The sequence below is a fragment of the Paracoccus alkanivorans genome, assembly GCF_003697785.1.
Classification (GTDB): Bacteria; Pseudomonadota; Alphaproteobacteria; order Rhodobacterales; family Rhodobacteraceae; genus Paracoccus; species Paracoccus alkanivorans.
On record NZ_QOKZ01000006.1, the window covers coordinates 56,833 to 111,937 of the forward strand.

General features: G+C 62.6%; 58 protein-coding genes and 1 tRNA gene (2 of these 59 running past the window's edge). 29 read left to right on the forward strand and 30 right to left on the reverse strand.

The genetic code is table 11. From position 1 onward, the window contains the following. The 5 genes in view from lptG to rsmA are tightly spaced (at most 40 nt apart) and all read left to right on the forward strand, a layout consistent with a single transcriptional unit that may run on beyond the window. Positions 1–171 carry the 3' portion of an LPS export ABC transporter permease LptG gene (gene lptG, locus C9E81_RS15250; RefSeq protein WP_122113225.1) on the forward strand. Its footprint begins 939 nt before the window's first position, so 171 of the gene's 1,110 nt are visible here — the last part of the coding sequence; its start codon lies off the left edge, out of view; the stop codon is at positions 169–171. Further along, positions 168–2,567, forward strand: a complete 2,400-nt coding sequence (locus C9E81_RS15255) for an LPS-assembly protein LptD (RefSeq protein WP_243698682.1) — start codon at positions 168–170, stop codon at positions 2,565–2,567. Before lptG ends, C9E81_RS15255 begins: the two co-directional genes overlap by 4 nt. A 32-nt stretch (positions 2,568–2,599) precedes the next feature. Then, positions 2,600–3,871, forward strand: coding sequence for a peptidylprolyl isomerase (locus C9E81_RS15260; protein WP_122113226.1), 1,272 nt, complete (start codon positions 2,600–2,602; stop codon positions 3,869–3,871). A 6-nt stretch (positions 3,872–3,877) separates the two neighbouring features. Then, positions 3,878–4,843, forward strand: coding sequence for a 4-hydroxythreonine-4-phosphate dehydrogenase PdxA (gene pdxA / locus C9E81_RS15265; protein ID WP_122113227.1), 966 nt, complete (start codon positions 3,878–3,880; stop codon positions 4,841–4,843). 40 nt (positions 4,844–4,883) lie between these two features. Beyond that, positions 4,884–5,741 carry a 16S rRNA (adenine(1518)-N(6)/adenine(1519)-N(6))-dimethyltransferase RsmA gene (gene rsmA, locus C9E81_RS15270; protein WP_122113228.1) on the forward strand — a complete coding sequence of 286 codons (858 nt, stop codon included), beginning with the start codon at positions 4,884–4,886 and terminating at the stop codon, positions 5,739–5,741. Positions 5,742–5,804: 63 nt separating this feature from the next. Here rsmA and C9E81_RS15275 read toward each other — a convergent pair whose 3' ends face one another. From C9E81_RS15275 to prfA, 3 genes are all read right to left on the reverse strand, one after another. Continuing rightward, a complete protein-coding gene (locus C9E81_RS15275) occupies positions 5,805–6,647 on the reverse strand; it encodes a DUF4167 domain-containing protein (protein WP_122113229.1) in 843 nt (280 codons plus the stop codon). A gap of 254 nt (positions 6,648–6,901) precedes the next feature. Next, complete coding sequence (gene prmC / locus C9E81_RS15280) at positions 6,902–7,753, reverse strand: peptide chain release factor N(5)-glutamine methyltransferase (RefSeq protein WP_122113230.1); 852 nt, start codon at positions 7,751–7,753, stop codon at positions 6,902–6,904. Then, positions 7,750–8,802, reverse strand: coding sequence for a peptide chain release factor 1 (gene prfA / locus C9E81_RS15285; protein ID WP_122113231.1), 1,053 nt, complete (start codon positions 8,800–8,802; stop codon positions 7,750–7,752). Before prfA ends, prmC begins: the two co-directional genes overlap by 4 nt. Before the next feature lie 210 nt (positions 8,803–9,012). Here prfA and rpsF point away from each other — a divergent pair, with 210 nt between their 5' ends. The 7 genes from rpsF to C9E81_RS15320 all read left to right on the forward strand — a co-directional run bounded on the left by rpsF (position 9,013) and on the right by C9E81_RS15320 (position 14,565). Further along, positions 9,013–9,375, forward strand: a complete 363-nt coding sequence (gene rpsF / locus C9E81_RS15290; protein ID WP_122113232.1) for a 30S ribosomal protein S6 — start codon at positions 9,013–9,015, stop codon at positions 9,373–9,375. 13 nt (positions 9,376–9,388) lie between these two features. Further along, positions 9,389–9,616: a 30S ribosomal protein S18 gene (gene rpsR / locus C9E81_RS15295; protein ID WP_119748823.1), complete on the forward strand. Its 228-nt coding sequence runs from the start codon at positions 9,389–9,391 to the stop codon at positions 9,614–9,616. A 10-nt stretch (positions 9,617–9,626) separates the two neighbouring features. Beyond that, positions 9,627–10,223, forward strand: coding sequence for a 50S ribosomal protein L9 (gene rplI, locus C9E81_RS15300; protein ID WP_122113233.1), 597 nt, complete (start codon positions 9,627–9,629; stop codon positions 10,221–10,223). A 112-nt stretch (positions 10,224–10,335) separates the two neighbouring features. Further along, positions 10,336–11,415 (forward strand): PA0069 family radical SAM protein, encoded by a 1,080-nt coding sequence (locus tag C9E81_RS15305; protein ID WP_122113475.1) that lies wholly within the window; start codon positions 10,336–10,338, stop codon positions 11,413–11,415. Between the two features lie 75 nt (positions 11,416–11,490). Continuing rightward, entirely contained in the window at positions 11,491–12,408 is a 918-nt protein-coding gene (locus C9E81_RS15310) for a DUF6454 family protein (protein ID WP_122113234.1), read from the forward strand. A 150-nt stretch (positions 12,409–12,558) separates the two neighbouring features. Next, on the forward strand, positions 12,559–13,770 hold the full coding sequence (locus C9E81_RS15315; protein ID WP_122113235.1) for an NADP-dependent isocitrate dehydrogenase: 1,212 nt from the start codon (positions 12,559–12,561) through the stop codon (positions 13,768–13,770). A 108-nt stretch (positions 13,771–13,878) separates the two neighbouring features. After that, positions 13,879–14,565, forward strand: coding sequence for a nitroreductase (locus tag C9E81_RS15320; protein ID WP_122113236.1), 687 nt, complete (start codon positions 13,879–13,881; stop codon positions 14,563–14,565). Here the strand turns inward: C9E81_RS15320 and C9E81_RS15325 are convergent. Genes C9E81_RS15325 through C9E81_RS15345 form a run of 5 tightly spaced genes read right to left on the reverse strand, consistent with a single transcriptional unit; the run spans position 14,555 to position 18,770 of the window. Beyond that, entirely contained in the window at positions 14,555–15,661 is a 1,107-nt protein-coding gene (locus tag C9E81_RS15325; RefSeq protein ID WP_122113237.1) for a thiolase family protein, read from the reverse strand. The genes C9E81_RS15320 and C9E81_RS15325 overlap by 11 nt on opposite strands. Next, positions 15,661–16,857, reverse strand: coding sequence for an AMP-binding protein (locus C9E81_RS15330; protein WP_243698683.1), 1,197 nt, complete (start codon positions 16,855–16,857; stop codon positions 15,661–15,663). Before C9E81_RS15330 ends, C9E81_RS15325 begins: the two co-directional genes overlap by 1 nt. A gap of 18 nt (positions 16,858–16,875) precedes the next feature. Beyond that, complete coding sequence (locus tag C9E81_RS15335) at positions 16,876–17,439, reverse strand: biotin transporter BioY (RefSeq protein ID WP_122113238.1); 564 nt, start codon at positions 17,437–17,439, stop codon at positions 16,876–16,878. Position 17,440: 1 nt separating this feature from the next. Then, positions 17,441–18,055: an energy-coupling factor transporter transmembrane component T family protein gene (locus C9E81_RS15340; RefSeq protein ID WP_122113239.1), complete on the reverse strand. Its 615-nt coding sequence runs from the start codon at positions 18,053–18,055 to the stop codon at positions 17,441–17,443. Continuing rightward, complete coding sequence (locus C9E81_RS15345; RefSeq protein ID WP_122113240.1) at positions 18,030–18,770, reverse strand: energy-coupling factor ABC transporter ATP-binding protein; 741 nt, start codon at positions 18,768–18,770, stop codon at positions 18,030–18,032. Before C9E81_RS15345 ends, C9E81_RS15340 begins: the two co-directional genes overlap by 26 nt. A gap of 134 nt (positions 18,771–18,904) precedes the next feature. On the opposite strand from C9E81_RS15345, the gene trpC reads away from it, so the two are divergent. From trpC to lexA, 4 genes are all read left to right on the forward strand, one after another. After that, on the forward strand, positions 18,905–19,696 hold the full coding sequence (gene trpC, locus C9E81_RS15350) for an indole-3-glycerol phosphate synthase TrpC (RefSeq protein WP_122113241.1): 792 nt from the start codon (positions 18,905–18,907) through the stop codon (positions 19,694–19,696). Then, positions 19,693–20,166, forward strand: a complete 474-nt coding sequence (gene moaC, locus C9E81_RS15355; protein WP_122113242.1) for a cyclic pyranopterin monophosphate synthase MoaC — start codon at positions 19,693–19,695, stop codon at positions 20,164–20,166. The genes trpC and moaC overlap by 4 nt, the downstream gene beginning before the upstream one ends. Next, the gene (locus C9E81_RS15360; RefSeq protein WP_122113243.1) at positions 20,163–21,341 is read left to right on the forward strand and encodes a molybdopterin molybdotransferase MoeA; all 1,179 of its coding nucleotides are present in this window, start codon (positions 20,163–20,165) and stop codon (positions 21,339–21,341) included. Before moaC ends, C9E81_RS15360 begins: the two co-directional genes overlap by 4 nt. Positions 21,342–21,441: 100 nt before the next feature. Continuing rightward, positions 21,442–22,155 (forward strand): transcriptional repressor LexA, encoded by a 714-nt coding sequence (lexA, locus tag C9E81_RS15365; RefSeq protein ID WP_122113244.1) that lies wholly within the window; start codon positions 21,442–21,444, stop codon positions 22,153–22,155. 71 nt (positions 22,156–22,226) lie between these two features. Here lexA and C9E81_RS15370 read toward each other — a convergent pair whose 3' ends face one another. The 6 genes from C9E81_RS15370 to C9E81_RS15395 all read right to left on the reverse strand — a co-directional run bounded on the left by C9E81_RS15370 (position 22,227) and on the right by C9E81_RS15395 (position 30,792). After that, positions 22,227–23,894, reverse strand: a complete 1,668-nt coding sequence (locus C9E81_RS15370) for a formate--tetrahydrofolate ligase (RefSeq protein WP_122113245.1) — start codon at positions 23,892–23,894, stop codon at positions 22,227–22,229. A gap of 41 nt (positions 23,895–23,935) precedes the next feature. Beyond that, positions 23,936–24,913: a threonine dehydratase gene (locus C9E81_RS15375; protein WP_122113246.1), complete on the reverse strand. Its 978-nt coding sequence runs from the start codon at positions 24,911–24,913 to the stop codon at positions 23,936–23,938. 46 nt (positions 24,914–24,959) lie between these two features. After that, positions 24,960–25,385 (reverse strand): universal stress protein, encoded by a 426-nt coding sequence (locus C9E81_RS15380; protein WP_122113247.1) that lies wholly within the window; start codon positions 25,383–25,385, stop codon positions 24,960–24,962. Then, positions 25,378–28,206 (reverse strand): TRAP transporter permease, encoded by a 2,829-nt coding sequence (locus tag C9E81_RS15385; RefSeq protein ID WP_122113248.1) that lies wholly within the window; start codon positions 28,204–28,206, stop codon positions 25,378–25,380. The genes C9E81_RS15380 and C9E81_RS15385 overlap by 8 nt, the downstream gene beginning before the upstream one ends. A gap of 86 nt (positions 28,207–28,292) precedes the next feature. After that, positions 28,293–29,264, reverse strand: a complete 972-nt coding sequence (locus tag C9E81_RS15390; RefSeq protein ID WP_122113249.1) for a TAXI family TRAP transporter solute-binding subunit — start codon at positions 29,262–29,264, stop codon at positions 28,293–28,295. Between the two features lie 196 nt (positions 29,265–29,460). After that, positions 29,461–30,792: an aspartate aminotransferase family protein gene (locus C9E81_RS15395; RefSeq protein WP_122113250.1), complete on the reverse strand. Its 1,332-nt coding sequence runs from the start codon at positions 30,790–30,792 to the stop codon at positions 29,461–29,463. 42 nt (positions 30,793–30,834) lie between these two features. On the opposite strand from C9E81_RS15395, the gene C9E81_RS15400 reads away from it, so the two are divergent. After that, the gene (locus C9E81_RS15400) at positions 30,835–31,380 is read left to right on the forward strand and encodes a carboxymuconolactone decarboxylase family protein (RefSeq protein ID WP_122113251.1); all 546 of its coding nucleotides are present in this window, start codon (positions 30,835–30,837) and stop codon (positions 31,378–31,380) included. Between the two features lie 106 nt (positions 31,381–31,486). Here C9E81_RS15400 and C9E81_RS15405 read toward each other — a convergent pair whose 3' ends face one another. The 5 genes from C9E81_RS15405 to C9E81_RS15425 all read right to left on the reverse strand — a co-directional run bounded on the left by C9E81_RS15405 (position 31,487) and on the right by C9E81_RS15425 (position 34,103). Then, positions 31,487–32,047, reverse strand: coding sequence for a F0F1 ATP synthase subunit B (locus C9E81_RS15405; RefSeq protein ID WP_122113252.1), 561 nt, complete (start codon positions 32,045–32,047; stop codon positions 31,487–31,489). Next, positions 32,044–32,631, reverse strand: coding sequence for a F0F1 ATP synthase subunit B' (locus C9E81_RS15410; RefSeq protein ID WP_122113253.1), 588 nt, complete (start codon positions 32,629–32,631; stop codon positions 32,044–32,046). The genes C9E81_RS15405 and C9E81_RS15410 overlap by 4 nt, the downstream gene beginning before the upstream one ends. 74 nt (positions 32,632–32,705) lie before the next feature. Further along, the gene (locus C9E81_RS15415; RefSeq protein ID WP_076523274.1) at positions 32,706–32,942 is read right to left on the reverse strand and encodes a F0F1 ATP synthase subunit C; all 237 of its coding nucleotides are present in this window, start codon (positions 32,940–32,942) and stop codon (positions 32,706–32,708) included. A gap of 52 nt (positions 32,943–32,994) precedes the next feature. Continuing rightward, entirely contained in the window at positions 32,995–33,750 is a 756-nt protein-coding gene (locus tag C9E81_RS15420; RefSeq protein ID WP_279432720.1) for a F0F1 ATP synthase subunit A, read from the reverse strand. Between the two features lie 2 nt (positions 33,751–33,752). After that, positions 33,753–34,103 (reverse strand): AtpZ/AtpI family protein, encoded by a 351-nt coding sequence (locus C9E81_RS15425; protein WP_122113254.1) that lies wholly within the window; start codon positions 34,101–34,103, stop codon positions 33,753–33,755. Between the two features lie 220 nt (positions 34,104–34,323). On the opposite strand from C9E81_RS15425, the gene C9E81_RS15430 reads away from it, so the two are divergent. From C9E81_RS15430 to C9E81_RS15440, 3 genes are all read left to right on the forward strand, one after another. Further along, on the forward strand, positions 34,324–34,677 hold the full coding sequence (locus C9E81_RS15430) for an ArsR/SmtB family transcription factor (protein WP_122113255.1): 354 nt from the start codon (positions 34,324–34,326) through the stop codon (positions 34,675–34,677). 100 nt (positions 34,678–34,777) lie between these two features. Beyond that, positions 34,778–35,659 (forward strand): PfkB family carbohydrate kinase, encoded by an 882-nt coding sequence (locus tag C9E81_RS15435; RefSeq protein ID WP_122113256.1) that lies wholly within the window; start codon positions 34,778–34,780, stop codon positions 35,657–35,659. Continuing rightward, the gene (locus C9E81_RS15440) at positions 35,656–36,579 is read left to right on the forward strand and encodes a pseudouridine-5'-phosphate glycosidase (protein WP_122113257.1); all 924 of its coding nucleotides are present in this window, start codon (positions 35,656–35,658) and stop codon (positions 36,577–36,579) included. Before C9E81_RS15435 ends, C9E81_RS15440 begins: the two co-directional genes overlap by 4 nt. Here C9E81_RS15440 and C9E81_RS23550 read toward each other — a convergent pair. After that, complete coding sequence (locus C9E81_RS23550) at positions 36,556–38,442, reverse strand: Hint domain-containing protein (RefSeq protein WP_122113258.1); 1,887 nt, start codon at positions 38,440–38,442, stop codon at positions 36,556–36,558. The genes C9E81_RS15440 and C9E81_RS23550 overlap by 24 nt on opposite strands. 255 nt (positions 38,443–38,697) lie before the next feature. Between C9E81_RS23550 and C9E81_RS15450 the strand changes: the two genes are divergently transcribed. After that, positions 38,698–39,396 carry a DUF502 domain-containing protein gene (locus C9E81_RS15450; protein WP_122113259.1) on the forward strand — a complete coding sequence of 233 codons (699 nt, stop codon included), beginning with the start codon at positions 38,698–38,700 and terminating at the stop codon, positions 39,394–39,396. A gap of 118 nt (positions 39,397–39,514) precedes the next feature. On the opposite strand, the gene C9E81_RS15455 is transcribed toward C9E81_RS15450, so the two are convergent. Continuing rightward, entirely contained in the window at positions 39,515–40,264 is a 750-nt protein-coding gene (locus C9E81_RS15455) for a DsbA family protein (RefSeq protein WP_122113260.1), read from the reverse strand. Between the two features lie 153 nt (positions 40,265–40,417). Here C9E81_RS15455 and C9E81_RS15460 point away from each other — a divergent pair, with 153 nt between their 5' ends. From C9E81_RS15460 to C9E81_RS15485, 5 genes are all read left to right on the forward strand, one after another. Next, entirely contained in the window at positions 40,418–41,551 is a 1,134-nt protein-coding gene (locus tag C9E81_RS15460; RefSeq protein WP_122113261.1) for a pyridoxal phosphate-dependent aminotransferase, read from the forward strand. Then, positions 41,548–42,765, forward strand: coding sequence for an N-acetylmuramoyl-L-alanine amidase (locus C9E81_RS15465; RefSeq protein WP_122113262.1), 1,218 nt, complete (start codon positions 41,548–41,550; stop codon positions 42,763–42,765). The genes C9E81_RS15460 and C9E81_RS15465 overlap by 4 nt, the downstream gene beginning before the upstream one ends. Before the next feature lie 72 nt (positions 42,766–42,837). Further along, entirely contained in the window at positions 42,838–45,384 is a 2,547-nt protein-coding gene (locus tag C9E81_RS15470; protein WP_122113263.1) for a penicillin-binding protein 1A, read from the forward strand. A gap of 576 nt (positions 45,385–45,960) precedes the next feature. After that, positions 45,961–46,050: transfer RNA gene (locus C9E81_RS15480), tRNA-Ser, on the forward strand. Positions 46,051–46,169: 119 nt separating this feature from the next. Next, positions 46,170–47,447, forward strand: coding sequence for a tyrosine-type recombinase/integrase (locus C9E81_RS15485; protein WP_243698684.1), 1,278 nt, complete (start codon positions 46,170–46,172; stop codon positions 47,445–47,447). On the opposite strand, the gene C9E81_RS15490 is transcribed toward C9E81_RS15485, so the two are convergent. Further along, entirely contained in the window at positions 47,429–47,632 is a 204-nt protein-coding gene (locus tag C9E81_RS15490) for a hypothetical protein (protein WP_122113266.1), read from the reverse strand. The genes C9E81_RS15485 and C9E81_RS15490 overlap by 19 nt on opposite strands. Here C9E81_RS15490 and C9E81_RS15495 point away from each other — a divergent pair. After that, positions 47,624–47,938, forward strand: a complete 315-nt coding sequence (locus tag C9E81_RS15495) for a hypothetical protein (RefSeq protein WP_122113267.1) — start codon at positions 47,624–47,626, stop codon at positions 47,936–47,938. The two genes, C9E81_RS15490 and C9E81_RS15495, sit on opposite strands and share 9 nt — an antisense overlap. A 168-nt stretch (positions 47,939–48,106) precedes the next feature. Here C9E81_RS15495 and C9E81_RS22940 read toward each other — a convergent pair whose 3' ends face one another. The 6 genes from C9E81_RS22940 to C9E81_RS15520 form a co-directional block, all read right to left on the reverse strand. Beyond that, positions 48,107–48,277, reverse strand: coding sequence for a hypothetical protein (locus C9E81_RS22940; RefSeq protein ID WP_208021209.1), 171 nt, complete (start codon positions 48,275–48,277; stop codon positions 48,107–48,109). Beyond that, the gene (locus tag C9E81_RS15500) at positions 48,274–48,672 is read right to left on the reverse strand and encodes an XRE family transcriptional regulator (protein ID WP_122113268.1); all 399 of its coding nucleotides are present in this window, start codon (positions 48,670–48,672) and stop codon (positions 48,274–48,276) included. The genes C9E81_RS22940 and C9E81_RS15500 overlap by 4 nt, the downstream gene beginning before the upstream one ends. A 442-nt stretch (positions 48,673–49,114) precedes the next feature. After that, positions 49,115–49,582 carry a DUF2269 family protein gene (locus C9E81_RS15505; protein WP_122113269.1) on the reverse strand — a complete coding sequence of 156 codons (468 nt, stop codon included), beginning with the start codon at positions 49,580–49,582 and terminating at the stop codon, positions 49,115–49,117. Beyond that, a complete protein-coding gene (locus C9E81_RS15510; protein WP_122113270.1) occupies positions 49,579–50,880 on the reverse strand; it encodes an SDR family oxidoreductase in 1,302 nt (433 codons plus the stop codon). Before C9E81_RS15510 ends, C9E81_RS15505 begins: the two co-directional genes overlap by 4 nt. A 280-nt stretch (positions 50,881–51,160) precedes the next feature. Next, entirely contained in the window at positions 51,161–51,559 is a 399-nt protein-coding gene (locus C9E81_RS15515) for a hypothetical protein (protein WP_147457606.1), read from the reverse strand. Positions 51,560–51,757: 198 nt separating this feature from the next. Beyond that, complete coding sequence (locus tag C9E81_RS15520) at positions 51,758–52,258, reverse strand: GFA family protein (protein ID WP_122113272.1); 501 nt, start codon at positions 52,256–52,258, stop codon at positions 51,758–51,760. A gap of 146 nt (positions 52,259–52,404) precedes the next feature. Between C9E81_RS15520 and C9E81_RS15525 the strand changes: the two genes are divergently transcribed. Then, positions 52,405–53,184 carry an ATP-grasp domain-containing protein gene (locus C9E81_RS15525; protein ID WP_122113273.1) on the forward strand — a complete coding sequence of 260 codons (780 nt, stop codon included), beginning with the start codon at positions 52,405–52,407 and terminating at the stop codon, positions 53,182–53,184. Between the two features lie 325 nt (positions 53,185–53,509). Here the strand turns inward: C9E81_RS15525 and C9E81_RS22705 are convergent, their stop codons facing one another. Further along, the gene (locus C9E81_RS22705) at positions 53,510–53,725 is read right to left on the reverse strand and encodes a hypothetical protein (protein WP_147457607.1); all 216 of its coding nucleotides are present in this window, start codon (positions 53,723–53,725) and stop codon (positions 53,510–53,512) included. 36 nt (positions 53,726–53,761) lie between these two features. Here C9E81_RS22705 and C9E81_RS15535 point away from each other — a divergent pair, with 36 nt between their 5' ends. After that, positions 53,762–54,919 carry a serine hydrolase domain-containing protein gene (locus C9E81_RS15535; RefSeq protein ID WP_122113275.1) on the forward strand — a complete coding sequence of 386 codons (1,158 nt, stop codon included), beginning with the start codon at positions 53,762–53,764 and terminating at the stop codon, positions 54,917–54,919. A gap of 182 nt (positions 54,920–55,101) precedes the next feature. On the opposite strand, the gene C9E81_RS15540 is transcribed toward C9E81_RS15535, so the two are convergent. Beyond that, positions 55,102–55,105: the final stretch of a HipA domain-containing protein gene (locus C9E81_RS15540; protein ID WP_166461939.1), read on the reverse strand. It continues 1,301 nt past the right edge of the window; the window shows 4 of its 1,305 coding nt (coding positions 1,302–1,305); the start codon falls outside the window, past its right edge — the gene reads right to left on this strand; its stop codon occupies positions 55,102–55,104.

A 55,105-nucleotide genomic window follows, 5' to 3' on the forward strand; every position in this document is an offset into this window, starting at 1 on the left:
GTTGCGGTTCTTTTGGCCTTCGCGGCGGGGATCGGGCTGTTTTTCCTGCGCAACATGGCGCAGATACTTGGCGATAACGGGCAGATCCCCGCCGCCATGGCGGCATGGGCGCCGCCACTGGTCGGCATCCTGCTGGCTTTGGGGCTGATCCTGCAACGGGAGGACGGATGAGGGCGGCAACGCGCATAGGGCTGAGACATGCGGCAGGGCTTGCCGGGATCGCCGGGCTGACGGCACTGCTGCCGGGGCAGGTCGCGGCGCAGACCATCCGCGGCGAAGGCACCGCTATCCCTGGCGGAATGGTGGCACCGGCGCCGCTCGACAACGACGGTTGGGCCGGGGGTGCCGCCCTCGCTCCGCAGGCCACTCCACTCGCCAACCGCCCGGTCGCCGACCGGACGCCGATAAGCCCGCTGCCCGAAACGGCCGAGCCGGATGCCGACATCACCCTGCCCGGCTCGGATATTCCCGAGGGCAGCCCCGAGGACGCGGCCACGGTGCTGGCCGACAGCCTTGTCCTGCAAGGCGACAGCACGCTGATCGCGGCAGGAGGCGTGGTGGTCTGGTATCAGGGGGCGCGGCTTGTGGCCTCACGCCTGATCGTGGACGGCGAGAGCGGCGACCTGACGATCGAAGGGCCGATCCACCTGTCTCGCCCCGGCGCGGCAGACCCGGAGGCCGAGGCGATCCTGATCGCCGATTCCGCGCAGCTTGACCGCAAGCTTCAGGACGGCATCATCCGGGGCGCAAGGCTGGTCATCGCGCGCGAGTTGCAACTGGCCTCCAGCCAGGCTGTCCGTAGCGAGGATGGCCGTTTCACCCGGCTCGACAATGTCGCGGCCTCCGCCTGCCAGGTCTGCGCCGACAATCCGGTCCCCCTGTGGGAGATCCGCGCCCGCAGGATCACCCATGACGCGCAAACCCGGCTGATCCATTTCGACCATCCGCAATTCCGTGCCTTCGGCCTGCCTATCGCCGCGGTCCCCTTCGAGGTGACCGCCCCCGATCCTACCGTCGAGCGGCAATCAGGCTTCCTGCGGCCGGGGTTTCGTACCACCTCGCGCCTCGGCTTCGGCATCAAGACCCCGTATTTCCTGACCCTCGGCGATCATGCCGACCTGACCATCACCCCCTATTTCTCGGCCAGCCGCACCCGCACGCTGGAACTGCGCTATCGGCAGGTATTCCGGACCGGTGCGATGGAGTGGAGCGGCGCGATCACCCGCGACGACATCATGCCGGGGGAAACCCGCGGCTACCTGTTCGGCGCCGCCCGGTTCGACCTGCCCCGCGGCTATAATCTCGGGGTGCAGTTGCAGGTCGCATCGGATCGCGGCTACCTGCTGGACTACGACGTAACCGATGCCGACCGGCTGTGGAGCGGGGTGACGCTGGACCGTATCAAGCGCGACAAGCTGGTGGTGGCGCGGGTCGGCAATTACCACTCGCTGCGCGACGACGAGGACAACGGCACGTCTCCCGCCCAGGTTGCCGACGTGATCTGGCAGCGCCGCTTTACTCCCGGGATGATCGGCGGCGAAGCGATGATGGAATGGTCGCTTCATGCCCATCGCCGTCCTTCGGACGAGGATATCGAGGGCCGTGACGTGGCAAGGGCCTCTTTCGGACTGGACTGGCGCCGCAACCAGATCCTGCCCGGCGGGTTTGTTGGCGCGGCCATCATGGGGCTGGACGCGGATCTGTATCGCATCGCCCAGGACAGCCGCTATGACGACGTCGTGGCCCGCGCCGTTCCGACTGCCGGGGTCGAGTTGCGCTGGCCGCTGATCGGTCACTCTGCCGGAGCCACGCATCTGGTCGAACCCGTCGTCCAGCTTCTCTGGTCCCCTCGCGGTGACGACGATGACATTCCCAACGAGGACAGCCGCCTTATCGAATTCGACGAAGGTAACCTGTTTTCCACCAATCGATTTCCGGGCTGGGACGCGCGGGAAACCGGGCTGCGTGCCAATATCGGCGTCAGCTGGACACGCATCGACCCGGCCGGCTGGTCTATCGGCCTGACCGGGGGGCGGGTCTTCCGCGCCCATGACGACAACCAGTTCGTTTCCGGCTCGCCACTCGGCGGCCGCCGTTCGGACTGGCTGCTGGCGGCGCATTACGATAGCGGCACGGGGCTGGCCATCTCGAACCGCGCGCTGTTCGACGATTCCTTCGACTTCTCGCGCAACGAGCTGCGCCTTGGCTGGTTGCGCCCGGATCTGCAGATCTCGGCCGGGCATCTGTGGATCGACAGCGAGCGCGACGAGGGCCGGACCAGCGATACCAACGAATTTACCGCCAATATCGGCTGGCAGATCGCGCCGGGATGGTGGGGCAATGCCGAAACGCGTTACAATTTCACCGCCGATCAGGCACAGATGGCATCGCTGGACCTTATCTATCGGAACGAATGCGTGAGCGTCGAAATGGGCCTGTCGCGCCGCTTCACGGATTCGGATAGTGTGCGTCCGGAAACCAGTCTCGACCTGTCGGTCCGCCTTGGCGGATTCGGTCGGCAAAAAGACGAACAGGGCACGGTGGCGCGGCGCAGCTGCATGCGCTAGTCTTGCGGCAAAGAATGATTTGGGGGCAGCATATGCGGCAACTACTTTCCGGCATCGCCATTTCGGCAAGCCTGCTTTTGGGGCAACTCGCCCCCGCCTCGGCGCAGAACCTGTTCGAGCCGGTGCTGTATATCAATGACAAGGCCATCACCCGCTACGAGGTCGATCAGCGGCAGCGGTTCATGCGGCTTCTGGGCGCTCCGGATATCGACCAGCAGGGTGCCGAGGATGCCTTGGTGCAGGATCGCCTGCGGATGTTCGCCGCCGAGCAGATGGGGATCGAAACCACCGAGGAGGCCTTGCAGGCGGGGCTGGAGGAATTCGCCGGCCGCGCCGGCATGAGCTCTGCCGAGTTCACCGCCGCGCTGGAGCGTGCCGGTGTCGAATACCAGGTCTTCCGCGATTTCGTCGAGGCCGGGGTTGCGTGGCGCGGCGTCATCCGCCAGCGCCTGCTGCCGCAGATCAATGTCAGCGACGCCGAGGTCGATCAGGCCATGAAGCGCGCGATCGAGACCCCGATCGTCACCCGGGTCCTGCTGTCGGAACTGGTCATCCCCGCCCCGGAGGGCCGCGAGGATTCCGCCATGCAACTCGCCAATTCCATCGTTGCCAGCAATCCGAGCGACGATCAGTTCGCCGAGGCCGCACGCGAATATTCCGCTGCGGATTCCGCCCGGGCGGGCGGGCGGCTGAACTGGCTGAACATCGACAACCTGCCACCCTCGCTGCGTCCCGTCATCCTGAACCTGCAGCCGGGGCAGACCACGCAGCCGCTCAACGTTCCCGGCGCGGTGGTCCTGTTCCGGCTGCGCGACAGCCAGGGCACGCTACGTCCCGGCGCCCGCGAGCAGGTGCTGGATTACATGACGCTGCGGCTGGCCTCGGCCAGCGATGCCGCCCAGCTTGCTGCCCGGGTCCGTAGCTGCGCGGATCTCTACGTGCAGGCAGGTTCCGGGATCTCTCCGCAGATCAACCGCCAGACCGTATCGCAAGGCCAGATCCCGACGCTGATCGCCACGCAGCTTGCCTCGCTGGACCCGGACGAGGCAACGGTGGTGAATTATGGCAACAGCGCCGATGTCGTCATGCTATGCTCGCGTCAGCCTGCCCTGCTGGCGGATGACGGGGCGGATGTCCCAACCAGCGCCGAAGAGCCGGACGGGGTCGAGGCCGCCGTTCCGAACCCTGCGGGCATCCCCGACCGGCAGGCGGTTCGCGAGGAGATCTTCAACCGCAAGGCCAACGAGATGGCGAATGCCTATCTTGAAGAGCTCCGCGCCGATGCAGTCATCCGGCGGCCATAGACGGCGATGACCGGGCGTATCCTGCTGACATGCGGAGAGCCGGCCGGGATCGGTCCCGAGCTTGCGGTTCTCGCCCTGGGCTGCGGGGTCGATTACGCCTGGATCGGTGATCCGCGCCATCTGCCCGCAGGCACGCCCCGGACCGAGATCACCGCCCCGAATGATCCGGTCCCCCACGGCCATCTGCCGGTGCTGCGCCATGATTTCGCGGCATCTTCGACAGCCGGGCATCCCGACCCGGCCAATGCGCAGGGCGTGATCGATGTCATCGCCCACGCGGTCGATCTGGTGATGCGGGGCGAAGCAGCAGCCATCACCACATTGCCGATCAACAAGCAGGCGCTCAAGGAAGGTGCGTCCTTCCGCTTTCCCGGTCATACTGAATATCTTGCCCATCTGGCCGGAGATGTGCCGGTGGTGATGATGTTGGCTTCGACCTCGGTTTCGCCGCCCTGCCGGGTGGTGCCCGCGACCATCCATATCCCGCTGGCCGATGTCCCCGCCGCCCTGACATCCGATCTGCTGGAACAGGCGATTCGCATCACCCATGCCGCGATGATCCGGGATTTCGGCATCAATGCGCCACGCCTTGCAGTCGCCGGCCTCAACCCGCACGCCGGCGAGGGTGGAACCATGGGGCGCGAGGAGGCCGAGCGCATCATCCCCCTGCTTGAGCGCCTCCGCAGTGAGGGCATCGATCTTGCCGGCCCGCTTCCCGCGGACACGATGTTTCACGCCCCTGCCCGCGCGCGTTACGACGCTGCGATCTGCGCCTATCACGATCAGGCCCTGATCCCGATCAAGACGCTTGATTTCGCCGGGGGCGTGAATGTCACGCTCGGCCTGCCCTTCATCCGCACCTCGCCAGATCACGGCACCGCCTTCGACATCGCGGGAACGGGCCGCGCGGACCCGGACTCGACCATCGCCGCGTTGCGGATGGCGCGCGAGATGGCGGACAAGACCGCATGACCCTTCTTCTTCATGAAAATATCCATCCGGCGGCGCGGATATGAGCAGCATCGACGGCCTGCCGCCCCTGCGCGAAGTCATCGCCCGCCATGATCTGCGCGCAAAAAAGCAACTTGGCCAGAATTTCCTGCTGGACCTGAACCTGACGGCCAAGATCGCGCGGCAGGCAGGTGACCTGACACAATGCGACGTGCTGGAGATCGGTCCGGGTCCTGGCGGGCTGACCCGCGGGTTGCTGGCCGAAGGCGCCCGTCACGTCCTGGCCATCGAAAAGGATGCCCGCGCCCTGCCTGCCCTTGCCGAGATCGCGGCGGCCTATCCCGGCAGGCTGACGGTCATCAATGACGATGCGCTGAAAATCGACCCGCTGGCGCATCTGACCCCGCCGATCCGCATCGCCGCCAACCTGCCCTATAATATCGGCACCGAATTGCTTATCCGCTGGCTGACTCCGCCGGACTGGCCGCCCTTCTGGGAATCGCTGACCCTGATGTTCCAGAAGGAGGTCGCAGAGCGTATCACGGCACGTCCCGGCAGCAAGGCTTACGGCCGCCTCGCTTTGCTGGCGCAATGGCGGGCCGAGGCGCGAATCGTGATGACTCTGCCACCCGAAGCCTTCGTCCCGGCGCCCAAGGTGCACTCCGCCGTGGTGCAGATGACCGCTCTGCCCGAGCCGCGTTTCCCGGCCAATCCGGCAATCCTGTCGCAGGTAACCGCCGCCGCCTTCAACCAGCGCCGCAAGATGCTGCGGGCAGCGCTGCGCGGATTGCATCCGCGAATCGAGGATTTGCTGGAACTGGCCGGCATCGCCCCGACGTCGCGGGCCGAGGAAATCGACCTGGAACGTTTCTGCGCCCTCGCCCGCATCCTCGAACACATGGCTCGGGCCGGCAAATAGGAAACGGGCCGCAATCGGCGGCCCGTTTCCTGTCATGATCGACTTGTCGCGTTGATCCGCCGATCAGCCTTTTTCCGTATCGCTTCCGCCCGGTTCCACTGTGACGTCCACCGGTGTCTCGGGCGCCGCTTCGGCGGTTTCCGAGGATTTGCGGCGGGTCGAGGTCCGTGTCGATTTGCTGGTCGTCGAACGGCTCCGCGTCGAACTCGTCTTTGTCGAGCGGCTTTTCTTGGTGCTTCCGGCCTCGGGAGTTTCGACCAACCCGCCCTCGTCCTCCGAGCCGACCGCGTCGGGCAGCCCCAGTTGCGGCTGATCCCCGGTTCCGGTCAGCGAATCTGTCTTCTGCTGCTCCGATTTTTCGGTGCTGGTCTTGCTGCGGGAACGGCTGCTTCGCGTCGATACCGGTTTCTCGGTGGTATCGGGCTTGTCCTCCGCCTGCGGCTGCTCGGCCTCCTGCACCGGGGTCTCTGCCGGGGTCGTTTTCACCTCGGCTTCGCCGTGATCCCGGCCATTGCGCGGCATCGTGCCGTAGTCACGGCTGTAATCGCGCGAGGACTGCTCGCGCTGATCGTTGCCGCGCCCGCCATTGTCGCGGTCCTCGTCACCATTCTGGCGATGATTCTGGTTCTGCTGCTGATATTGCTGCTGCCGCTCGGCCATCTCGCGCTGCGCTTCGCCCAGCATCCGCGTGTAATGCTCTGCATGCTGCAAAAAGCTCTGCTCGGCCACCCGGTCATTGGAAAGCTGGGCATCACGCGCCAGCGTCAGGTATTTGTCGATGATCTGTTGTGGCGTGCCACGGACCTTGCCCTCGGGACCCGAGCTGTCAAAGACACGGTTAACGATATTCCCCAGCGAGCGCTGGCGATTAGACTTGTTGCGCGAACGTGATTTCGATGATCTCATCAGTTTGTCTGTTTGTGGTTCCAGTTGGGTCTGGACAGCGTTTCAGGCGGCGTCCGCGGCGAAATCCGCGCCCTGCCGTTCAGCCTTGTCCTGCACTCTTGCTGTGCGCGAGGCGCAGCGTATAGTTTCGGCATTGTCAGGCTGACCAGTGCGGTGGCCTTTCGGCCCCGGCACGCCGCTGACTAATCATGCAGGGCGGGCCATGACAAGGGAAAAGTTGCGACTTTTACTCATTTCCACCAAAAAACCGCCGCTCAGTTACCAAAACGGGCCAAAACGACACGGTCTCGCCCGTCCAGATCGGGAATCAGGCGGGGTTCTGCGCCCTGCCTGCGAAAAATTGTCGCAACCGCCGCGCCCTGTGCCGGACCGATCTCGACCAGGACATGCCCGCCCGGAGTCAGGTGATCCGCCGCCCCCGCCGCGATGGCGCGATAGGCGGTCAGCCCGTCCGCGCCGTCGGTCAGTGCCTGATGCGGTTCCCAATCGCGCACCTCGGGCGCGAGTCCTGCCATTTCATCGAGCGCGATATAGGGCGGGTTCGAGACGATCAGGTCAAAACGCCCGGTTACGCCTTCATACCAATCCGCAGCGATCAGCTGCGCTGTCACCCCGATCAGATGGGCATTCCCGCGCGCCACGTCAAGCGCAGCCTCGGAAATGTCGGTCCCGGTTCCCATGCATCCCGGACGCGCCGCCAGCAGTGAAACCAGGATCGCCCCGGTCCCCGTGCCCATGTCCAGCACACTGCGCCATGGCAGCTCCAGCGCCGCCTCGACCAGCGTTTCCGTTTCCGGGCGCGGGTCCAGCGTGTCGCGGGTGACGCGGAATTCATGTTTCCAGAATGCCCGCCTGCCGGTGATCTGGCTGACCGGCTGGCGGGCGGCGCGGGCGTCGATGGCGCGCCTGAATGCGGCCTCCAGCGCGGGCGATGCGTCCTGTTTCAGATATTGCGCCAGATGATGCCGTGCGACCCTTTCGCCAAGCATCTCGCCCAGCACATGCATGAACAAGAGCGAGGCGTCACGATAGCCATTCTCGATTCCCGCCGCCTCGAGCCGTTCCTGCGCGGCAAAGCACAGATCCGTGCCGGTGGGCGGGCTCATCCGTCCGCCGCCAGCCGCGCGGCCTGGTCATGCGAGATCAACGCATCGATGATCTCGCCCAGATCGCCCTGCATGACCCGGTCCAGTGCGTAAAGTGTCAGGTTGATCCGGTGATCGGTCATCCGCCCTTGCGGGAAATTATAGGTGCGGATGCGTTCGCTGCGGTCGCCGCTGCCGACTTGGCTCTTGCGATCCGCCGCGCGCGCATCATCGGCACGCTGCCGCTCGATATCGTAAAGCCGCGCCCGCAGCACCGCCATGGCGTTGGCCCGGTTCTGGTGCTGCGATTTCTCGGAACTCGTGACCACGATGCCGGTTGGAACATGGGTGATCCGCACAGCCGAGTCGGTGGTGTTCACATGTTGCCCCCCCGCGCCCGAGGCCCGCATGGTGTCGATGCGGATATCACTGGCGGGGATGTCGATATCGACATCTTCCGCCTCGGGCAGCACGGCGACGGTGGCGGCGCTGGTATGGATGCGTCCGCCCGATTCGGTCTCGGGCACACGCTGCACGCGATGCACCCCGGATTCGTATTTCAGCCGGGCAAAGACGCCATCGCCCTCGATCCGGGCGACGGCCTCCTTGACGCCGCCAAGCTCGGTCTCGCTATATTCCAGCAACTGGAACGACCAGCCCTGTGCCTCGGCATAACGGCGATACATCGCCAGCAGGTCGCCGGCGAACAGGGCGGCCTCGTCGCCGCCGGTGCCGGGCCGGATCTCGATGATCGCGGGACGGGCATCGGCGGCATCCTTGGGCAGCAGGGCGATACGCAGGTTCTGCTCCAACTCGGGCAGTTCCTCGCGCAGGCGCGCCAGTTCATCCTCGGCCAGTTCCCTCATCTCCGGATCGGCCAGCATGGCCTGTGCCTCGGTCATCTGGTCACGCGCCGCCCGCCAGTGGGTGATCTGTTCCACCACCGGTTTCAGCTCGGAATATTCGCGGCTGATCCGGGCGATCTGCGCGGGCTCGGCGCCGGCATTCAGCTGTGCCTCGAGAAACTCGAAGCGTTGGGTGATCTGGACAAGGCGGTCTTCTGGCAGCATGGAGGGGGACTTACCCCCGCCGCGCCCGCCCGTAAAGCGCCATCGCGCAGCTATCCGCCGTACGACCAGCGAATCACCTTGCGCTTGCAGTATCTGCCGCTATAAGTTCCCATCCTTCCGCCGAGACATATGCAACCGGCGCAGTCTCTCGTGGCGGGTGCGGAAGGGAAGACCCGCCTATGAAATGCGCCCGAAAATGAAAGGATCGCCATGCCTCTGTACGAGCATGTGCTGATCGCCCGCCAGGACCTGTCGAACACGCAGGCCGAAGGGCTGATCGAACATTTCTCGACCGTTCTCGCCGATAATGGCGGCAAGGTCGTGGATCACGAATACTGGGGTGTCCGCACCCTCGCCTACAAGATCAACAAGAACCGCAAGGGCCATTACGCCTTCCTGCGCACCGAGTCCCCCTCGGCCGCCGTGCAGGAAATGGAGCGTCTTGCCCGTCTGCATGACGACGTGATGCGGGTGATGACCATCCGCGTGGACGAGCATCAGGAAGGCCCCTCGGTGCAGATGCAGAAACGCGAAGAGCGTGGCGAACGCCGCGAACGCCGCGAGCGGAACTGAGAGGATCTGACCAATGGCAAGCAAACCGTTTTTCCGCCGCCGCAAGGTCTGCCCGTTCTCGGGTGAGAACGCGCCGGTCATCGACTACAAGGACACCCGTCTGCTGCAGCGCTATATCAGCGAGCGCGGCAAGATCGTGCCCTCGCGCATCACCGCCGTCTCGGCAAAGAAGCAGCGTGAACTGGCCCGCGCCATCAAGCGCGCCCGCTTCCTCGCCCTGCTTCCCTATGCCGTGAAGTAAGGAGGATATCATGCAAGTCATCCTGCTGGAACGCGTGGCCAAGCTGGGCCAGATGGGCGAGGTCGTAAACGTCAAGCACGGCTATGCCCGCAACTTCCTGCTGCCCCAGGGCAAGGCCCTTCGCGCCTCCGAAGCCAATATCAAGGCATTCGAGGAGCGCAAGGTTCAGCTCGAGGCCCGCAACGCCGAAACCAAGGCCGAAGCGCAGAAGGTGGCCGACAAGCTGGACGGCCAGACTTTCGTTGTGATCCGTTCAGCGTCGGATTCCGGCGCCCTGTATGGCTCGGTGACGACCCGCGACGTTGCCGACGCAGCGACCGAGGCCGGTTTCACCGTCGATCGCAGGCAGATCGTTCTTGGCCAGCCGATCAAGGAACTGGGTCTGCACAACGTTACCGTCGTGCTGCATCCCGAGGTCGAGGCCGTGATCGTCCTGAACGTCGCCCGCTCGAACGAAGAGGCCGAACTTCAGGCCCAGGGCAAATCGATCCAGGACCTGGCGGCCGAGGCGGATGCCGAAGCCGAGTTCGAGATTGCCGAACTGTTCGACGATATCGGCGGCGCATCCTCGGACGAGGACGGCCCGGCGAACGAAGACCGGGAATAAGCCCCGATCATCGTTACAGGTTCAGGCCGCGCCGGTTCTCCGGCGCGGTTTTTTCATGGGTTGGTGCCGGAAAAATCTGGCAAATGTTCTTTCTTTGTTCTATTCTTGTTTCATGTTACCGCCCCGCAATCCAGATGAAACGATCAAGGCACGTGGCGCCGATACCCGCCCCGATGGCCGGTTCGAGCGATATCAGCGGATACGGGAATCCGATGGCTGGGACATGGCCGAGGAAAACCACCTGCTGAAAACCGAGGTGGTGACGGAAAGGCCGCGCTCGATCATCACCCGAAACAACTCCCCGGATATCGGTTTCGACCGTTCGATCAACCCCTATCGCGGCTGCGAGCATGGCTGCATCTATTGCTATGCCCGGCCCAGCCATTCCTATCTGGGGCTGTCTCCGGGACTGGATTTCGAAACGAAGATCACTGCCAAGCCGGACGCCGCCCGGCTGCTGGAACGGGAAATCGGGCGGCCATCCTACAAGGTCGCCCCGATCGCATTGGGAACGAATACCGACCCCTATCAGCCGGTCGAGGCGAAACTGGCGATCATGCCCGGCATTCTCAGGGTGCTGCGGGACTGGAACCACCCGGCGACGCTGGTGACGCGGGGGCGGACCGTATTGCGCGACCTCGATCTCTGGGCCGAGTTGGCAGCAAAAGATCAGGCGGCGATAGGGATCAGCGTGACCACGCTGGATGCCGGATTGGCGCGGGCGCTGGAGCCGCGGGCACCGGCACCGCAGACACGACTGCAGATGATCGGTGCATTGGCAAAGGCCGGGGTGCCGGTCAGGGTGATGGTCGCGCCAGTGATACCTGTCCTGACCGAGCCCGAGATCGAAGGCATCCTGACGGCCGCGCGCGAGGCGGGCGCAAGCACGGCCAGCATGATCCCTCTGCGCCTGCCGCACGAGGTGGCCCCGCTTTTCCGCGACTGGCTGGAGCGTCACAGGCCCGGCATGGCGAAACATGTCATGAACCGGGTTCAGGCGATGCGGGGTGGACGGGACAATGATCCGCGCTTCGGCCATCGCTTCAGGGGCGCGGGGGTGGAGGCGCAACTGGCCCTGCAACGGTTCCGTCTGGCACGCAAGCGATTGGGCTATCGCGAGGGCAGCCCGCCACTGGATTGCAGCCGCTTCGGCCCGCCTCCGCGATCCGGCGATCAGTTGAGCCTGTTCTGAGCGCCCTGCCCGGTTGTGACATATTTCGGTTTCATGGCCCGGTTATTCCACCAGGCAGACAGCAGGAGAACCGATATGCGTCACATCGTCATCGCAATTGCGCTTTGCACCCCTTTTTCCGTCGCCGCCGATGAGTTGAGCGACCGGGTCATGTCCCTGACGCGCGGCACCGAATGGCAGCCCGTCGGTGCCACCGAAGTCCAGTTCCCCACCCACCACCCGCAGGGAATGGCGATCATAGGCGATCACATCTTTGTCTCCTCGGTCGAGATCGTGACCCCGACCGAGAAATACGACACGCCCCGCGACGGCATGGACCGCAGCGCCGGGGAAGGCGTGGGACATCTGTTCAAGATGGACATGGAAGGCAACCTGGTCGACAGCATCACGCTGGCCGATGGCGATATCTATCATCCGGGCGGCATGGATTTCGACGGCGAGCATCTCTGGGTGCCGGTCGCCGAATACCGCCCTGACTCGGCCAGCATCGTCTATCGCGTCGATCCCGAGACCATGGAGGCGGAAGAGGTCTTTCGCTATCCCGACCATATCGGCGGCATTCTCCGTGATCCGGCCAGCAACACGCTGCATGCCGTCAGCTGGGGATCGCGCCGCTTCTACGGCTTCACACTGGACGAGGCAGGCGAAGTCACCAATGCCGATATCCCGCGCGAAGACCTGATGGTGCCGAATCCCAGTCATTACGTCGATTACCAGGATTGCCAGCTTGCCGCACCGGGACAGGCGCTTTGCACCGGAATCGCCAAGTATCAGGCCAATGGCATGGAATTCGCGCTTGGCGGAGCGGAACTGATCGACCTGAAGGACAACCGGCCCATCCATCAGGCGCCTGTTCCGCTCTGGACCGAGGACGGGCTGGTGATGACGCATAATCCGGTCTGGATGGCCCCTGTCGATGGCGGGCTGCGCGCATGGTTCATGCCAGAGGACGACGAAAGCCGGATCTTCGTCTACGAGGCGCGTCTGGATTGACGCCGATGGCAGGCAAGGCTCTGCATCCCGGTCTCAAGAGGGCGTAACAGTCGGTTAAGTAAACGGTATGCAATAGCATACAACGCTTTCCTTCCCGATCATAATCCGCTATGACGCCGTGAGCGAATCCTATAGCCGAAGGGAACACCCATGTCGAAGATCAAGGTAGAGAACCCCGTCGTCGAGCTCGACGGCGACGAAATGACCCGGATCATCTGGGACTTCATCAAGCAAAAGCTGATCCTGCCCTATCTGGATATCGACCTGAAATATTACGACCTCGGTATCGAAGAGCGCGACCGCACCGACGACCAGATCACCGTGGATGCGGCAGAGGCGATCAAGCAATATGGCGCCGGCGTGAAATGCGCCACCATCACCCCCGACGAGGCCCGGGTCGAGGAGTTCGGCCTCAAGAAGATGTGGCGGTCGCCCAATGGCACGATCCGCAACATCCTGGGCGGCGTGATCTTCCGCGAGCCGATCATCTGCAAGAACGTGCCGCGCCTTGTGCCGGGCTGGACCCAGCCCATCATCGTCGGCCGCCACGCCTTCGGCGACCAGTATCGCGCCACCGATTTCAAGTTCCCCGGCAAGGGCAAGCTGTCGATCAAGTTCGTCGGCGATGACGGCGAGACCATCGAGCACGAGGTTTTCCAGGCTCCGGGTTCCGGTGTCACCATGGCGATGTACAACCTTGATGAATCGATCCGGGATTTCGCCCGCGCCTCGATGAATTACGGGTTGAACCGTGGCGTGCCGGTCTATCTGTCCACCAAGAACACTATCCTCAAGGCCTATGATGGCCGCTTCAAGGACCTGTTCCAAGAAATCTACGAACAGGAATTCGAGGCCGAGTTCAAGAAGAAGGGCATCCATTACGAGCACCGGCTGATCGACGACATGGTCGCCTCGGCGCTGAAATGGTCGGGCGGCTATGTCTGGGCCTGCAAGAACTACGATGGCGACGTGCAGTCGGATACCGTCGCGCAGGGCTTTGGCTCGCTTGGGCTGATGACCTCGGTGCTGATGACCCCGGACGGGAAGGTCGTCGAATCCGAGGCCGCGCATGGCACCGTGACCCGCCATTACCGCGAGCATCAGAAGGGCAACGCCACCTCGACCAACTCCATCGCCTCGATCTTTGCATGGACGGGCGGGTTGAAGCACCGCGCCAAACTGGACGGGAACACGCAACTGGCCAAGTTCGCCGAAACGCTGGAGAAGGTAACGGTGCAGGCGGTCGAGGACGGTTTCATGACCAAGGACCTCGCCCTGCTCGTCGGCCCGGACCAGAAATGGCTGACCACCATGGGTTACCTGGAAAAGGTCGACGAATACCTGAACAAGGCGCTGTCATAAGGCGGCGAAATGAAAACGGGCCGGGCGGATCGCCCGGCCCTTCTTGCCTCCGGCGGAGGTATTTTCACAAAGAAGAAGGCGGCGTTGGGCAGGAGGTGCCCGGACGACATGGAAAGCGAGTTCGAGAAACTTCTGGCGCAGCGGCGCTCGGCCCGGGCTTTCACGGCGGAACCGGTCGGACGGGAGGCGCTTGAGAATATCCTGCGACTCGCCCGGACCGCCCCAAGCGGCGCCAATCTGCAGCCGGGACGGTTTCATGTCCTGACGGGAAATGCACTGGAGGGATTGGTCCAGTCGCTCAAGTCGGCCATAGCGGCGGGAGAGCCGCAGAGCCGGGAATACTCTTATTTCCCCGAGCCGATGCCCAAAGAACTCAAGGCAAGGCAGGTCGCGGCGGGCTACGCCCTTTACGCCGCGCTCGGGATCGAGCGGCGGGATATCGAGGCCCGGCAGCGTCAGTTCGAACGCAATTACGAGTTCTTCGGCGCGCCGGTCGGAATCGTGGTGACCATCGACCGGGCCATGGGCAAGGGCTGCTTCATGGATCTGGGCATGTCGCTGATGGCGCTGCTGCTGGCCGCCGAGAACCGGGGCTATGCGACAACCGGCATCGGTGCACTGGCCAAATATGGTCCGGTGGTGCATCGCCATCTCGGCTTGCCCGAGGGCGAAATGGTGGTATGCGGCATCGCGCTTGGCGTGGCGGACAGGGATGCGCCGGCCAACCGGGTCAGGGCCGAGCGGGAAGAGCTGCCGGTTTTCGCGCGCTTCTACGGCTTCGACCTCAACTGCTGAGCAGGAGAGCCGTGCCCAGCCCACCGGCCGCGGCAATGGCGGCGAGCCCGTATTGGCCCGGTCGCATTTCGCGGACCAGGCGCACGGCGTTGACCGCGCCGCTTGCGCCGATGGGATGGCCGCGGGCCAGCGCGCCCCCGCCACGGTTGACGATCTCCGGATCGAGCCCCGCCCCTTGCTGGCAGGCGATAGCCTGTGCCGCGAAAGCCTCCATGATCTCGGCGCAGCCGATCGAGGACGGATCGAGGCGGTGGCCAGCCAGCACGGAACGGATCGCCGCGACGGGGGCGAGGCCCGGCAACTCTGGATTACCGCCGATCGTGGCACCGCCGACGATTTCGGGGCCATCCTGCCCCATCCGCTCGGCCAGTCTGTCCGAGACAAGCACGCAGACCGCCGCCCCGTCCGCCGCTACCGCCGTCGTGGCCGTCGTGACGGTCCCGGCAAGCACCTTGGCGCGGGCACAGACCGGCGGGGTCAGCTTGCGGGCGAAACTGTCACCTGTGATACCCGCCAGCGGCACGATCTCACCTTCCTGCATGGCTGGCATCGCGGCAAGGGCATTGGCATGGCTGCGCATGGCCCAGTTCTCCTGCGCTTCCCGCGTGATCCCCAGCCTGTCGGCCAGCGCCCCGGCAGCGGCGGACATCTCCGGATCGCGCTCGGGCCACGGGGTGAAGGGCGGCTGGTCATAGGGCTGCGGCTCACGCCCATCCGGGAAACTGCGCAGCCGCAGGGGACGGCGGGAATAGCTTTCGGCTCCACCCGCGACGACCACCTCGTGCATCCCCGAACGGATCATCGCATCGCCCAGCAGGATCGCATCCAGCCCACCGCAGCATTGCCGGTCCAGCGTCAGCCCCGCCACGCGTTCGGGCAGGCCGCTGGCCAGGGCGGCGACACGGGCAGGATTACCCCCTGCCCCAAGGGCATTGCCGAGGATCAGTTCGCCCACCTCCGCCAGCGCGATACCGGCATCCGCGAGAGCCGCCTGAATGACCGGCGCGGCGAGTTGATGCAGTTCCAGTTCCCGGAACGCGCCGCCCCTCGGGACGACCGCGCTGCGCCTCGCCGCCACGATATGGGAGCGGCGCATCATCCTGCTCCGGCGATGCGCTGCAAGGCGGCGAGGTCGGGCTTGCCCGAGGGCAGCATCGGCATGGGGTCGAGAAACCCGATCCGGCGCGGCGCCGATAACGGGCCGAGAGAGCTCCGGCAGCGGGCCCTGATCCGCTCGACCAATGCCTTATCCGCCGCGCCCTCGACAAACCCGATCACCGCATGCCCCCGCAAGGCATCGGGCACGGCAATGGCCGCGCAGGCCCGCCCCGCGCAATCGCCAGCCATGATGCGTTCGATATCTTCGAGAAACACGTTCACATCGGCCACTGTCACCATGCGCGACCTGCGCCCGCGCAGGAACAGGTTGCCCTGTTCATCAAGCCGGCCGATCTCGCCCACGGTCAGGAAACCGCTGTTGCGGCGGGTGTCGCCGCTGCCCTCGCCCTCGTAATCGTCGAAGAGATAGGGGCTGCTGACCCATATCTCGGCATCATTCCCTGCGACCGGCTGAAGTTTCAGCGTTACCCCGGGATAGGCCCGGCCAACGGATCCCGGCGGAGTATCGGAATCGCCGATCGTGACGAAGCTGGTCTCGGAAGCGCCGTAGAACTCGTAAATCCCGGCATTCGGGAAAAGCGCCGCGGCAGCGGCCCGCCCATCGGCTCCTAGCGCACCGCCCCCGCAGAACAGGTGCCGGGCATCGGGAAGGGGTTCAGCACCGGCGCGCCGAAGCAGCCCGAGTTGCGACGGCGTTGCATAAAGCACGTTTGCCCTTGCGTCGCGCAACGCGGCAAGCTGGGCACGGGGAAGATCGCCACCGAGGGCGAGCAGATCCGCCCCTATATGCAGGGCCTCGACAATCCCGTAGAGCGACAGCGAATGACCGAGGCTACCCAGCACCGCATAACGATCCCTGGCACCTATCCCGTAACGCGCGCGGTTGACCTCGAAACTGGCAATCCAGGACGCCTGGCTGCGGCGGATCGTCTTTGCCCCTCCGGTGCTGCCGGAGCTTTGGCAATAGAGAAGCGGGCGCCCTTTTGCATCCGGAAAACCGGCGGCGGCAATTTCCCCGCCCCCGGTCTGGCTGGCATGAACGGGCAGGCGACGTTCGATGCAATCGAGCAATGCCGCGATAGCGGGCCGGTTCTGTTCATGCGCACCGCAGGAAAGGATGGCGCTGTCGCCGGATCGCCTGAACCAGCGGTCCCGAATATCATCGCGTGGCAATTCAGCCGTCCTCGGCGATCAGATGCGCTGGCCGGAGGCGCGATACCATGACAGCATCTCGGGGCGCAATTTCGCCACTGCCGCGATCAGCATGCCGGTCAGCCCCGCCTTGAGCAGGTCCCCGGGAATATAAGCGGTGTTCAGCAACGCGGCCTCGACAAGGCTTTTCTTCAGCACGATGGCCATGCCGACGGTGCCGAAGGCATACATCACCAGAATGCCGCCGATGAAGGCGCCAAGCCCGGCACTGATCGCGGGCGGAACCATGCGCAGGCGCTCGACCACGAGGCCGGTCACGAAAGCGGCAACGGGAAAGCCGATGATAAAGCCTGTGCTCGGCCCGACAAACACACCGGGCCCGCCCCGGCCTCCGGCCAGCAGCGGCAGGCCAAGCGCCACGGCAAAGACGAACAGCAGCACGGCCAGCCCGCCGCGGCGCGCGCCCAGAACGGCGCCGGCCAGCATCACGCCAAGGCTCTGCGCGGTGATCGGCACGCCGAAGCCGAGTGCGATCTTTGGAATTACCCCCAGAATCGCGATCAGCGCCGCGAACAGGGCGATGCGGGCAAGGTCTTTTTCCATCTCATCTCTCCTTGTTGGGCAGGGCGCCGCCGCGCGCTTTCAGGGCTTCGCCGACACGATCCGCGTCGTCAAGCGCCAAGAGCATCATCGGCAGGACAACCCGCCAGTTCTGGCGGCGCATGGAGCGCGCCCGCCATGATTGAAACATCAGTTCCGCCCGCTCGATCAGCACCGGCGCAAAGCGGATCAAAAGCGGCATCGCGATCTCCAGCGGCGCGGTCGATATCCCCGCTCGGCGCAGCGGGGCCAGCATCCGGCGCACCACGTCCATCAATTCGGTCAGCCGGGTGGTCATGGTAACCAGGTTGGCCAGCGCCACGGCGGTCACCATGCGCAGGATGACCGTGATCCCAAGCGCGAGATCATCCGTCACAAAATGCCAGACCAGCAGGATGACAACAAAGGGAATGAGAACACGCAGATGCTTCAGCCCGCTGCGCAGGAACGCCCGTCCCGGCAGGCAGTAAAGCAGCAGAACCGCCAGAATCGCGGCAGTCTGGACCGCCATGTCTTCGATCGCGAATAACAGGATCGTGCCCAGGCACAGCCCTGCCAGCTTGATCCCCGCGGGCCAGCCATGCGCCCATGTCCTAACTGGCGAGGTGAGAGAGATCATCGCCACCTCCGATACGGGTCATCTCGCTGATGAAATCGCGCAGGATCTGCGCGGGCGGGCCGCTCGCACGGATTTTTCCGCCATCGAGCCAATAGACCTGATCGTAGCCTTCAAGATCGCGCGTGTCATGCGAGATATGCAGCAGCCGCGTCCCGCTTGCGTTCAACTGCCGCGCCAACTGCATGCGCGTGGGGATGTCCAACCCCGCGAAGGGCTCGTCCAGCACCAGAAGCCGGGGGCGCATGGCGAGGACCGACATCATGCAGACGAGATGCTTCTGCCCCTGCGACAGCGCGTGGATCGGCGCGTCCTTCCAATGCGCCTTGCCGAAATCGGCCAACATGGCCAATGCTCCGGCCTCGGCATCCTGCCTGCTCTGGCCAAGCTGGCGCAGGCCGAAGCCGATCTCTTCCGCCACGGTGGGAAAAATGATCTGGTGTTCCGGATTCTGGAACAGGATTCCCACGGTGCGGATGGCGGCGCGCCGGTCCCTGAAGACATCGACACCCTCGATCCGGATCCGGCCCGGCTCCGGCTCCAGCAGCCCGGCGATCAGGCGGGCGAGCGTGCTTTTCCCCGAGCCGTTTCGGCCAATGATACCGATCCGCATCGCCTCCGAGCGAAGCGAAATGCCCGACAATACCGGGATCTCCCCGATACGGTAGCCCACATTCTCAAGCAGGACCGGGGCTGTCGCTGGCGTTATTGTTTCCATCTTGGGCTTCCGATCTCCACCTCGCTGCGGGCCGGGCGAAGGCATCGCACAGCCATTGCCTGCGGGTCCAGTCGAAATATGCGGATGGCAACCTCCCCCTTTCCTCGCGGCGCACGCGGCGTTAGAACTTCGGCATGGATATTCTGGACAAGATCAAGGCCTACAAGCTGGACGAGATCGCCGCCGCCAAGGCCGCGCGTCCGCTGGCCGATATCGAGGCGGCCGCCCGCGCGGCGACGCCCCCTCGCGGCTTTGCCCGCGCATTGACGGACAAGGCCGCGACCGGTGCGGCCCTGATCGCGGAAATCAAGAAGGCCAGCCCATCCAGGGGCCTGATCCGGGCAGATTTCGATCCGCCCACTCTGGCCCGCGCCTATGAGGCCGGGGGGGCGGCCTGCCTGTCGGTGCTGACCGATGCGCCCAGCTTCCAGGGCGCACCCGAGTTCCTGGGTGCCGCCCGCGATGCCTGCAACCTGCCCGCCCTGCGCAAGGATTTCCTGTATGATCCATACCAGGTCGCCGAGGCGCGGGCATGGGGCGCCGATTGCATCCTGATCATCATGGCCTCGGTCGATGACATGCTGGCCGCTGAGCTTGAGGATGCCGCCATTCACTGGGGCATGGATGCGCTGATCGAGGTGCATGACGCCGAGGAACTGGATCGCGCCCTACGGCTGGAATCACCCTTGATCGGCATAAATAATCGCAATCTCAAGACATTCGATGTGACACTTGATGTCACGCGACAGCTTGCGCCGCATATCCCGCGGGGCCGCGATATCGTCTGCGAAAGCGGCCTTTTCACCCCCGCCGATCTGGACGCGATGATGCAGCTTGGCGCGCGCCGTTTCCTGATCGGGGAAAGCCTGATGCGGCAACCCGATGTCGCCGCAGCCACCCGCGCCATCCTGGAACCCGCCGCATGAGCCTGACGCATTTCGACAAATCCGGTCAGGCACATATGGTCGATGTCTCGCAAAAGGCGGAAACCGCTCGCGAGGCTGTGGCAGAGGGCTGCGTTGTCATGTCGCCCGAAACGCTGATGCTGGCCGAGGGAGGAGCGAAAAAGGGTGATGTCATGGGCGTGGCCCGGCTGGCGGGGATCATGGGGGCCAAGCGCACCTCTGACCTGATCCCGCTCTGCCACCCGCTGCCGATTTCCAAGGTCACGCTGGATCTGCGGCCCGATCCCGAACTGCCCGGCATCCGCGTTACCGCGACCGTGCGCACGACCGGCCGCACCGGTGTCGAGATGGAGGCGCTGACCGCCGTTTCCACCGCCTGCCTGACCATCTATGACATGCTCAAGGCCGCCGAGAAGGGTATGCGCATCGAAGGCATCCGGCTGATGCGGAAAAGCGGCGGAAAATCGGGCAATTACGAGGCAACGCCATGATTTCGGTCGATGAGGCGCTTGCCCTGGTCCTGTCACTGGCAGATGCGCCGCGGGGCGAGGTGCTGGCACTGGATCAGGCCGCCGGGCGGATATTGCTGGAGCCCGCGGTCTCGCGCATGACACAGCCGCCTTTCGATTCGGCGGCGATGGATGGCTATGCGCTGCGCCATGCCGATCTGGGGCAACGCCTGCGGGTGGTCGGGGAGGCGGCGGCTGGCCATCCGTGGACCGGCAGCGCCGAGCCCGGCACCGCGATCCGGATTTTCACCGGCGGCGCCGTCCCGCCCGGCTATGACCGGGTGGAGATGCAGGAAAACACACAGCGGGATGGCGATTGGCTGACCGTCACGGCTCCTTCGCGGGATGCATATATCCGCAAGCGGGGATGCGATTTCGGTGAAGGCGACCGGATCGAACCCGGACGGCGTTTGTCGCCCGCCGATATCGCCCTGCTGGCGGCGATGAACCTGCCGCAGGTGACAGTGGCGAAACGCCCGAAGGTTGCCGTTCTGGCGGGCGGGGATGAACTGGTGCGCCCGGGAGAGACACCGTCCGAGGGCCAGATCATCAGTTCCAACGATCTTGCCGTAGCGGCGATTGCCCGCGCGGCCGGGGCAGAGGCCGAAATCCTGCCGATCGCACGCGACAGCGAGGACAGCCTCCGCGACAGGTTTGCCCGCGCCCGCGATGCCGATTTGCTGGTCACCATCGGCGGGGCCTCGGTGGGCGATCACGATCTGATCGGGAAAGTGGCCGAAGCCCTGGGAATGGAGCGCGCCTTCTACAAGATCGCGATGCGCCCGGGCAAACCGCTGATGGCCGGAAGGATTGGTCGAGGCGCAATGCTTGGCCTTCCCGGAAATCCTGTTTCCGCAATAGTTTGCGCCAATGTCTTCATGCGACCTCTTATCCATGCGATGCAGGGGCTGACCGGATCCGGTCGGGTTTTTCGTGCCCGGCTGGCGGCTGCAATGCCCCCCGAAGGCGCGCGTCAGCATTACCTGCGCGCAAAACTGCGGGACGGAGAGGATCTGCCCCTGATCGCCCCTTTCGACAACCAGGATTCGTCCCTGCTGTCGGTTCTGGCACAAGCCGATGCGCTGATGATCCGTCCGCCGCATGATCCTACAAGGAACGCGGGAGAGATCGTGGAATACCTGCCCCTGTTCTACTGACGGTTTACCGGAAATCCCACGGATCGCGCATGCCGATTGACGGGATTCGTTTCATGGGTTAGAACATTAGCAGAACACCTTGCTGCATGAGGACGGGCAGATGCTGACGAAAAAGCAGATACAACTGCTGGAATTCATTAGTCAAAGGATGAAGCGGGACGGCGTTCCGCCGTCATTCGACGAAATGAAGGATGCGCTTGACCTGCGTTCCAAGTCCGGGATCCATCGGCTGGTGACCGCGCTCGAGGAACGCGGCTTCATCCGCCGCCTGCCCCACCGTGCCCGTGCGCTCGAGATTGTTCGCTTGCCCGACGCCTTGTCGAAACCGGATACCAGGTCCGGCAAGCCTGCCGCCGGCTTTTCTCCCAAGGTCGTCAGCAATCCTCGCCCGAAACAGCCGCGCAGCGCGATGCCGATCACGGATGGCGGGGCGATCGACCTGCCCCTGATGGGCCGGATCGCGGCCGGTGTCCCGATCGAAGCGATCTCGGAGGTGGCGCATCACGTCTCGGTTCCCGGCAGCATGCTGACAGGCAACGATGATCATTATGCGCTGGAGGTGAAGGGCGACTCGATGATCGACGCCGGGATCCATGATGGTGATCTGGTCATCATCCGCCAGCAGGACAATGCCGAGAATGGCGAGATCGTCGTGGCATTGATCGAGGGGACCGAGGCGACGCTGAAGCGTTTTCGCCGCAAGGGCAAGATGATCGCGCTGGAGGCTGCCAACCCCGCCTATGAAACCCGCATCCTGCCGGAAGAGGCCGTCCGGGTTCAGGGCCGTCTGGTCGGGTTGATCCGCAGCTATTGATGGCAGTTTCGGGCCGTTCAGCCGGATGCTGGGGCCCGCCGGATTGCGTCGCCCCGGTTGCGGCACATCCGTCAGAACAAGCCGTCAATCTGTCCATCCGCATCGACACCAATGGTTTCCGCCGCAGGATGGCGCGGCAGGCCCGGCATGGTCATGATCTCGCCACAGATCGCCACGACAAAGCCAGCGCCGGCATTCAGCCGAACCTCGCGCACAGGCACGATATGCCCTTCGGGAGCACCATGCAGCGACGGATCCGTCGAAAAGGAATATTGCGTCTTGGCGATGCAGACCGGCAGATGACCGTGACCGGCCTCTTCCCAGATCTCGAGCTGCTGGCGGATTCCGGGGGCGGCTTCGGCATGAGACGCACGATAGATGCGGGTGCAGATGGTCTCGATCTTTTGCCATAGCGGCATGGAGTCGGGATAGAGCGTATGGAAATCGACCTCGCCCTCTGCCAGTGCCACCACCTCACGGGCCAGATCCTCGGCCCCTGCCCCGCCCTGCGCCCAGTGCCGCGCGATCACCACCTTGACGCCGTGATGCGCGCAATAATCCTGCAGGGCCGCGATCTCGTTCTCGCTGTCGCCGTCGAAATGGTTCACTGCCACCACGACCGGCAGGCCGAAGCCTCGCAAATTCTCGATATGCCGGCCCAGATTGGCGCAGCCGCGCGTCACCGCCGCAACATCCTCGCCGCCCAGATCGGCCTTGGCCACACCACCATTCATCTTCAATGCGCGGATCGTGGCAACCAGAACTGCCGCGGATGGGGATAGTCCCGCAAGGCGGCATTTGATGTCCAGGAATTTCTCGGCCCCCAGATCGGCGCCGAAACCCGCCTCGGTGACGACGTAATCCGACAGGCGCAGGGCCGTCCGCGTCGCCATCACGCTGTTGCAGCCATGGGCGATATTGGCAAAGGGTCCGCCATGCACCAGCGCGGGATTGTTTTCCAGCGTCTGCACGAGGTTCGGCTGCAACGCATCCTTGAGCAGCGCGGTCATCGCGCCATCGGCCTTCAGGTCACGTGCGGTGACAGGCTGGCGATCGCGGCTGTAGCCGATGACGATCCGCCCCAGTCTTTGCTGCAGGTCGGCCAGATTGCTGGCAAGACAAAGGATCGCCATCACCTCGGAGGCCACGGTGATGTCGAATCCGCTTTGCCTTACGAAACCGTTCGACACGCCGCCCAGCCCAAGCGCCACGTCACGCAAGGCGCGGTCATTCATGTCCATCACCCGCCGCCAGGTAATCCGACGCGTGTCGATATCCAGAGCATTGCCCCAATAGATATGGTTGTCGATCATCGCGGCCAGCAGGTTGTGGGCCGAGGTGATCGCGTGGAAATCGCCGGTGAAATGAAGGTTCATTTCTTCCATCGGGACGATCTGCGCGTGACCTCCACCCGCCGCGCCGCCTTTCATGCCGAAATTCGGGCCAAGGCTGGCTTCGCGGATGCAGATGGTCGCACGCTTGCCGATCCGGTTCAGCGCATCGCCAAGCCCGACGGTCGTGGTGGTCTTGCCCTCGCCTGCCGGCGTCGGCGTGATCGCCGTGACCAGGATCAGCCGTCCTTTCGGCTTTCCCTCCAGCGAGGCGATGGCGTCATGGGTGATCTTGGCCTTGTCGTGCCCATAAGGCAGGATTTGATCCAACCCGAGATCCAGCTTTTCGGCGATCTCGGCAATGGGCCGTTTGGTCGCTGCCCGTGCGATCTGGATATCTGTTGTCATGTTCCTCCCCACATTTTCTTGATGGCGGGGCAGAGAAGGATCTAGCCCCGGATCTGTGGTAAGCTGCCCCGCAGCACGTCAAGATACCAGTCTTTATCGACGTTTCCACCCGAAAGGATGACACCGGCCTTCTTGCCCCGCATCCTCTCCTTCTCCTGCATCAGCGCCGCCAGGGATGCCGCGCCGGCCGCCTCCGCGATATTGTGGATATCCGTATAATAGACCCGCATGGCCTCGGCCAGTTCGGCATCGGTCACGGTCACGAAACGCGCGGCACCCGGGCCATAGACCGCCATCGCCTCGGGAACGGGGACGCGGACCGCCATGCCATCGGCGATGGTCCGGGCGGGGCCGGTTTCTATCGGCTTGCCGGCCTCCACCGACAATTTCGCGGATTGCGCCTCGGAGGAGACCACGCCCACGACCTCTGTCGATAGGCCAAGCGCATCCCGGGCGAGGATCGTGCCGCAGATGCCCGAGCCACAACCGATCGGCACATAGACCGTATCGAGATCGGGAACCGCCGTGAACAATTCATAGGCGTAAGTTGCGACACCACGCACCAGTTCCTCGTGAAAAGGCGGCACGATCAGCAGCCCTTCCTCTTCGGCCACGCGAAACGCCTCGACACGCGCCTCGTCGAAATCTTCGCCAAATTCGATCAGTTCCGCGCCGAAGGCCCGCATCGCCATGTTCTTCTCGATCGAGTTGCCGAAGGGCACGTATATTTTCGCGGTCAACCCGGCGGCGGATGCGGCGCGCGCCTGTGATTGACCGTGATTTCCCCGCGTTGCGGTGCAGATGCCTTTTGCCTCGGGATGCGTGCGTCTCATCCAGTCGATGAAAGTGATACCGCCGCGGGTCTTGAAAGCGCCCGCAGGCCCGTGGTTTTCATGCTTGACCCAGATTTCGCAACCAAGCCGCTTCGCAAGTTGCGGCCATGCATATTGAGCTGTCGGATACATCTGCGTGTAGACCAGCCGGGCGGCTTCCCGCAAATCTTCGGCTGTGAATTTCATGGCATTTTCCGTAATTCGCCGAACCGCTTACAACCAAAACCTGACATCATCGCACGACAAGAACCGAACATGGCGAATGCCGGACAACGGCATTGGTGTGGCTGCTGATCAGGATGCTGCGCAATTCGTCGCGTTGCGGGCTGGCCATCACGATGATGTCGGCATTGGTCTTCTTGGCGATCTTCAGGATCGTTTCGGCGACGTGGCCATGGCCGACATGGGTCCGAACCTTTGCACCCTCGGGAAAATGCTCGTCGGCGAAGCGGTCCAGCCCGTCTTTCATCGCCTGCAGCGCATGCACCTCGTAATCCTTGGGCAGATAGGTGGCGACCATCGAGCTGCCGATATCGGGCACGATCCCCAGCAAGTGAATCGTGCCACCGTCATCGACCTGCCGGCGGGCAGCGGTGAGTGTCATCTTCCAGCTTTCGCTTTGTTGCAGGTCGATGGGCAGAAGGACGTTCTCAGGCATGGCTTACTCCTTCACCTTCGCGGCGGGCCGCCCCGGTTCCGGGACCTGCGCGCATAGTTTGCAACCAGACGACCAATGCGAGGATCAGCGCCGTCGGGATGTAGATCCAGTATTTCGACGGTGCCGGCTGCGGGGCGCGGACCGTCAGGATCCGCTGATCCCAGTCCAGCCCCGCCGCTTCCGCGGGACTGTCGAAGGCCACATTGTCGATGATGACCTCTTCGCCGTTCTGGATCGTTTCGATTCCCAGTGCCTGCATCTTCGCCGCCCCGTCGGCCCCCTCCGGCACTTCGAGCACGGCCGAAAACTCGATCGGATCGCCGATATCGTTCACCCCTGCAATCCGAAGCCGCAGCGATGCGCCGGGTTCGGCATTGCCAAGCGCCTCCTCGAACCGGGCTGGCGGCAGATCCTCATAGGGCGGATATATGTAGTCCATGAAGAAGCCGGGTCGGAAGATCGCGAAGGCTATGACCAGCAATACTATCGTCTCCCAGAACTTGTTGCGGGTCAGGAACCAGCCCTGAGTCGCCGCCGCGAATAGCAGCATCGCCAGGGTCGCGGTGATGAAGACGAAGATTCCATGTATCCAGTCAACATCTATCAGCAACAGATCGGTGTTGAAGATGAACAGGAAGGGCAGAGCCGCCGTTCTGAGGCTGTAGAAGAAGGCGATTATCCCGGTCCGGATCGGATCCCCGCCGGACACGGCCGCCGCCGCGAAGGATGCCAGCCCCACAGGGGGCGTCACATCCGCCATGATTCCGAAATAGAACACGAACAGATGCACCGCGATCAGCGGCACGATCAGCCCGTTCTGTTGGCCAAGCGTGACGATGACCGGGGCCAGCAGCGCCGAGACGACGATATAATTCGCCGTCGTCGGCAGCCCCATGCCAAGGATCAGCGACAGGATCGCGGTCAGGAACAGGATCGCCATCAGGTTACCCCCCGACAGCACCTCGACCACATTGGCCAGCGCCGAGCCGACGCCCGTCTGGCTGACCACGCCGACGATGATCCCCGCCGTCGCGGTAGCGATACCGATGCCGATCATATTGCGCGCGCCCGAGATCAGCCCGTCGATCAGATCTCCGACGCCCGAGCGCATCGCGGCAGTCATGGAACTGATGCCGGTATTGTCGGTTCCACGCATCATCACCATCAGCGGGCGTTGGGTCAGGATGATGAAGATCATGAAGGCCGTGGCCCAGAAGGCCGACAGGCCCGGCGACAGCCGGTCTACCATCAGCGCCCAGACCAGCACCACGACGGGCAGCAGGAAATGCAGCCCCGAGCGCACGGTGGGCCCCGGAAGCGGCAATTGCGTCACCTGCGCATTCGGGTCATCCATCTCCAAGGGCTCCTCGCGCGAGGCGACATAGAGTAGGCCGATATAAGCCGCGGTCAGCAGCGCGAAAATGACATAGGATGACGCGTCCCCGAAGGTCGGACGAATCCAGCCCATGGTCTCCCTGAGTGCGAATCCCAGGGCCGCGATGAGGATGAAACCAAGAAGAAAGCCGATCAGGCGGCGGACCAGCGGTCCCGGCACATAGGCGCGCGGCAAGCCTTTCATGCCGGCCTTGAGCGCCTCGAGATGGACGATATAGACCAGCGCGATATAGCTGATCGTGGCGGGCACGAAAGCGTGCTTGACCACGTCGAAATAGGGGATTCCCACATATTCGACCATCAGGAAGGCAGCCGCCCCCATCACCGGCGGCATGATCTGGCCGTTGACGGATGAGGCAACCTCGACCGCACCGGCCTTTTCAGAACTGAACCCGACCTTCTTCATCAGCGGGATGGTGAAGGTGCCGGTGGTCACGACATTCGCGATGGACGAGCCGGAGATCAGGCCGGTCATCGCCGAAGAGACGACAGCCGCCTTTGCCGGTCCGCCCCGCAGATGGCCCATCAGCGAAAACGCGACCTTGATGAAGTAATTCCCCGCCCCGGCCTTGTCCAGCAAAGCGCCGAACAGCACGAAGAGGAACACGAATTTGCTTGAAACGCCAAGCGCGATACCGAACACGCCCTCGGTGGTGATCCACTGGTGGTTGACCACCTCGGACATCGTGTTGCCCTTATGGGCGATGATGCCGGGCATGTAGGGACCAAGAAAGGTATAGGCCAGAAAGACGCTGGCCACGATCATCAATGCCGGGCCCAGGCTGCGGCGCGTCGCTTCCAGCAGCAGCATCAGGCCGATGACCGCAACGACGAAATCCTGCGTGATCGGCCGCCCGATCCGCGTGCTGATACTGTCGTAGAATATGAAGATATACAGGGAGCACAGCGCCGCCACGATCGCCATGGTCCATTCCCAGGATGGCACCCGGGCCTTGGGGCTGCCAAGCAGGATACAGGCGATCACGGCAAGACCGACAAGGGGAATCCACCAGACCGGCACACCGGACTTGGACCCCACCATGAACAGCACCGCCATCAGCACCGGAACGACCAGCCCCAGTCCAAGCTGAAAGGGCGAACGCTCGGCGGGATAGGCCATATAGGCAAGGAACAATGCGAAAGCGAGGTGGATCGCGCGCGACTCGGTGTCGTTCAGGATCCCGAAACCGAGGACGAAGGGAATGGGTGATGCGATCCAGAGCTGGAACAGCGACCAGCACAGCGCCGTCACCAGGATGATCCTGCCCACCGCGCCCGGGGGCGTGCGCGCCCCGGTATCCGAGGATGCGACCAGTTCATCCAGTTCGGCCTCGGACAAACCGCCTCTGCCGGCCGCTTCCATCTCGACCCGGCTGGCCTCGAACTGATGATCGCCGGTTTTCGGCTTGTCGTCATTCTCGCTCATCGCGTCACCCTCCCCGTATGGGTATTATTTATTATCTTCACGAGCGAGGGGCGGCCCGCCTGGGCCGCCCCGGATGTTACGGCCGGTTATTCGATCCAGCCCTGTTCCTTGTAGTATTTCTCGGCCCCCGGATGCAGCGGGGCGCTGTTGCCCTCGGTGATCATCGCCTCGGGCTCCAGGTTGGCGAAGGCCGGATGCAGCTTCTTGAAGCGGTCGAAATTGTCGAACACCGCCTTCACGACCGCATAGACCATGTCATCGGGCACATCCGCCGAGGTCACGAAGGTCGCCTTCACGCCGAAGGTTTCCACATCCTCGTCATTGCCGGCATACATGCCGCCGGGGATGGTTGCCTTGGCATAGTAGGGGTTGTCCGAGATGAGCTTCTCGATCGCCTCGCCGGTGACCGGGATGAGCCGCGCATCCACGGTCGAAGTCGCCTCCTGGATAGAGCCGTTGGGATGACCGACGGTATAGATGATGGCATCGACGTTATTGTCGCCCAAAGCGGCCGATTGCTCTGCCGGTTTCAGTTCGGAGGCCAGCGCGAAATCGCCCATCGTCCAGCCAAGCGCGTCCAGCACGACTTCCATCGTGCCGCGCTGACCCGAGCCGGGATTGCCGACATTCACCCGCTTGCCCTTGAGATCCTCGAAGGTTTCGATCCCGGCATCGGCGCGCGCAACCACGGTGAACGGTTCGGGATGAACCGAAAAGACCGAGCGCAGGCTGTCGAATTTCTTGTCACCCTCGAATTCCGGAACATCGCCGTTATAGGCGTGGAATTGCCAGTCGGACTGGGCCACGCCCATGGTCATGTCGCCCGCCTGGATGGCGTTGATATTGGCGATCGAGCCCCCTGTCGAAGGCGCGGTGCATTTGATCCCGGTCTCGGCGGTCTCGCGGTTCACCAGCTTGCAGATCGACTGTCCGACAACATAGTAGACGCCGGTCTGACCGCCGGTGCCGATGGTGATGAAACGCTCTTCTTGTGCGGCGGCGGCGCTTGCGCCAAGCGCGAAAGCCGTCGTCAGAAGAATCGGTTTGAACTTGCTCATGCAGCTATCTCCCTAGGTTATCCTGCCACCGTATCGGCATTACCCCGCACCGTGCGGTGCGAACCCGGGTTTACGGTAGCGCAGTCATGCAGATTGGCAATGCCTAACGAAAGAATTCCGGAAATTCAGGGCTGTCTATAGGTTAAACTACTTACTTCACCTGTTTTCCGATTCGGAAAATCCGGGAAATCCGCCGTTACGCGATCCCGTCCAGAACCTCGTCCATCGCCCCGGCCAGCATCTCGATCAGCTGCGCCATCTCGTCATCTGAGATGATGAAAGGCGGCGCCAGCAGGATGTGATCGCCATGTTTTCCGTCGATCGTGCCGGACATCGGGTAACAGATCAGGCCGCGCGCGAAGGCGGCTTTCTTCAGCCTCGCCGCAACCTTGCCGGCCGGATCGAAAGGCACCTTGGTCGCCCGGTCCGCAACGATCTCGATGCCGCGGAACAGCCCTCGCCCACGTATATCGCCGACATGGGGATGCTGACCGAAACGCGCCTCCAGCGCCTCTTGCAGCGCTGCGCCCTTGGCCTGCACCTGCGGCAGGAGCCCGCGATCCAGGATGGCGCTGACCACCGCCAAACCCGCCGCCGTGGCGACCGGGTGGCCGATATAGGTATGGCCATGCTGAAAAAATCCGCTGCCCTGTGCCACCGCGTCATAGACCGAAGCGCTGCACAGCATTGCACCGATCGGTTGATATCCCGCCCCCAATCCCTTGGCGATGCAAAGAATATCCGGTGCGATGCCGTCCTGTTCGCAGGCGAACAGCGTGCCGGTCCGGCCCATGCCGCACATCACCTCGTCGAGGATCAGCAGGATGCCGTATTCGTCGCAGATCTCGCGGATGCGCTTGAAATATCCCGGTGCGGGTGGCAACGCCCCTGCCGTGGCCCCCACCACCGGCTCGGCCATGAAGGCCATCACCGTTTCAGGGCCGACCCGCTCGATTTCCTCGCGCAGGGCCTCGGCGGCGCGGATGCCGTATTCCTCCGGGGTCTCGCCCTCGCCCCGCTCGCGATATTCATAGCAGGGGGCGATATGGCTGACATCCAGCAAAAGCGGCCCGAATTGCTGCCGCCGCCACTCATTGCCGCCCGCCGACAGCGCCCCGATGGTGTTGCCGTGATAGCTTTGCCGCCGTGCGATCAGGCGCGAACGCTGCGGCTGCCCCTTCTCGACCCAGTATTGCCGCGCCAGCTTGATCGCCGCCTCGGTCGCCTCGGAGCCGCCCGAGACGAAATAGACCCGCTCCAGCTCGCCGGGCGTATGCGCGATCAGCAGGTCTGCCAGCGCCTCGGCCGGTTCGCTGGTCAGAAAGCCGGTATGCGCGAAGGCAAGCTTGTCGAGCTGCGCCTTGATCGCCTCGGTTACCTGCCTGTCGCCATGGCCAAGGCAGGACACAGCCGCCCCACCCGAGCCATCCAGGTAACGGCGCCCTTCCGAATCGATCAGCCAGACGCCTTCGCCGCCAATCGCGACGGGCGGTTGAACATGGCAATTACGGGGGAATACATGCGACATGATGAAATATCCTGAGTCTCTCGCTGCAATGAGGATGTCCCGATGAGCACGGAGTTTAAACCCCTTTCAGACGGTGAATGGCCGGAATCCGTCGCGACACTGCGCAAAGGCTTTGCCGGACGGCTGAATGTCTATCGCGTCATGGCCCATCACCCCGATCTGCTGGCCGCATGGGCGCCCCTGCGCGAACATGTCGTCCGGCAACGGGCCATGACGGACCAGCAGAGCGAGGTGGTGATCCTGCGCACCGGCCATAACCTGCGCGCGCCCTATGAATGGGCCCATCATGTCAGTCGCGCGCGTGCCGTGGGCATGGAGGACGCGCGCATCGCCGCATTGGCCGGGCCGCTGGAAAACATGGCCGATGATGACCGGGTCCTGGCCCGCGCCGTGGATGAACTGATGACAGAGGCCCGGCTGCTGCCCGGCACCCGCGATACCCTGATCAAGGCGATCGGGGCCGAGGGGATGTTCGACCTCATGGCGACAGTGGGTTTCTACTCGGTGCTGGGTTTCATCGTGAAAAGCCTCGATGTGCCCATCGACCAGGATGTGGCAGCCGAACTCGCCGAGCGCCCGTTATCCTAGATCGGTTCCCGCTCAGCGGGCTGCGGCAAGGCGATAGTCACCACCGCCCATGCAAAAACCCCGGCCACATGACCGGGGTCTTTGATCACTGTCCACCGTGATTGGCTCAGTTCAGCCGGCGCGCCACGTCTTCGATGGCGTCGTCGATGCCTGCCGAACGCTGTCCGGCCTTGACCTGCGCGGCCAGCAATTCGGAGGCTGCGGCGACGGAGGCCTGCACCGCACGGTCGCGAACGGCGCGAACCGCGTCTTTCTCGGCGCTGGCGATCTGGTCCTCGGCTGCCTTCAGGCGCCGCTCGATCGAGATCTTGAGATCGTCCTTGGCCTTGGCGGCCTGCGCCTCGGCCTCGCGGCGGGCATTCGCGATGATCTCGTCGGCCTGCCCCTGAACTTCGCGCTGGCGGCGTTCGTAGCTGGCGTAGATCTCCTGCGCTTCCTCGCGCAGGCGGCGCGCCTCGTCCAGATCCTTGCGGATACCGTCGGCACGCTCGTCCAGCTTGCCGCCGACGATCGAGGGCACCTTGAAATAGATCAGGACGCCGACAAAGACCAAGAAGGCCAGCAGCACGATGAAATCGGTATTGCGCAGCGAGAAGAACGGCCCGCTTGCCGCCGCCGCCGGAGAGGCGGCCAGCACGGTGATGGCGATTGCGCTGATGCGGTTCATTGCAAGGCCCCCTTCAGGCGGTTCTCGACGGCGCTGTCCACCGCGCCCTGATCGACATTGCCGCCAAAGCTGCGCACCAGTTCGGCGGTGACGTCGCGGGCGACTTCGCGCGCATCGGTCGCGGCGGATTCGCGGATCTCGCGGATGCGCTTTTCGGATTCCGCGGTGCGTGCCGCGATCTCGGAATCGGCATGGGCGATGGCGGCGTCGAGCTCCTTCTGGATCTCGGCCCGGTTCGCCTCGACGATCTTGTGCGCCTCGGTCCGCGCGTCGGCCAGCGCCTTGTCATAGGCGGCCTCGGCTTCTTTCGCCTTCTGCTTGAATTCTTCGGCAGCCATCAGATCGCCGGTGATGGCGCCCTGACGATCCGACAGAACCGCGGCGATCCGGGGCAGCGCGATGCGGGACAGCACCCAGTACAGCACCGCCAGCGTGACGATGAGCCAGAAAATCTGGTTCGGGAAGGTGCTGAAATCCAGCTGCGGCATGCCCGAGGATTGCTCGGCGCCATGACCGGCTGCAGTGGCAGCTTCTTCCGTATGTTCGGCGGCCGTCGCGGCTGCCGTTTCTAACAGGCTGATCATTTCCTACCCCTTGGCCTTTCAGGTCACGATGGGGCGGAGGCGAACCTCCACCCCGCCGCAAGGATGGCAGGTGATCAGACCGCGAACATCAGCAGAAGCGCAACGAGGAACGCGAAGATCCCCAGGGCTTCCGCGAAGGCGATGCCGATGAACAGCGTAGCGGTTTGACCGCCGGCGGCCGACGGGTTGCGCAGCGCGCCCGACAGGAAGTTCCCGGCGACATTGCCCACACCAACGGCGGCAGCGCCCGAACCGATGGCGGCCAGACCGGCACCGATATACTGACCGAGTTCGGCGATATTCCCTTCCATGATGAATCTCCTTGCGGTTGGAAGTAGTGAATGAGGATTGAAGAACCTGGCCCTAGTGCTGCGGATGCAGCGCGTCCTTCAGATAGACGCAGGTCAGGATGGTAAAGACATAGGCCTGGATGAAGGCGACCAGCACCTCGAGGCCATACATGGCGGTCACGGCGAGGATCGACACCGGCGAGATGACGGCGATGGCGGCAAAGCCCGCGAAGACCTTCATCACGGCGTGGCCCGCCATCATGTTGCCGGCAAGACGAATGGAATGGCTGACCGGGCGGACGAAATAGCTGATCACCTCGATCACCGCGAGGATGGGCCGCAGCACCAGCGGCGCCGAAGTCACCCAGAACAGGCCGAGGAAATGCGTGCCGTTCTTGACGAAACCAAGCACGGTGACGCTGACGAAGACGGCCAGCGCCAGCACGCCGGTCACGGCGATATGCGAAGTGACGGTGAATGCCTTGGGCAGCAGGCCCAGCATGTTCGAGAACACGATGAACATGAACAGCGTCATGATATAGGGGAAATATTTCAGCCCGTCCTTGCCGGTCACGTCCTCGACCATCTTGTAGGTCATGCCATAGGCCAACTCGGCGACGGATTGCACACGGCTCGGCACGATGGCGCGCCCGCGGGTGCCGGCCACCAGAAGCGCGATGATCGCGGCGGCGACGATGAACAGCCACAAAGTCACGTTGGTCGGCGTGTACCAATGCACCTCGCCGGTCCCGAACAGGGGTTTCACAAGGAACTGGTCCATCGGATGGAACGACAGGCCGGTTTCTTCACCATGTGCATCGGATGCCACGATCAATCCCTCTTTTCCCTGTCCGGCGCTGTCCCGCCGGGCTTTGTGCCAAGCTCGGACGCGGTGCGCATCATCGTCTTGATGCCGGCCGCGAAGCCGAGAAATACGAACAGGATCATCAGGAACGGCGTCGTGCCGAACAGATAATCCAGACCAAAACCGATCCCGAAGCCGAGCCCGAGGCCCGCAACGAGTTCGATCACCATACGCCAGGCAACATGCGCCTGATCATAGGCCGCCTTCGGCCTTTCGGCCTCGGGTTTTGGGGTCATGCGGGACAGCCGCTCCTCCAGATCGCGCAGCCGGTCGGTATCCTTCCCCCGATCCGCGCCGTTCTGGGGCCCTTCGGCCATCTGTCACGCCCCCGTTATCACTCGAGCCGGTGTCTAGGGTGGATCGGCGCCCGAGTCAAGCAACGCAGCTGATTTCATATATATCTGTTTTGTATGGTTTTTTATTCCATGGCGAATTTCGCGAACAGCTTGCAATCCGATACGGCGGCAGACATTATTCAACCGCCAAGTTGAGCATTCCGCGCCATCCGCCCATTCCATCACCAAGGAACCACCCCCAATGCCCGCCCCCTCACCCGACCGGCTGGACCAGATCTTCGCCGCCCTCGCCGATCCGACGCGGCGGAAGGTGCTGTCGATGCTGCTGGAGGACGACATGGCGGTCAGCGACGTGGCGGCACCCTTTGAAATGAGCCTTGCGGCGATCTCGAAACATCTTGCGGCACTTGCGGCGGCAGGGCTGATCCGGCAGGAACGGCGGGGCCGGATCAACTGGTGCATGCTGGACCCCGAGGGAATGCGTGCGGCATCGGTCTGGATGCAGGGTTTCGGACAGTTCGACCCGGTGGACCTGGATGAATTCGAACGGTTCCTGGATGCGCAGATGCGCGAATGGGGCGAGGATCAGGCATGATGTTGCTGCGTTATCCGGTGATGGCCGGTGCCAGGCCGGGGCGCTGCCCCGGACCCCGAGGTATTTGCGCAAAGAAGAAGCCGCATTGGCCGGGAACCGCATGAGTCTTCGCCCGGATATTCTGTGCATCGGTGCGATGCTGTGGGACGTGATCGGGCGGTCGTCCCGGCGGATGGCCTCTGGTGCCGATGTGCCCGGGCGGATCCGGCATCTGCCGGGGGGCGTGGCGCTAAATGTCGCCATCGCGCTGGCGCGGTGGCAATTGCGGCCCGCCGTGCTGTCGGCGGTGGGGCGCGATCCCGAGGGCGAGGCGCTGCTGGCCGAGGCCGAACGGCTTGGCGTGCTGACCGGATGGCTGACCCGCGATGCGGGGCCGCCCACCGATTGCTATATGGGGATAGAGGACAGCCAGGGGCTGATCGCCGCCATCGCCGATGTCCACGGGCTGGAACAGGCGGGCGAGGCGATCCTTGCGCCGCTCTCCGGGGAACTCGCGCAATGGGCCGGACCGGTGGTGCTGGACGGCAACCTGACCGAGGATCTTCTGGCCGCGATCGCGCATTTTCCCCGCCTGACCGGGGCAGACCTTCGCGTTGTGCCCGCCAGTCCCGGCAAGGCCGAACGCCTGAAGCCGTTGATCGCTGCCCGGCGCGGATGTTTCTATCTTAACCGGCTGGAGGCCGAGATTCTCGCGGGCCGGACCTGTCCCGACGCCGCTTCTGCCGCAGAGGCCGTGGTGGCGCGGGGTGCGGCCCGGGTTCTGGTCACCGACGGTCCCCACCCCGCCGCCGACGCGGTGGCAGGCGGCGCGACCCTGACCGCGGCTCCGCCATCGGTGAATATCGCGCGGGTCACCGGGGCGGGCGACTGTTTCCTGGCCGCGCATCTGGCAGCCGAATTGAACCACCGGCCGCGCGAGGCGGCTCTGCGGCAGGCGGTGGAGGCCGCCGCCGCCCATGTTTCGGGAAAGGACGTTCCATGAAAGACGCACCGCTGACATTTTCGCCCGAGGTCTCGGCCGCATTGGCCGACGGCCGCCCGGTTGTGGCGCTGGAATCGACGATCATCACCCATGGCATGCCCTATCCGCAGAATCTGGAAATGGCGCGCGAGGTCGAAAGCGTGATCCGCGATGCGGGCGCCACCCCTGCCACGATCGCGGTGATGGGCGGGCAGATCCATATCGGCCTGACCGATCCAGCGCTGGAGGCGCTGGCGCAGACCCCGCCCGGGCAGGCGATGAAGCTGTCGCGTGCCGACCTGGCCGTTTGCCTGGCCACGGGCCGCACCGGCGCGACCACGGTCGCGGCAACCATGATTTGCGCCCATCTGGCGGGCATCCGGGTTTTTGCCACTGGCGGCATCGGCGGGGTCCATCGCGGTGCCGAAAGCAGCTTTGACATTTCCGCCGATCTGCATGAACTGGCCCAGACCCCGGTGACCGTGGTCGCGGCGGGCGCCAAGGCGATCCTCGATCTGCCCAAGACCTGGGAGGTGCTGGAGACGCTCGGCGTGCCGGTCATCGCCTATGGGCAGGACGAGCTGCCCGCCTTCTGGTCGCGTGGCTCGGGCATTCCGGCGCCGCTGCGCATGGACAGCCCCGCGGATATCGCAGCGAGCGCTGCGATGCGGGCCCGGCTTGGATTGAGGGGCGGGCAGCTTGTCGCCAACCCGATCCCGGCAGAGGCGGAGATCCCCCGCCACGAGATCATGCCGGTGATCGAGCGGGCGTTGTCCGAGGCCGAGGCGCAGCGGATCGCGGCAAAGTCGGTCACACCCTTCCTGCTACAGCGGATTTTCGAGTTGACCGGCGGACGATCGCTGCAATCGAATATCGCACTGGTGCTGAACAATGCACGGCTGGCTGCCGGAATAGCCTCAGAGATGAGCGGGAGCTCTTGAACGGGCCTGCAGCGGCCTGCCGTTCCTGATATGCCGCTCGACCAGCCGGCGAGCCTTGTGCCCGTCGACCAGGCTGGCGGCGGGTGCCTCTTCGATCAGATGCGAGAATATCGCGGCATATTCCGCAATGAGAGCCTTGGGCAGCAGGCGCATGGCCAGCGGCCCGGGGAAAAAGCTTTCGCTCCAGCAGCCATCGGCCTCGATGATCTCATGGGTGTCGAAGATCAGGTGGATATAGGTTACAGACGCCTCGGGGCGTGGTTGCGTCACCCCCGGCAAGCCCAGCAGCGCCTTGGCGGAAACGAGCGCGACCGATCCGGTCATCCTGCCGGCGATCCTGCTGTCGATCAGGACGCGGTGCTGCGGCGACACGCAGATGTCCCGCCGTGGCACGCCTTTTCCCAAGGCTCCGGCGGAAATGCGCACCGGCCAGATATTGCCGTGGGCCTGCAATTGGCCCTGCTCCAGTGTCTTGCTGTGAACGGCGCGCAATTCACGGAACGCCCCGCCATAGGTCAGCACCCTGTCACCCGGCTGCAGCGCTTCTATCCCGGTCTCGCCCTTGGATGTCCGGATCAGCGTGCCTGCGGTGAAACAGGCCACGTCCACGTTAAGATTATCCGTCGTCAAATCCGCCCTGGTCGTGTTCAGCACCCGCAGGAAGCCATCACCCGAACCACCCGACAAGTCGATCAGGATGGAGCCGTCATCCATTTCGGTCGTCGCGGCCCGGACATCCTCCAGCGTCTCGAAATAGGAGTTCAGGTCGATGACATCGCCGCCGGCGGCCTCGAAATCGCTGATCTGCGCCGTGCCACCGCCTCCGAAACCGCTGCCTGCGAACCAGTCGGCCCCTTCCCCACCGGCAAGCGTATCGTCACCGCTGCCGCCATCGATGTAATCCGTGCCCGTTCCGCCATCGATACTGTCGCCCCCATCGCCGCCGAAGATGCTGTCATCGCCGCCCGCGCCCAACAAGGTATCCGCGTTCACCCCGCCATAGATATTCTCGTGAAAGAACTGCCCCTGGACGGTGGTCAGCGTGGATCCGGCCGTTTGCGCGGAAAGCAGCGTCATGCGCGCGAAATCATCCGCCGTTCGGGCGGCATCGCCACCCAGGCCTTCGATGGCAGCGGCGAGATCGGCATAATGCGGCGAGAACGATGTCGATTCGACCCAGGTTTCATGCGTCGGTGTGCCCGGAGCGCCTGATTCGACACCGCGGGCAGTGGTGCCGATCAGATAGGTCTCTGCCGTGCCGTCACCATCCGCGTCGTAATCCAGGTAGTTTCCGCCACCGCTCATCCCGTCAACGATCTCGGCATCATCGATGCGGAAATAGCCGCCGACATCGCCATTCACGTCCTGTTCGGTATAGGAAGACAGCGTTCCGGTCGTCTGATGCAGCGTTCCCGCCTCTCCGTTCAGCGAGTTCGCCGCACTCGGGTAACCGGTGATGGTAACAGTACCCGACAGGTCATCAGGGTTATTGGCGATCAGCAGCGGAATGGCCGGCCCGTCATAATACTCACCGGTGCTGGCAAGGCGGTCGCCGACATGCATGCTCATGTCGAAGCCCGCTTTCACGAAATCCGGGTTGCCGTCGAGATCGGTATCGTCGCGATAGGAATCCCACGGCTCGCCGCCCCCGGGCATGGTATAGTCCAGTTCGGTCGTGCCGTGGCTTTCTGCCTCTCCGGCAAGGCCGCGCTGCGGAATCGCCGTGCCGCCGCCGCCCGGGGCCGGATCGTGATTGGCGCTGAAATATATGCCGCCGCCGATATGCATGCCCGAGAATTTGACATCCACCGAGGTCAGGTGTTCGATTTCGGTGGAATCGGGGTCGACTATTTCAAGAACCATGGCCTTCCTGCGCTACTATTGACCGTCAACAACGGATGGACGGGGGAAATGGCCCCGATCAACATTCCGTTACCATCTCTTAGCATGGGTGGACTGCACAGTCTGCCAAAATCATCGGCCATTCAGGGATTTGACAGCATATGGTCCAGCTGGGGCCGGTGGTCGCCCGAACCTGTCATGATGGTTTTCAAAAATACGCTCAGCGCATCTTTACCCTCTTGACCGGAACGCGAACTGCACTGTTCTCTGCATTCCATGTCAAGACCCGAGCCCATACCGCTGCAACTGCCTCCGCGCAAACCGGGGCTGTTGGCGATGCTGCGCTCCAATTTCCTCGCGGGACTGGTGGTTGTGGCGCCAATCGGTATCACCGTCTGGCTCATCTGGACGCTGACCGGCTGGATGGATAGCTGGGTGCTGCCGATGATCCCGGCGCGCTGGCGGCCCGAGAATTACATCGGCATCAACCTGCGCGGCGTCGGCGTGGTGGTCTTCCTGATGTTCACGGTGCTGATCGGCTGGCTGGCCAAGGGCTGGCTGGGCCGTTCGCTGCTGCGGACGGGCGAACAAATCGTGTCGCGGATGCCGATCGTGCGTTCGATCTATGGCGGGCTCAAGCAGATCGCCGAAACCATCCTGTCGCAGAGCGAGGCACGTTTTGACCGCACCTGCCTGATCGAATATCCCCGCAAGGGATTATGGGGGGTGGGTTTTGTCGCGGGACCCGCGAAGGGGGAAATCCTCCGGCACACCTCCGAAGACCTGATCGCGGTCTTTGTGCCGACCACCCCGAACCCGACATCGGGTTTCCTGATCTATACCCCTGCCAGCGAGGTGACCTTCCTCGACATGTCGGTCGAGGACGCCGCCAAGCTGGTGATATCGGCGGGGCTGGTCTATCCGCCGGCAAGACCTCGCCCTGCCGATGACACGGAAGCCTCCGAATCCGAATAGACTGACCGAACGAACAAGGGGCCGCCCCTATTCCGGGCCAGCCCCTTCTTCTTTATGCAAATATCCCCGCCGGAGGCATCCGGCATCGCGGGCGCGCCAAGGCCCGGGACGACGCGAATCAGCCCTTTTCGGCCATCTTCGCACGCAGCCCCTCGACCGTGGCGGTCAGTCCTTCGGCGGGCACGCCCCGCAAAAGTTCGTCGCCAATCACGAAGGTCGGAGTGCCCATGATCGCCATCCGCTCTGCCAGTTGATGGTTCTCGCGCAGCACGTCGCTGACCTCGTCGGTATTCATCCGGTTCACGGCTTCGTCGGCATCGACCCCGATCTTCTCCGCGATCTTTCTCAATGCCTCGATCGTTGCCGGGCTGCGCAGGGCGATCAACTCGTCATGGGCTTTCATATAGGCCTCGTCCCCGGCGATCTGCTTGACGGCCACGGCGAATCGGGACGAAGCCTCACTATCCTGCCCGAGGATCGGAAATTCCTTCAGGATCAGCTTGATATTGCCATCATCCTCGACAATTTTCTTGACCTCGTCATTGAACCGGCGGCAGACGCCGCAGCGATAATCGATGAATTCGACCATGGTCAGGTCGCCATCGGGATTGCCGCCCACCCATGAATGCCCGTCCTCGAAAATCGCCTCGCGGTTGGCCGCGACCAGTTGCTGATCGTTTTCCACCGACTCGGCGGCGCGGCGCTCCTCCAGCACGTTGATCGATTCGACCAGCACCTCGGGATTGGCCATAAGGTATTCGCGCACCGCCTCGCCAAAGGCGGCCTTTTCCTCTTCGGACATCGCATTGATATCGAATGCCATGACCGGGGTCGCGGTCAGCAGCAGCACGGCGATCAGTCGTTTCATCGGGAACCTCTGGACATAATTCCGGCGCAACTTGGCCTCTGGGCGCGGCAATGGCAAGAAATGCCGCAACACGGCTCTGTGAAGCCGCCAAAAGGCTAGAGCCCAACGGCGCGCCGCGTTAAGAAGGCGCAAAACGAATATTGAGGCCCGAGCATGCGTCAATCCGCCCGCGGACAGGTTGATCCGTTCATCGTCATGGATGTGATGGCCGCCGCCGCGCGGGCCGAGGCCGATGGCCGGCACATCATCCATATGGAGGTCGGCCAGCCCGGCACCCCTGCCCCCGCAGGCGCGCGCAAGGCACTGGCGTCAGTGCTGGAACAGCCGCTCGGCTATACCGTCGCCCTCGGATTGCCCGAATTGCGGCGGGGAATCGCGGATCTGTATCACCGCTGGTATGGGGTCGATCTCGACCCGGCCCGCGTGGTGGTGACCCCGGGCAGCAGCGGGGCGTTCATCCTTGCCTTCTCGGCGCTGTTCGATGCCGGGGACCGGGTGGCAATGGGATATCCCGGCTATCCAAGCTATCGCCAGATCCTGCGCGCCATGTCGCTGGAGCCTGTTGGGATCGAGACCCGGCCCGAGGACCGCTATCAGCCCCGACCCGGCGCGCTGCCCGATGCGGAGGGACTGATCCTCGCCTCGCCCGGCAACCCTTCGGGAACGGTGCTGCGGCCGGACGAGATGCGGGCCCTGACGCAGGCCGCGGCGGCAAAGGGCATGGCGGTGATCTCGGACGAGATTTACCACGGTCTCAGCTATGGCGACCGCTGCCATTCCGCGCTCGAGGTCAGTGATGAGGTTTTTGTCGTAAACTCCTTCAGCAAGTATTTTTCCATGACCGGATGGCGGATCGGCTGGATGATCGTGCCCGAAACGCATCTGCGCACGGTCGAGCGGCTGGCACAGAACCTGTTCATCTGCCCCCCGCATGCCAGCCAGGTAGCGGCGCTGGCCGCGTTGGATTGCGAGGACGAGGCGCGGGCTAATCTGGCCGTTTACCGGGAAAATCGCCGCCTGATGCTGGAAGGGTTGCCGAAAGCCGGCTTTACCCGGATCGCCCCGCCGGAAGGGGCGTTCTATATCTATGCTGACGTGTCGGATTTTACCGATAATTCGCTGGCTTTCGCGACGGAAATTCTTGATCGTGCCGGGGTGGCGGTTACGCCGGGGCTGGATTTCGATCCGGATCGGGGCGCGCGCAGCCTGCGGTTTTCCTATGCCCGTGCGACCGCCGATATTGTCGAGGGGTTGCGGCGCTTGACGGAATTCATGGCGGCGCGATGAAACTTGCCCTGCTCAGATGGCTGGTGCTGTGCCTTGCATTGCTGATGCCCCCGCCGGTCCTCGGGCAAGAGGCCGCCCGTCTGGATATCGGCGCGTCTTCGCTGGTCCTCGAGGAAAACGGCTGGTGGCGCGAGCCGTCGATGGAACTGACCCTGACGCTCAGCCGGGCGGTTCCCTACCGGGCGGTCGTGGTCGGCGATCCGCTTCGCCTGATCGTCGACATGAAGGGCGCCGATCTGAGCGGCCTGCGACCCGAGGATCTTTTCGGCCATGATTCGGTTCCGGCCGTCCGGTGGGGTGCGTTCCGGCGCGGATGGTCGCGTGTCGTGATCGAGCTGCCCGGCCCCTATGCCATCGCAAGCGCCGGGCAGCAGACCAGCTCTCCGCAGGCGGTTATCCGGGTCGCGCTGGAGCCGGTCGACGAGGACGAGTTCACTCCGCTGCCCAGTGCAACCGCCGCGCTTCGCAACCTGCCCCCACCCGCCGATCTGCCCGATGCCGCGCCACCGCCCGACGGGTTGACCGTGGTGCTCGATCCGGGACATGGCGGCTTTGACCCCGGAGCGCAGGCGGGCGGGGAGACCGAGGCCGATGTCGTCCTGGGCTTTGCCAAGGAACTGCGCAGCGCGCTGGAAGCGCAGGGGATCAAGGTCGGAATGACGCGCGAGGAGGACCGCTTTGTCGGGCTCGAAGAGCGGATGACAACGGCAAGGAACGCAAGGGCCGATTTGTTCCTGTCGCTGCATGCCGATGCATTGCCCAAGGGACAGGCGGCGGGGGCGACGGTCTATGTATGGAACCCCAATGCGAATGACCGCGCGGCAGAACAGCTGGCCATGCGCCACGATCGCGACGACCTGCTGTCGGGGATCGACCTGAAGGGCAAGGATGACAAGCTGGCTGCGGTGATGATGGATTTCGCCCGCACCGACACGCAGCCAAGATCCGAGAATTTCGCCCGTTTCCTGATCTCGCGCATGGCTTTGCAGGACATCGGACTGCATGACCGTCCGGTGCAGGGTGCTGCATTCTCGGTGCTGAAATCGCCCGATATCCCCTCGGCCCTGCTGGAGCTGGGCTTCATCACCGATGCGCGCGACCGTGCCAACCTGACGGATCCCCTGTGGCGCAAGCGCATGGTGCGCATCCTTGTCGAGGCAATCACGGGCTGGGCCCGGGACGAGCGCGCAAGGCAGGCAAATTTGCGCGACTGAATAACCGACTGTTGTTTTGACGCGACCTCACGCTCCCGTTATAGACTGGGACAAACATGGGAAAGGCCCTCCGTGCTGCGCAGCATACTTTCATTTTTCGGCGCGATATTCTCCTGGGTCGTGACCGCCTGTTTCTTTATCGCGCTGACCCTCGGCGGGGTATTCTGGATGTATTCGCGCGACCTGCCCAGCCATGAGCAACTGGCGCGCTACACGCCAAAGACGATCAGCCGCATCTATTCAAGCGAAGGCCGCCTGATCGACGAATTCGCCGAGGAACGCCGGATTTTCGTGCCAATCGAGGAAATTCCCGATCTGCTGAAACAGGCATTCATCAGCGCCGAGGACAAGCATTTCTACGACCATCCGGGCTATGACATCTGGGGCATCGGCGGCGCGGTCTGGCAGGCGATCCGCAGCGGCGGAGAGAATGTGCGCGGGGCCTCGACCATTACGCAGCAGGTGATGAAGAACTTCCTGCTGTCCAGCGACCGCAGCGTGGAGCGCAAGGTCAAGGAGCTGGTGCTCGCCGTGCGGCTTGAGCACTCCCTGAGCAAGGATCAGATCCTCGAACTGTATCTGAACGAGATTTACCTCGGCCAGAACAGCTACGGGGTGGCCGCCGCTGCACAGACATTCTTCAACAAGTCGCTTACCGAACTGGCCCCGCACGAGGCCGCGATGCTGGCGGCGATGCCGCAGGCGCCAAGCCGCTACCATCCTGTCCGCGCCAAGGAGCGGGTGACCGAACGGCGCAATTACGTGCTGCGGGAGATGTGGCAGAACGGCTATATCGACGAGGCCACCTACGAGGCCGAGGCGAAACTGCCGCTCAAATCCGTGCAGAACGGTGATTATCCTTCCTTCCGCGAGCAGATGCCCTCGCGCGATTATTTCACCGACGAGATCCGGCGTCAGCTCAGCCTCGAGTTCGGGCATGACGAATTCTTCGGCGGCGGCCTGACCATCCGCGCCACCATCGACCCGGAAATGCAGGAGCAGGCCGCCGATGCGCTGCGCGACGCATTGGAGGAATACGATCGCGGGCTTGGCGTCTGGAACGGCACCGGCGAAACCATCCCGCCCGGGAAGCTGACCGACGAGGCCTCCTGGCGCGGGGCGCTTTGGGATCTGCAAGCAGTGCCGCGCGACATTCCCGGCTGGTATCCTGCTGTGGTGCTGGAACTGGGCGATCAGGATGCCCGTATCGGCATCGAGGGCATCGAGGAGGATGCCGATGGCCACTGGATCCCGGCCCAGGACGTGCAATGGGCACGCAAGCGGCTGTCGGATGGCAACCTTGCGGACCGGGCTCAGGTCGCAAGCGATCTGCTCGAAATCGGCGACGTGGTTCTGGTGCGCGCCATGACCGATGACAGCGATGGCAGCTTCATCCGCTGGACATTGCGGCAGGTTCCACGGATCCAGGGCGGTTTCATGGCGATGGACGTCAATACCGGCCGCGTCATCGCCATGCAGGGCGGATTCTCTTACCAATCCTCGGTCTTCAACCGGGCCACGCAGGCGCAGCGGCAGCCGGGCTCCAGCTTCAAGCCTTTCGTCTATGCCGCCGCGCTGGACAATAACTATACCCCCGCGACCATCGTCGTGGACGAACCCATCCGCGTGAACACTCCCGCCGGCCTGTGGGAGCCAAAGAACTCCAGCGGGCGCCATTACGGCCCGTCTCCGCTGCGAACCGGGATCGAACAGTCGCGCAACCTGATGACGATCCGCATCGCCCGGGATATCGGTATGGAGATCGTCGCCAGCTACGCCGAGAAATTCGGCGTCTATGACGATCTCAAGCCCTTCCTGGCGAATTCGCTCGGCGCGCAGGAAACGACGCTGTTCAAGATGGTCGCCGCCTATGCCATGTTCGCCAATGGCGGCGAGCGGGTGGAACCCACGCTGGTGGACCGCGTGCAGGATCGGCGCGGGCGAACCATCTATCGCCATGACCGGCGGGTTTGCGAAACCTGCGGAATGCAGGCCCTGCCCGCCGGGCAGGCCCCGGTTATCGAAAGCAATCGCGAGCGCGTCATGGACGCCGTCACCGCCTATCAATTGACCTCGATGCTCGAAGGCGTGGTCAAGCGCGGATCGGGAAAGGGCGTGAACCTGCCCGTTCCGATCGCCGGCAAGACCGGCACCACGAATGACGCCAAGGATGTCTGGTTCATCGGCTTTTCCAGCAATATCGTGGCTGGCTGCTATCTTGGCTATGACCAGCCGCGCAGCCTGGGCTCGCATGCCTATGGCGGGACATTATGCGTGCCGGTCTTCAACGCATTCATGCGCAAGGCGGTCGAGGAGTTCGGCGGCACCGAGTTCAAGGTCCCTCCCGGCGGCTACTGGGTCAAGATCGACCGCATTACCGGCCAGCGCCTGCCTGACGACGCCACGGGCCCCAATGTCATCGCCGAATATTTCCGCGACGGCACCGATCCGGACTGGCTGTCGCCCTATGTCGTGGCTGGTTTCGGCGAAGAGAATGTAGTCCTGCCCTGGCAGGCTGGCTCGAACGGGGGAACCGCGGTCACCACCTCGACAGGGGAACGCAAGGTCATTCCGAAGAAGGCCGATTTCGGAACAATGTCCTCGGGCGGGCTGTATTGAGCGGAACTGCGGGTGGCTGGCATTGAATCTGCCGGGCCTGGCACTTTCAATAATCCGGGATAGTTCCAGCCGCCCGCAACCGGCCATTTGCATGCCTGATCCGTGAAACGATTACCGGAAAGCGCCAGCAGCTTGCGTGCCGTTCCACCTGATTCACCCGCGTGAAGTAGCTGCGGCCCGTCACGGATTCTGCTCGCGCAGGCTCTGGGCCGAAGCGACCGTGAAATGAGCAGGAAGTGCCGCGATAGCCGATATGAAGTGACCGTTTCAGGCTGCCTTCGACAAGCAACCGGCGAATGACGGCGGCTCCAAGTTCGACGAGGCAGCGCATGGGTGCGGATGCAGGATACGAATGATTTCCGGCCGACACCGTCTGCAGGTGAAAGCAGGTCGGGTGGCGGCTAGCGGAAGAAAAGAGAGCCAACTGCACGGATCACGCGCGGGAGGCCTATGCGGGTTCGCGCAAAGCCGCGTAAAACCCAAGAAAGCGCGGGGAAAGCCGCATATCTGGTAAAGTGCCGCCAAACGAAAAGAATGCCCTTGTTTCCCCGGAATTTGATCCATATACGGATCGGCGGAGACGTGGCCGAGTGGTCGAAGGCGCTCCCCTGCTAAGGGAGTAGGCGGGAAACCGTCTCGAGGGTTCGAATCCCTTCGTCTCCGCCATTTTCATTAATTTGCGACAAGAAATACCCAGCACTTGCTGGGATTTCGAAGTCTTTGGGGCGTCGGGTTCATTTTTTGCTCTACAAAATGCATTACAGGCCTATCTCGGTGAGGGGCAATTGGCGATCAAGGCACGCGGCAAGAAAGGTGGGCTTTCGCTCTACAAGCGAGTGCCCAAGCGGTATGAATCTGTCGAACCCCGGAAATTTGTTTGGGTCTCCCTGCACACTGATAGTCAGATGGTAGCAGAACAGAAATCCGCTACTGCCTGGGCGCAGATGATCGAGGGATGGGAGGCCAAACTTGCGGGTGATACCCTGGACGCGGAACAGCGTTTCCAGGCCGCAAAGGATTTAGCGGATGTGCGTGGTTTCCGATACCTGCCCATCAGCAAGGTCGCGGAACTTCCAGTCGAGGAGCTCCTGCGACGCATCGAAGCGATACGGGGAGACAAGACTGGCGAACCGGACATGCGAGAGGCAGCGAGCCTCATGGGCACCGTCAAGGAGCCACAGATCACCGTTTCGAAGGCCCTGCAGCTCTATTGGGAACTGGCGCGCGAAAAGACCCTGGGAAAATCTGGTGATCAACTGCGGCGTTGGCGCAATCCGCGGAAAAAGGCGGTGACCAACTTCGTCAATGTGATCGGGGACAAGGCAATATCTGACATCACCGCCGACGACATGCTGGATTTCCGGAATTGGTGGTTGGATCGAATCGAAGCGGATGAGGTCGGGGCTAACAGCGCGAACAAGGATTTGACCCATCTCAGCGATGTGCTGAAGACAGTCATCAGAATGAAGCGGCTTGGGATCGCCTTGTCGTTTGACGGGCTCAGCTTCAAGGAGGGGGACGCCCGTCAGCGCCCACCATTTTCCAACGACTGGATCAAGGAAAAGCTGCTTGCCGAGCATGCCCTGGACGGGCTGAACGATCAGGCCCGCGGCATACTTCTCGTTATGGTGAATACCGGAGCGCGCCCCAGTGAAATCGCCAACCTGACTGCTGATCAAATTCGGCTGGACAGCAACGTCCCCCACATCGCCATCGCTCCGGAAGGACGGCAATTGAAGAGCAAGTATGCTCGCCGGATAATTCCATTATGCGGTGTCAGCCTCGAAGCCATGCGCGCCCATCCCGAGGGCTTTCCGAGATATCGTGACAAGCCGGGCCTTTCGGCGACGGTGAACAAATTCCTCCGCGAGAACGGTCTCCTCGAGACTCCGGAACATAGCCTCTACGGATTGCGGCATTCGTTCGAGGACCGCATGCTTGCCGCCGGGGTCGATGACAGGATTAGGCGTGACCTGTTCGGGCATCGCCTTGACCGGGAACGCTATGGCAACGGTGCATCTCTCGAACATGCCCAGTCCATCGTTCAGGCAATTTCCTTCTGAGCGCGAGCAATTGATTTCGCGCGTGCAATGACTGCGTTTCGATTGTCGAATATGGCCAGTTCCTCTTCCAGCCGGGTGAAAACCGGCAGGTAATCTGGATCGGTATCAACCATTTTGGCCGCCTTGTGATAAGCTTTCTGCAGGCGATCCAGGGTGACTGCCGAGGGTGCGGAAACGTGCTTCATATTCAGTTTATACGCACGGCCCGGAATATCGTCGCATGGGACAACGAATTTTTTCGCACCTGGGATTCTTTGGCTGTTGCAGCTTTGCCGCCGGTGGAATCAGGAAACCTCCGGCCGTTCATACCCCAGCACGGAAAGATTCGGTTCGCCGGAATTGAGCTCTCGATCGCCATGGACATGGTCTCCTTTCTGACTGGTTGCGCTGCCGCCCAGACCAAAAAGGTGCTGAACACCGATTCTATAGGCGATGAGATCGAGATTGTCGCACGGAGAATTTCAGAATTTTTCTCAATTTATATCAGTTAGATAGAAGCATTCTGGAGCAGAAATCTCGACTGTCGGCGCTATCACATGGCATCCCGGCCTCTTTCGCCATCAGGTTTTCGAATCCCTGCACTTATAAGTGGGAGGCAGAATCGAGGAATGGGTGCCTTTCCGTGAATCCCTTGACGACAAAGGCACCCCAATCATCAATCAGCAGCACTGATCCAGCATCGCTCTCAGTTGGCGGATGTGCTCCGGGCTGGGTGCGGGGTCATGACCAGCCGAAATCACCCTGATGAATTCGATCCAGGCGCGCTCGTTCGGTGACAGGCTCTCCCAGTTACCTGCCGGTGCGGACGGCATGATCATGTCGCTGCTCATTTACCGAAGATCACCCTGAGAGCGATCCGCGACCGGGTGGTTAACCTTGGATCGGAGTGGCTGGAGGCGTCCCGGATCTCGTCGATCCAGGCAGATTCATTCGCTGTCACGCCGTGCCCGAAGGTCTCAGCAATCGCATTCGTCGCCATCTGGCCAACAGATTGCTCAAGGGCAAATAGCATCAGCCGCTTGAGATCGGCTTCGAGAGCCTTGGCGAGTGCAGGCACCCGATCGATCGGGATCTTGTTGTGACCACGCTTCAGGTTGTTGAGCATCGTGGCATTCTGAAAACCCGCCTCCTGACCGATTTGCCGTTGCGTCTTCTTTGGCTTCAGTTCCAGTATGCGCCTGGAGAGAAATGCAGCTGCAGCGCTGTCTTCGTAGGGAAGTGTCACGTCTTGACCTCTTGATATGCGAATGATGGTCAAGCTTTGCCACAGGCAGAGAATCTTGGCGCCTGGGAGTTCACCGAAGCCCTAGGAAAAACGTGCCGAGGTCACGGGGATGCCTCGGGACTCCGGCATGGAATTTCACCGGACCCTCCACTGTCACTCGCTCGTTCAGGATTGATGTGCTTCCGGCGTTCGTTCCGGAAGCAGAAGCATTTATGGACCCAGGGCAACTGCCCGACTGCCTGAATGCGCCTCTGTCCAAGTCTCTGCGCGGACAGTCATGCGCCCAGAAAGGCGGCAGTGAAGCGTTCATGGACCTCCAGGCTGGGCATTTCAGCAGTGCGGGTCAATTTGCGCGAAGCGCCGCTAATGTGCCATAGATCGTTGAGAAATGCGATTTCCGGCGTTTGTTCAGACCGTCAAAGCAAACATTTGTTAGTTCCGGTTACAGCGATGGCTTTGTCAGCATCAGCCATATGATCGCCAGAACCGCGATGAAGGCAGGAAAGCCGAAGGCAAACCACCAACGGTAAAGGCGGTGGTAATCCTCCGGCAGTGGCGCGCCGGAATCGCGCGCGGCAATCGCAAGGTTGCGCATTCTGATCTGCATCCAGACGACCGGCAGCCAGAACGCACCGACAATGACATAAAGTGCCAGCGACCAAGCGACCCAGCCACTGAAAACGGGCCAGCCGACCTGTCGCGCAAGCAGATAGCCGGTGATTGGCTGCACCATGACCGCGGTGGCGGTGAAAACGGTATCGGCAATCACCACGACCCCCGCGACATGCGCAATCAGCCTCGGATCATGGCTCCGATTGGACATCACCATGAAAAAGGCGATGCCGGCACCGGTGCCAAGCAGAACCGTCGCACCGATGACATGAAGAAATCGGAGAATTTCGTAGCTCATCGTTCCTCCATCAATAGCCAGACCATTGCGGCTAGCGCCATACCGGGAAAGACCTTGACCATGGGGCCCAGAGGATCGGCCCAGAGATCCGGTGCGAAGGTGACGCTGCCGATCAGATAGGCGGCAGACAGGCACAGCATTCCAAGTGCGGCGGGTCTGGTCCACCTGCGCCACAGGATCGCGAGGCCGAGGAAAAGATCGGCGATGGCACCGCCGATCACCGCCAATTCCGCCAGCCAGGCCGGAACGGCGCGACTGGTCAGAACCAGCACGGCCTGTGCCGGATTGAACAATGTGATGAGACCCGACAGGCACCAGAACAGAGCCAGCGTCGCGATGGCGATCGGCAGGACGAGATAGGCGCGCGCGAACAGCCGTTCCTGCCGGGTCGCGGGCAGCAGCGACAGGGTGCTCTCCAGCGGGCGGCAGGGACAGCCATCGGCCTTGTCCCAAGGACCGGGATCTCCGCGAATCCCATCCCGAAGCGCCGTCAGTGCCGTGGTTCGAAGCGGCGAACGCCATCCGAGATGGCCCAGCAGGTCGGCACCTCTGCCCATAGCCGACATGAATATGGCCGGGACAACCGGGTGGAAGACCGGTGCGGGCCAGCCCTGCCAGTGCCGTATCGCCTCGACCAGAGCCGGAAAGGCATGAGCGTCGGGTTCCGTGAGATCCGCGATCAGCCCAGAGGGCACCTCGCCCCGGGCGGTCGCGACGACGGCCGTGGCGACATCGCCGACATAAACCGTCTGGACCTGTGCCTCGGGCAGGATCCGGGGTGCGGTCAGCGGCAGGGCCGCTGCTGCCCGCAACAGGGCCGTCCCGCCATAGGCCTCGTGCGACAACACGAGGGTCGGCCGCAGAATGACCCAATCGGTTGCATGGGCGGAAATGATGGCGTCGCCCCGTGCCTTGGTGCGGAAGAAGGCGGTCGGGGCTTCCTTCGACACGCCCGCGGCAGAGATCTGCACGATCCGCAGCGACAACCCGGCGGCGGCTTCGACAAGGCGTGAAACAGCGTTTACATGGATGGCAACCAGATCGTCCCGTGCGCCATCCTGAAGCGCCCCGGATGCGTTCACGACCACATCGGTATCCGCAAGAAGCCTTCGCCACTCTTCGACCGTGAGATCCGGGATGTCACGGATCAGCCAGTCGGCGGACGGTGCGGCTTTCATAGCAGCCGATTCCGATCTCCCGATTCCGGTGACATGGAACCCGGCATCCGCCAGGGCCCGCATGCAGGCTGAGCCGATCAGCCCATATCCACCCAGAACAACAGCTTTCCGCACGCCCATTCGTCCTTTTTTTCTCCTCAAGGCGATATCCGACGCGAAGCTCAAAGACTACCGTTTCTATCCCTATTACCACGTTGAAATATGAAGCATCTATGGGAATGCGCAGTGCAGGTGACACTTGAATACGGTCCGCTATCTGCCAGGATCGGCCCCGAGCAGACGGTCGCAGGTCCGACTTTTCCCTGTGCAGTATTTCCAGAAGCCGTCGATCGTGCGTAGCGCAGAAAATTGACCGCTGAACGTCCAGGTTGAGGGACGAAGCAGACATACGCTTGTCAGGTCAGATGGATGCCATACCTTCCTGCCTTAGCCGTTTCACCCCAAGGAATCCAAGGGCAGCAACAGTAAGGATGTTCAGTTGAGCGGTTGTCGTTGGGCTGAGAATGAAAATGTCACAACGGGTCAAGAAATCTGCATTCAGGATCGCGATAGCGGAAGTCACCAACAGAAATCCAGCAGTGGGAAGTGATACCAAGACCCAAGCTGACCATGACGCCTTTGGGATGACCAGTTCAATGATGAGTGCGACAACCAGAGCTCCGTGCAAAATCTTCATGAGCATTCCAATCTCAAGTAACTTCTCGGGAGCAAGAATCTGACCGCACTCGTCTGTGGCCATCACCATCATCAGAGCAGATGAGCTTGCCTGAAATGGGACCAGCAATAGCCATCCACTCATGAGGACCATCATGCCCCATAGGAGATATCGTCTTATTATCACCATGCTTCATCTCCGAAACAGGATCGAAAGCCAATTAGCGTAGCAGGTCGACCGTCCGCAATGGGCTCGATCGGTCATCCCCAGTCCGATTGCCGAATGACCTGCTCAGCAAAGGATTCCCAACGCGGCTCGCGGCATATGGGGGCGGCCTGATGCTCAGTCATCGTGCCCGTTCACTGTCCACGAGGTGGTATCGTGATCGGGATGCTGGTTGTTGCTCTTCTTGATCGCCGCCGCCCAGTCGGCTCCGTTGTCTTCCGTTGCACCGGTATTTTCCAAGCCCGTGATCGTATCGAACCATGCCACCATGTTTTCGGTGCAGGTATTGGCGAGCGGCGGGAAGGCGTGCGGGTCGTCAAGCGAACCGATCATCAGGTTGGTGCGGCCGCTTTCGATCTGGTGGAAGAATAATGGCGTGCCGCAACTGGCGCAGAAGCCACGCTCGACAAGTTCCGAACTCTTCCAGACGCTCGGCTTGCCGCGTGTCCAGGTGAGTGCCTCATCGGGCGCGGCGACGAGCGCGGCAAAAATGTTGCCCGAGGCTTTCTGGCACATGCGGCAATGGCAGAGATGCGAATTGTCGAGCATTGCGCTTGCGTGATAGCGTACGGCACCACATTGGCAGCCGCCGCTCACCTCTGTCTCGATGCGTTTCATTTCTTCCTCCTTCAAGAGGCGGGATTGGGCTTTTCACGCCGACCGTGACGTAAGCGATTTACCACTCCTGCCAAAAGAACGACATCACGGGAGTTAACCCCGAAGCGCTTCAAACAAGCGGCTCTGCCAAGGGAAAGCCAAGTGAAATGCAATGGATTCTCCAGGAATTCGAAGACACGCAGAAACTTGCGAACGCACTGGACCGGCTCGGCATTTCCTATTCATGGCACAAGGTCGTTCCCTTCATCGGCGAACTGGTTCCCGCGCCTGAAATGCAAGATCCGTTGGCTGTCGTGTTGTTTGGCTCCTATACGCTCTGGCGGTATGCCGAGGCCAAGGGTCTCGAACCAGGTGTTTTTCGAATCCGCCCATTCGTGCACGAGACTCCGTGGCAGCCCTATATGCTCAATGGTCAGAATGCAGATTTTCTCAGGATCCGTGAAATCTATGCCAAGCTACCTGACAATGATCGCCATTGGTTCATCCGTCCGGTCGCGGACAGCAAGGAGCTGGCGGGAAGCGTCAAGACCGCTGCGGAAATCCGCGAGACAGCCCGTAAGGTCATGTCGCTTGACTCAACCGAGATACCGAATGGCTCATTGCGCCCTGACACGTTGATGATGCTGACGCCGCCTGCCCGGATCCGTAAGGAATGGCGCGTCTGGATCGTGAAGGGAGAAGTGGTCACCTACTCGCTCTACAAGGAGGGAACACGGGTGGCATATCGCCACGAGATCGACGACGACGCCCATGAGTTTGCCCGATCTCTGGTTCGATTGAACGATAGTTACTCACCGGCTTATGTCATGGATATTTGCCGGACTGATGACGGGCTGCGCCTGCTGGAGACGAACTGTATAAACGCCGCCGGATTCTACGCGGCAGATTTGGTCAAGCTTGCCGCGACGATCGATAATATGGCTTGACGATCACAGATTCCGCGATGCGTTCTGAGAAATGACAAGACGAATTCTAACATATGTTGCAGCATTCTTAGTGGGTTCGGCAGTTTGGATCGCATTTGGCGTGGTGGAAGCGATAAACCCACTCCTTCCTTGGAAGTATCCATTTCTCATTTTGTTCACCGGGATCATTTTCCCAGGCGGAGCAACGCCCGGGATGCACTACTTGAACCATGTCGCCGAGACCTGGTTTCCGTTCGTTATCGCGTTTCTGGTCGCATCTTTCCTCACGGGTCGCAGGGCACGCTTTTTGGGGGCGCTCGTCATGTATGGTGCCTTTTTGATCTGGTCATGGGGAATGGTTCTTCTGGATGGGTTTGGTGTGGCCCTTGAGACGATCTTTGTCATTGGCGTGACCGGCACTTTTTGCGGCGGCTTGTGCTTCTTCTTGTGGCTGGTTGATCCAGGCGAGCTTCGTAGATCCCGAAAACGCCATTGACCGGCCCGAAACGGTCATCCGGCGGTTTGAAAACAGCAACTGGATTTCCAGGGCAGTCACCGCCATGATGCGCCCGTATCATTGTCGTCTACCGGAAGATTCATGTTTTACGAGAAACTCGTGCCCGCCCGGCTCTTTGGCCGACTATTTATGGCGTTTCTGGCATTACTGATTATCGCATGCCTGATACTATCATTGTTCGCTCCTCAGGTTTTTGTCCTTGCAAGGGAAGGATTTCCCGGAGCCTTATGGCCTGCCGTCGGTGATTATGCGCGCGTAGAGGGTGCAGAATCAGCGTTCGATCCCCCGCGCGGTGGTGATGCCCCCGCCGCGTCCCGGGCAAGTTTCGATCAGCAAGCCGGACGAGCCTTGCTGGTAGATAACGGCGAGCGCCTTCAAGTCGAGATCTACGCAGACGGTTTAGACCGGGACATCCGTCTCAATTCCTATTCCATGGTCAAGAGCCTGGTGGGAGCGCTCGTCCTGCGAGCGATCGCCGACGGAAAAATAGACAATCTCGATGACAAGATCGCCGTTTATCTTGGCTCCGATACGCCCGATGCGAGCATTCGTGAAGCCCTCACCATGACCAGTGGTCTGAAACTTGGAGCCCATCCGGAAAAACCGATGGAAGATGGTTCATTCTCTCCGTTCGGTGGGCTGGCCCAGCTGCACGCTTTCGGACTGAAAAAGGTGTTGCCGGAACTGCATGTTGATCCAGCACAAAGGGGAAATTTCAGCTACGAAAGCGTCAATACGGCTCTGCTTGGGCAAGTTCTTGAAACCGTTTATAGCGAACCGCTACCAGCACTGCTCTCTCGGTTCATCTGGAAACCGGCCGGTGCACAGACCGCGTATTGGCGAACCTATCCCGCCGGAGACGGCGTGAGTGCTTATTGCTGCCTTTATGCCAGGCCCCTTGACTGGCTGAAAATCGGTCGTTTTTTTCTCAATAACGGCACCACAGACCAAGCTTTCCTGCCGGAAGAGCTTTGGCGGGAGTTCCTGATGCCAGAACTGCCGGCACAAGATCGTCGCAGTGGAGCTTATGGTTTCCATATCCGGCACGATATTCTTGATCGTGAAGGGGAAGCCGCACAGGGACCTTTCGCATATTTCTTTGGTCATCAGGGGCAGCTTCTCTATTTGTTCCCGTCCGAAGACGCCGTCATTGTTCGGTTTGGCGAGCACGCACAACTGCTTCATACAACGCTGTATGAACTCTTCGATGGAACAGCCGGGAAGAGGATGTGGAATTGAAACTGCTCATTTTAGGCGGTTACGGTATTTTCGGCGATCGATCTATCGAAGCAGCGGTAAGTCTCATTACCTGACCCTCAGTAAAGCTCGCCTCATGAATACCTGCCCCGCCGGCTGGATCAAGGAAGGTTGGTTTCCACCCCATAAAACGCAACTGTCGGCCATGATCCAGGTCCTGACCGTCAT

Excerpts from the sequence above, each read along its gene's own strand:
- C9E81_RS15255 (WP_243698682.1), top strand. The coding sequence starts at position 168 with ATGAGGGCGGCAACGCGCATAGGGCTGAGACATGCGGCAGGGCTTGCC.
- C9E81_RS15260 (WP_122113226.1), top strand. The coding sequence starts at position 2,600 with ATGCGGCAACTACTTTCCGGCATCGCCATTTCGGCAAGCCTGCTTTTG.
- pdxA (WP_122113227.1), top strand. The coding sequence starts at position 3,878 with ATGACCGGGCGTATCCTGCTGACATGCGGAGAGCCGGCCGGGATCGGT.
- rsmA (WP_122113228.1), top strand. The coding sequence starts at position 4,884 with ATGAGCAGCATCGACGGCCTGCCGCCCCTGCGCGAAGTCATCGCCCGC.
- C9E81_RS15275 (WP_122113229.1), bottom strand. The coding sequence starts at position 6,647 with ATGAGATCATCGAAATCACGTTCGCGCAACAAGTCTAATCGCCAGCGC.
- prmC (WP_122113230.1), bottom strand. The coding sequence starts at position 7,753 with ATGAGCCCGCCCACCGGCACGGATCTGTGCTTTGCCGCGCAGGAACGG.
- prfA (WP_122113231.1), bottom strand. The coding sequence starts at position 8,802 with ATGCTGCCAGAAGACCGCCTTGTCCAGATCACCCAACGCTTCGAGTTT.
- rpsF (WP_122113232.1), top strand. The coding sequence starts at position 9,013 with ATGCCTCTGTACGAGCATGTGCTGATCGCCCGCCAGGACCTGTCGAAC.
- rpsR (WP_119748823.1), top strand. The coding sequence starts at position 9,389 with ATGGCAAGCAAACCGTTTTTCCGCCGCCGCAAGGTCTGCCCGTTCTCG.
- rplI (WP_122113233.1), top strand. The coding sequence starts at position 9,627 with ATGCAAGTCATCCTGCTGGAACGCGTGGCCAAGCTGGGCCAGATGGGC.
- C9E81_RS15305 (WP_122113475.1), top strand. The coding sequence starts at position 10,336 with ATGTTACCGCCCCGCAATCCAGATGAAACGATCAAGGCACGTGGCGCC.
- C9E81_RS15310 (WP_122113234.1), top strand. The coding sequence starts at position 11,491 with ATGCGTCACATCGTCATCGCAATTGCGCTTTGCACCCCTTTTTCCGTC.
- C9E81_RS15315 (WP_122113235.1), top strand. The coding sequence starts at position 12,559 with ATGTCGAAGATCAAGGTAGAGAACCCCGTCGTCGAGCTCGACGGCGAC.
- C9E81_RS15320 (WP_122113236.1), top strand. The coding sequence starts at position 13,879 with ATGGAAAGCGAGTTCGAGAAACTTCTGGCGCAGCGGCGCTCGGCCCGG.
- C9E81_RS15325 (WP_122113237.1), bottom strand. The coding sequence starts at position 15,661 with ATGCGCCGCTCCCATATCGTGGCGGCGAGGCGCAGCGCGGTCGTCCCG.
- C9E81_RS15335 (WP_122113238.1), bottom strand. The coding sequence starts at position 17,439 with ATGGAAAAAGACCTTGCCCGCATCGCCCTGTTCGCGGCGCTGATCGCG.
- C9E81_RS15340 (WP_122113239.1), bottom strand. The coding sequence starts at position 18,055 with ATGATCTCTCTCACCTCGCCAGTTAGGACATGGGCGCATGGCTGGCCC.
- C9E81_RS15345 (WP_122113240.1), bottom strand. The coding sequence starts at position 18,770 with ATGGAAACAATAACGCCAGCGACAGCCCCGGTCCTGCTTGAGAATGTG.
- trpC (WP_122113241.1), top strand. The coding sequence starts at position 18,905 with ATGGATATTCTGGACAAGATCAAGGCCTACAAGCTGGACGAGATCGCC.
- moaC (WP_122113242.1), top strand. The coding sequence starts at position 19,693 with ATGAGCCTGACGCATTTCGACAAATCCGGTCAGGCACATATGGTCGAT.
- C9E81_RS15360 (WP_122113243.1), top strand. The coding sequence starts at position 20,163 with ATGATTTCGGTCGATGAGGCGCTTGCCCTGGTCCTGTCACTGGCAGAT.
- lexA (WP_122113244.1), top strand. The coding sequence starts at position 21,442 with ATGCTGACGAAAAAGCAGATACAACTGCTGGAATTCATTAGTCAAAGG.
- C9E81_RS15370 (WP_122113245.1), bottom strand. The coding sequence starts at position 23,894 with ATGACAACAGATATCCAGATCGCACGGGCAGCGACCAAACGGCCCATT.
- C9E81_RS15375 (WP_122113246.1), bottom strand. The coding sequence starts at position 24,913 with ATGAAATTCACAGCCGAAGATTTGCGGGAAGCCGCCCGGCTGGTCTAC.
- C9E81_RS15380 (WP_122113247.1), bottom strand. The coding sequence starts at position 25,385 with ATGCCTGAGAACGTCCTTCTGCCCATCGACCTGCAACAAAGCGAAAGC.
- C9E81_RS15385 (WP_122113248.1), bottom strand. The coding sequence starts at position 28,206 with ATGAGCGAGAATGACGACAAGCCGAAAACCGGCGATCATCAGTTCGAG.
- C9E81_RS15390 (WP_122113249.1), bottom strand. The coding sequence starts at position 29,264 with ATGAGCAAGTTCAAACCGATTCTTCTGACGACGGCTTTCGCGCTTGGC.
- C9E81_RS15395 (WP_122113250.1), bottom strand. The coding sequence starts at position 30,792 with ATGTCGCATGTATTCCCCCGTAATTGCCATGTTCAACCGCCCGTCGCG.
- C9E81_RS15400 (WP_122113251.1), top strand. The coding sequence starts at position 30,835 with ATGAGCACGGAGTTTAAACCCCTTTCAGACGGTGAATGGCCGGAATCC.
- C9E81_RS15405 (WP_122113252.1), bottom strand. The coding sequence starts at position 32,047 with ATGAACCGCATCAGCGCAATCGCCATCACCGTGCTGGCCGCCTCTCCG.
- C9E81_RS15410 (WP_122113253.1), bottom strand. The coding sequence starts at position 32,631 with ATGATCAGCCTGTTAGAAACGGCAGCCGCGACGGCCGCCGAACATACG.
- C9E81_RS15415 (WP_076523274.1), bottom strand. The coding sequence starts at position 32,942 with ATGGAAGGGAATATCGCCGAACTCGGTCAGTATATCGGTGCCGGTCTG.
- C9E81_RS15425 (WP_122113254.1), bottom strand. The coding sequence starts at position 34,103 with ATGGCCGAAGGGCCCCAGAACGGCGCGGATCGGGGGAAGGATACCGAC.
- C9E81_RS15430 (WP_122113255.1), top strand. The coding sequence starts at position 34,324 with ATGCCCGCCCCCTCACCCGACCGGCTGGACCAGATCTTCGCCGCCCTC.
- C9E81_RS15435 (WP_122113256.1), top strand. The coding sequence starts at position 34,778 with ATGAGTCTTCGCCCGGATATTCTGTGCATCGGTGCGATGCTGTGGGAC.
- C9E81_RS15440 (WP_122113257.1), top strand. The coding sequence starts at position 35,656 with ATGAAAGACGCACCGCTGACATTTTCGCCCGAGGTCTCGGCCGCATTG.
- C9E81_RS23550 (WP_122113258.1), bottom strand. The coding sequence starts at position 38,442 with ATGGTTCTTGAAATAGTCGACCCCGATTCCACCGAAATCGAACACCTG.
- C9E81_RS15450 (WP_122113259.1), top strand. The coding sequence starts at position 38,698 with ATGTCAAGACCCGAGCCCATACCGCTGCAACTGCCTCCGCGCAAACCG.
- C9E81_RS15455 (WP_122113260.1), bottom strand. The coding sequence starts at position 40,264 with ATGAAACGACTGATCGCCGTGCTGCTGCTGACCGCGACCCCGGTCATG.
- C9E81_RS15460 (WP_122113261.1), top strand. The coding sequence starts at position 40,418 with ATGCGTCAATCCGCCCGCGGACAGGTTGATCCGTTCATCGTCATGGAT.
- C9E81_RS15465 (WP_122113262.1), top strand. The coding sequence starts at position 41,548 with ATGAAACTTGCCCTGCTCAGATGGCTGGTGCTGTGCCTTGCATTGCTG.
- C9E81_RS15490 (WP_122113266.1), bottom strand. The coding sequence starts at position 47,632 with ATGAAGCACGTTTCCGCACCCTCGGCAGTCACCCTGGATCGCCTGCAG.
- C9E81_RS22940 (WP_208021209.1), bottom strand. The coding sequence starts at position 48,277 with ATGAGCAGCGACATGATCATGCCGTCCGCACCGGCAGGTAACTGGGAG.
- C9E81_RS15505 (WP_122113269.1), bottom strand. The coding sequence starts at position 49,582 with ATGAGCTACGAAATTCTCCGATTTCTTCATGTCATCGGTGCGACGGTT.
- C9E81_RS15510 (WP_122113270.1), bottom strand. The coding sequence starts at position 50,880 with ATGGGCGTGCGGAAAGCTGTTGTTCTGGGTGGATATGGGCTGATCGGC.
- C9E81_RS15515 (WP_147457606.1), bottom strand. The coding sequence starts at position 51,559 with ATGAGTGGATGGCTATTGCTGGTCCCATTTCAGGCAAGCTCATCTGCT.
- C9E81_RS15520 (WP_122113272.1), bottom strand. The coding sequence starts at position 52,258 with ATGAAACGCATCGAGACAGAGGTGAGCGGCGGCTGCCAATGTGGTGCC.
- C9E81_RS15525 (WP_122113273.1), top strand. The coding sequence starts at position 52,405 with ATGCAATGGATTCTCCAGGAATTCGAAGACACGCAGAAACTTGCGAAC.
- C9E81_RS22705 (WP_147457607.1), bottom strand. The coding sequence starts at position 53,725 with ATGGCGGTGACTGCCCTGGAAATCCAGTTGCTGTTTTCAAACCGCCGG.
- C9E81_RS15535 (WP_122113275.1), top strand. The coding sequence starts at position 53,762 with ATGTTTTACGAGAAACTCGTGCCCGCCCGGCTCTTTGGCCGACTATTT.